This is a genomic window from Pseudomonas sp. NFPP12 (genome assembly GCF_900103205.1).
GTDB classification, from domain to species: domain Bacteria; phylum Pseudomonadota; class Gammaproteobacteria; order Pseudomonadales; family Pseudomonadaceae; genus Aquipseudomonas; species Aquipseudomonas protegens.
On record NZ_FMWW01000005.1, the window covers coordinates 227375 to 282246 of the forward strand.

General features: G+C 65.1%; 58 protein-coding genes (2 of these 58 running past the window's edge). 30 read left to right on the plus strand and 28 right to left on the minus strand.

Going from position 1 to position 54872, the window contains the following annotated elements:
- On the minus strand, positions 1–489 hold the 5' portion of the coding sequence (locus BLS75_RS22150) for a PAQR family membrane homeostasis protein TrhA (RefSeq protein ID WP_011063984.1). 129 nt of this gene lie to the left of the window's left edge; 489 of the gene's 618 nt are visible here — the first part of the coding sequence; it begins with the start codon at positions 487–489; the stop codon falls past the left edge of the window.
- 155 nt (positions 490–644) lie between these two features.
- On the opposite strand from BLS75_RS22150, the gene BLS75_RS22155 reads away from it, so the two are divergent.
- Entirely contained in the window at positions 645–1562 is a 918-nt protein-coding gene (locus tag BLS75_RS22155; RefSeq protein ID WP_015637350.1) for a LysR family transcriptional regulator, read from the plus strand.
- Between the two features lie 109 nt (positions 1563–1671).
- On the opposite strand, the gene madM is transcribed toward BLS75_RS22155, so the two are convergent.
- The 9 genes from madM to mdcA all read right to left on the minus strand — a co-directional run bounded on the left by madM (position 1672) and on the right by mdcA (position 8971).
- Positions 1672–2436: a malonate transporter subunit MadM gene (gene madM / locus BLS75_RS22160; protein WP_011063986.1), complete on the minus strand. Its 765-nt coding sequence runs from the start codon at positions 2434–2436 to the stop codon at positions 1672–1674.
- 1 nt (position 2437) lies between these two features.
- Positions 2438–2854: a malonate transporter subunit MadL gene (madL, locus tag BLS75_RS22165; RefSeq protein ID WP_015637351.1), complete on the minus strand. Its 417-nt coding sequence runs from the start codon at positions 2852–2854 to the stop codon at positions 2438–2440.
- 67 nt (positions 2855–2921) lie between these two features.
- A complete protein-coding gene (gene mdcH, locus BLS75_RS22170) occupies positions 2922–3857 on the minus strand; it encodes a malonate decarboxylase subunit epsilon (protein ID WP_072451791.1) in 936 nt (311 codons plus the stop codon).
- A complete protein-coding gene (locus BLS75_RS22175) occupies positions 3854–4480 on the minus strand; it encodes a malonate decarboxylase holo-ACP synthase (protein WP_065365094.1) in 627 nt (208 codons plus the stop codon). The genes mdcH and BLS75_RS22175 overlap by 4 nt, the downstream gene beginning before the upstream one ends.
- Positions 4477–5280, minus strand: a complete 804-nt coding sequence (mdcE, locus tag BLS75_RS22180; protein ID WP_015637354.1) for a biotin-independent malonate decarboxylase subunit gamma — start codon at positions 5278–5280, stop codon at positions 4477–4479. Before mdcE ends, BLS75_RS22175 begins: the two co-directional genes overlap by 4 nt.
- Positions 5277–6128 carry a biotin-independent malonate decarboxylase subunit beta gene (locus BLS75_RS22185; RefSeq protein ID WP_072451792.1) on the minus strand — a complete coding sequence of 284 codons (852 nt, stop codon included), beginning with the start codon at positions 6126–6128 and terminating at the stop codon, positions 5277–5279. Before BLS75_RS22185 ends, mdcE begins: the two co-directional genes overlap by 4 nt.
- Positions 6121–6420, minus strand: coding sequence for a malonate decarboxylase subunit delta (locus BLS75_RS22190; protein ID WP_015637356.1), 300 nt, complete (start codon positions 6418–6420; stop codon positions 6121–6123). Before BLS75_RS22190 ends, BLS75_RS22185 begins: the two co-directional genes overlap by 8 nt.
- Positions 6420–7295, minus strand: coding sequence for a triphosphoribosyl-dephospho-CoA synthase (locus BLS75_RS22195; RefSeq protein ID WP_072451793.1), 876 nt, complete (start codon positions 7293–7295; stop codon positions 6420–6422). The genes BLS75_RS22190 and BLS75_RS22195 overlap by 1 nt, the downstream gene beginning before the upstream one ends.
- The gene (mdcA, locus tag BLS75_RS22200) at positions 7295–8971 is read right to left on the minus strand and encodes a malonate decarboxylase subunit alpha (RefSeq protein ID WP_072451794.1); all 1677 of its coding nucleotides are present in this window, start codon (positions 8969–8971) and stop codon (positions 7295–7297) included. The genes BLS75_RS22195 and mdcA overlap by 1 nt, the downstream gene beginning before the upstream one ends.
- 192 nt (positions 8972–9163) lie before the next feature.
- Here mdcA and BLS75_RS22205 point away from each other — a divergent pair, with 192 nt between their 5' ends.
- Positions 9164–9724, plus strand: coding sequence for an NADAR family protein (locus BLS75_RS22205; protein ID WP_072451795.1), 561 nt, complete (start codon positions 9164–9166; stop codon positions 9722–9724).
- A 72-nt stretch (positions 9725–9796) separates the two neighbouring features.
- Here the strand turns inward: BLS75_RS22205 and BLS75_RS22210 are convergent, their stop codons facing one another.
- The 6 genes from BLS75_RS22210 to pilG all read right to left on the minus strand — a co-directional run bounded on the left by BLS75_RS22210 (position 9797) and on the right by pilG (position 19754).
- A complete protein-coding gene (locus tag BLS75_RS22210) occupies positions 9797–10246 on the minus strand; it encodes a chemotaxis protein CheW (RefSeq protein ID WP_019095284.1) in 450 nt (149 codons plus the stop codon).
- A complete protein-coding gene (locus tag BLS75_RS22215) occupies positions 10239–16148 on the minus strand; it encodes an Hpt domain-containing protein (protein WP_072451796.1) in 5910 nt (1969 codons plus the stop codon). Before BLS75_RS22215 ends, BLS75_RS22210 begins: the two co-directional genes overlap by 8 nt.
- A gap of 24 nt (positions 16149–16172) precedes the next feature.
- Positions 16173–18236, minus strand: a complete 2064-nt coding sequence (locus tag BLS75_RS22220; protein ID WP_092214975.1) for a methyl-accepting chemotaxis protein — start codon at positions 18234–18236, stop codon at positions 16173–16175.
- Between the two features lie 140 nt (positions 18237–18376).
- Entirely contained in the window at positions 18377–18916 is a 540-nt protein-coding gene (locus BLS75_RS22225; protein ID WP_011063999.1) for a chemotaxis protein CheW, read from the minus strand.
- Positions 18917–18926: 10 nt separating this feature from the next.
- The gene (pilH, locus tag BLS75_RS22230) at positions 18927–19292 is read right to left on the minus strand and encodes a twitching motility response regulator PilH (protein WP_011064000.1); all 366 of its coding nucleotides are present in this window, start codon (positions 19290–19292) and stop codon (positions 18927–18929) included.
- Positions 19293–19349: 57 nt separating this feature from the next.
- Positions 19350–19754, minus strand: a complete 405-nt coding sequence (pilG, locus tag BLS75_RS22235; RefSeq protein ID WP_011064001.1) for a twitching motility response regulator PilG — start codon at positions 19752–19754, stop codon at positions 19350–19352.
- A 236-nt stretch (positions 19755–19990) separates the two neighbouring features.
- Between pilG and gshB the strand changes: the two genes are divergently transcribed.
- The 7 genes from gshB to BLS75_RS22270 all read left to right on the plus strand — a co-directional run bounded on the left by gshB (position 19991) and on the right by BLS75_RS22270 (position 25955).
- Positions 19991–20944, plus strand: a complete 954-nt coding sequence (gene gshB / locus BLS75_RS22240; RefSeq protein WP_015637364.1) for a glutathione synthase — start codon at positions 19991–19993, stop codon at positions 20942–20944.
- A 99-nt stretch (positions 20945–21043) separates the two neighbouring features.
- Positions 21044–21943, plus strand: coding sequence for an energy transducer TonB (locus BLS75_RS22245; protein ID WP_011064003.1), 900 nt, complete (start codon positions 21044–21046; stop codon positions 21941–21943).
- Between the two features lie 85 nt (positions 21944–22028).
- On the plus strand, positions 22029–22598 hold the full coding sequence (locus BLS75_RS22250) for a YqgE/AlgH family protein (protein WP_041120245.1): 570 nt from the start codon (positions 22029–22031) through the stop codon (positions 22596–22598).
- Positions 22598–23035, plus strand: a complete 438-nt coding sequence (ruvX, locus tag BLS75_RS22255) for a Holliday junction resolvase RuvX (protein ID WP_072451798.1) — start codon at positions 22598–22600, stop codon at positions 23033–23035. The genes BLS75_RS22250 and ruvX overlap by 1 nt, the downstream gene beginning before the upstream one ends.
- A 115-nt stretch (positions 23036–23150) precedes the next feature.
- On the plus strand, positions 23151–23657 hold the full coding sequence (gene pyrR, locus BLS75_RS22260) for a bifunctional pyr operon transcriptional regulator/uracil phosphoribosyltransferase PyrR (RefSeq protein WP_011064006.1): 507 nt from the start codon (positions 23151–23153) through the stop codon (positions 23655–23657).
- A 25-nt stretch (positions 23658–23682) separates the two neighbouring features.
- The gene (locus BLS75_RS22265) at positions 23683–24687 is read left to right on the plus strand and encodes an aspartate carbamoyltransferase catalytic subunit (RefSeq protein WP_011064007.1); all 1005 of its coding nucleotides are present in this window, start codon (positions 23683–23685) and stop codon (positions 24685–24687) included.
- Complete coding sequence (locus BLS75_RS22270) at positions 24684–25955, plus strand: dihydroorotase (RefSeq protein WP_072451799.1); 1272 nt, start codon at positions 24684–24686, stop codon at positions 25953–25955. Before BLS75_RS22265 ends, BLS75_RS22270 begins: the two co-directional genes overlap by 4 nt.
- A 127-nt stretch (positions 25956–26082) precedes the next feature.
- On the opposite strand, the gene BLS75_RS22275 is transcribed toward BLS75_RS22270, so the two are convergent.
- On the minus strand, positions 26083–26502 hold the full coding sequence (locus BLS75_RS22275; RefSeq protein ID WP_011064009.1) for an NINE protein: 420 nt from the start codon (positions 26500–26502) through the stop codon (positions 26083–26085).
- A 250-nt stretch (positions 26503–26752) separates the two neighbouring features.
- Here BLS75_RS22275 and BLS75_RS22280 point away from each other — a divergent pair, with 250 nt between their 5' ends.
- Complete coding sequence (locus BLS75_RS22280) at positions 26753–27376, plus strand: C40 family peptidase (RefSeq protein WP_011064010.1); 624 nt, start codon at positions 26753–26755, stop codon at positions 27374–27376.
- Positions 27377–27454: 78 nt separating this feature from the next.
- On the opposite strand, the gene BLS75_RS22285 is transcribed toward BLS75_RS22280, so the two are convergent.
- Entirely contained in the window at positions 27455–28489 is a 1035-nt protein-coding gene (locus tag BLS75_RS22285) for a type IV pilus twitching motility protein PilT (protein WP_072451800.1), read from the minus strand.
- A 190-nt stretch (positions 28490–28679) separates the two neighbouring features.
- Here BLS75_RS22285 and BLS75_RS22290 point away from each other — a divergent pair, with 190 nt between their 5' ends.
- The 11 genes from BLS75_RS22290 (at position 28680) to BLS75_RS22340 (ending at position 36293) form a co-directional block, all read left to right on the plus strand.
- Entirely contained in the window at positions 28680–29378 is a 699-nt protein-coding gene (locus BLS75_RS22290) for a YggS family pyridoxal phosphate-dependent enzyme (RefSeq protein ID WP_072451801.1), read from the plus strand.
- Positions 29379–29412: 34 nt separating this feature from the next.
- Positions 29413–30231, plus strand: a complete 819-nt coding sequence (gene proC, locus BLS75_RS22295; protein WP_072451802.1) for a pyrroline-5-carboxylate reductase — start codon at positions 29413–29415, stop codon at positions 30229–30231.
- A 10-nt stretch (positions 30232–30241) separates the two neighbouring features.
- On the plus strand, positions 30242–30832 hold the full coding sequence (locus BLS75_RS22300) for a YggT family protein (RefSeq protein WP_011064014.1): 591 nt from the start codon (positions 30242–30244) through the stop codon (positions 30830–30832).
- 14 nt (positions 30833–30846) lie between these two features.
- Positions 30847–31140, plus strand: a complete 294-nt coding sequence (locus tag BLS75_RS22305) for a DUF167 domain-containing protein (protein ID WP_011064015.1) — start codon at positions 30847–30849, stop codon at positions 31138–31140.
- A gap of 163 nt (positions 31141–31303) precedes the next feature.
- The gene (locus tag BLS75_RS22310) at positions 31304–32443 is read left to right on the plus strand and encodes a homoserine O-succinyltransferase MetX (RefSeq protein WP_011064016.1); all 1140 of its coding nucleotides are present in this window, start codon (positions 31304–31306) and stop codon (positions 32441–32443) included.
- Positions 32444–32450: 7 nt separating this feature from the next.
- Positions 32451–33071, plus strand: a complete 621-nt coding sequence (metW, locus tag BLS75_RS22315) for a methionine biosynthesis protein MetW (RefSeq protein WP_011064017.1) — start codon at positions 32451–32453, stop codon at positions 33069–33071.
- 26 nt (positions 33072–33097) lie between these two features.
- Positions 33098–33532, plus strand: coding sequence for a DUF4426 domain-containing protein (locus BLS75_RS22320; protein WP_011064018.1), 435 nt, complete (start codon positions 33098–33100; stop codon positions 33530–33532).
- Positions 33529–34125 (plus strand): RdgB/HAM1 family non-canonical purine NTP pyrophosphatase, encoded by a 597-nt coding sequence (gene rdgB, locus BLS75_RS22325; RefSeq protein WP_026020234.1) that lies wholly within the window; start codon positions 33529–33531, stop codon positions 34123–34125. The genes BLS75_RS22320 and rdgB overlap by 4 nt, the downstream gene beginning before the upstream one ends.
- On the plus strand, positions 34122–35324 hold the full coding sequence (hemW, locus tag BLS75_RS22330; RefSeq protein ID WP_072451803.1) for a radical SAM family heme chaperone HemW: 1203 nt from the start codon (positions 34122–34124) through the stop codon (positions 35322–35324). Before rdgB ends, hemW begins: the two co-directional genes overlap by 4 nt.
- A 9-nt stretch (positions 35325–35333) precedes the next feature.
- A complete protein-coding gene (locus BLS75_RS22335) occupies positions 35334–35657 on the plus strand; it encodes a DUF3392 domain-containing protein (RefSeq protein WP_011064021.1) in 324 nt (107 codons plus the stop codon).
- Positions 35658–35744: 87 nt separating this feature from the next.
- Positions 35745–36293 carry an RNA 2'-phosphotransferase gene (locus tag BLS75_RS22340; protein WP_011064022.1) on the plus strand — a complete coding sequence of 183 codons (549 nt, stop codon included), beginning with the start codon at positions 35745–35747 and terminating at the stop codon, positions 36291–36293.
- Positions 36294–36386: 93 nt separating this feature from the next.
- On the opposite strand, the gene trmB is transcribed toward BLS75_RS22340, so the two are convergent.
- The 4 genes from trmB to BLS75_RS22360 form a co-directional block, all read right to left on the minus strand.
- Entirely contained in the window at positions 36387–37112 is a 726-nt protein-coding gene (gene trmB, locus BLS75_RS22345; RefSeq protein WP_011064023.1) for a tRNA (guanosine(46)-N7)-methyltransferase TrmB, read from the minus strand.
- Positions 37113–37121: 9 nt separating this feature from the next.
- Complete coding sequence (locus tag BLS75_RS22350) at positions 37122–37916, minus strand: thiazole synthase (RefSeq protein ID WP_011064024.1); 795 nt, start codon at positions 37914–37916, stop codon at positions 37122–37124.
- A 163-nt stretch (positions 37917–38079) separates the two neighbouring features.
- Positions 38080–38280, minus strand: coding sequence for a sulfur carrier protein ThiS (thiS, locus tag BLS75_RS22355; RefSeq protein ID WP_011064025.1), 201 nt, complete (start codon positions 38278–38280; stop codon positions 38080–38082).
- A gap of 70 nt (positions 38281–38350) precedes the next feature.
- Complete coding sequence (locus BLS75_RS22360; RefSeq protein ID WP_072451804.1) at positions 38351–38731, minus strand: DUF423 domain-containing protein; 381 nt, start codon at positions 38729–38731, stop codon at positions 38351–38353.
- Positions 38732–38805: 74 nt separating this feature from the next.
- On the opposite strand from BLS75_RS22360, the gene mtgA reads away from it, so the two are divergent.
- Positions 38806–39528, plus strand: coding sequence for a monofunctional biosynthetic peptidoglycan transglycosylase (gene mtgA, locus BLS75_RS22365; RefSeq protein ID WP_072451805.1), 723 nt, complete (start codon positions 38806–38808; stop codon positions 39526–39528).
- A gap of 146 nt (positions 39529–39674) precedes the next feature.
- On the opposite strand, the gene rpoH is transcribed toward mtgA, so the two are convergent.
- The 4 genes from rpoH to ftsY form a co-directional block, all read right to left on the minus strand.
- Positions 39675–40529: an RNA polymerase sigma factor RpoH gene (gene rpoH, locus BLS75_RS22370; RefSeq protein WP_011064028.1), complete on the minus strand. Its 855-nt coding sequence runs from the start codon at positions 40527–40529 to the stop codon at positions 39675–39677.
- 113 nt (positions 40530–40642) lie between these two features.
- Positions 40643–41665, minus strand: a complete 1023-nt coding sequence (ftsX, locus tag BLS75_RS22375) for a permease-like cell division protein FtsX (protein WP_015637373.1) — start codon at positions 41663–41665, stop codon at positions 40643–40645.
- On the minus strand, positions 41662–42333 hold the full coding sequence (ftsE, locus tag BLS75_RS22380; RefSeq protein ID WP_011064030.1) for a cell division ATP-binding protein FtsE: 672 nt from the start codon (positions 42331–42333) through the stop codon (positions 41662–41664). Before ftsE ends, ftsX begins: the two co-directional genes overlap by 4 nt.
- Positions 42330–43859, minus strand: coding sequence for a signal recognition particle-docking protein FtsY (gene ftsY / locus BLS75_RS22385; protein ID WP_072451806.1), 1530 nt, complete (start codon positions 43857–43859; stop codon positions 42330–42332). Before ftsY ends, ftsE begins: the two co-directional genes overlap by 4 nt.
- 355 nt (positions 43860–44214) lie before the next feature.
- Here ftsY and BLS75_RS22390 point away from each other — a divergent pair, with 355 nt between their 5' ends.
- The 5 genes from BLS75_RS22390 to BLS75_RS22410 all read left to right on the plus strand — a co-directional run bounded on the left by BLS75_RS22390 (position 44215) and on the right by BLS75_RS22410 (position 49626).
- Positions 44215–45570, plus strand: a complete 1356-nt coding sequence (locus BLS75_RS22390) for a M16 family metallopeptidase (RefSeq protein WP_072443566.1) — start codon at positions 44215–44217, stop codon at positions 45568–45570.
- Entirely contained in the window at positions 45563–47053 is a 1491-nt protein-coding gene (locus BLS75_RS22395; RefSeq protein ID WP_072451807.1) for a M16 family metallopeptidase, read from the plus strand. Before BLS75_RS22390 ends, BLS75_RS22395 begins: the two co-directional genes overlap by 8 nt.
- Positions 47053–47673 carry a 16S rRNA (guanine(966)-N(2))-methyltransferase RsmD gene (gene rsmD / locus BLS75_RS22400; protein WP_011064034.1) on the plus strand — a complete coding sequence of 207 codons (621 nt, stop codon included), beginning with the start codon at positions 47053–47055 and terminating at the stop codon, positions 47671–47673. Before BLS75_RS22395 ends, rsmD begins: the two co-directional genes overlap by 1 nt.
- Positions 47674–47804: 131 nt before the next feature.
- On the plus strand, positions 47805–48806 hold the full coding sequence (locus BLS75_RS22405; RefSeq protein WP_019095297.1) for a hydrolase: 1002 nt from the start codon (positions 47805–47807) through the stop codon (positions 48804–48806).
- Complete coding sequence (locus BLS75_RS22410) at positions 48799–49626, plus strand: AraC family transcriptional regulator (RefSeq protein WP_041120263.1); 828 nt, start codon at positions 48799–48801, stop codon at positions 49624–49626. The genes BLS75_RS22405 and BLS75_RS22410 overlap by 8 nt, the downstream gene beginning before the upstream one ends.
- Before the next feature lie 138 nt (positions 49627–49764).
- Here BLS75_RS22410 and BLS75_RS22415 read toward each other — a convergent pair whose 3' ends face one another.
- Together BLS75_RS22415 and BLS75_RS22420 are read right to left on the minus strand one after the other, a co-directional pair.
- Positions 49765–50619, minus strand: coding sequence for a sulfurtransferase (locus BLS75_RS22415; protein ID WP_072451808.1), 855 nt, complete (start codon positions 50617–50619; stop codon positions 49765–49767).
- 33 nt (positions 50620–50652) lie between these two features.
- Positions 50653–51324: a TetR/AcrR family transcriptional regulator gene (locus BLS75_RS22420; RefSeq protein WP_011064038.1), complete on the minus strand. Its 672-nt coding sequence runs from the start codon at positions 51322–51324 to the stop codon at positions 50653–50655.
- Positions 51325–51423: 99 nt separating this feature from the next.
- Between BLS75_RS22420 and BLS75_RS22425 the strand changes: the two genes are divergently transcribed.
- From BLS75_RS22425 to BLS75_RS22435, 3 genes are all read left to right on the plus strand, one after another.
- Positions 51424–52899 carry a coniferyl aldehyde dehydrogenase gene (locus BLS75_RS22425; RefSeq protein ID WP_225369017.1) on the plus strand — a complete coding sequence of 492 codons (1476 nt, stop codon included), beginning with the start codon at positions 51424–51426 and terminating at the stop codon, positions 52897–52899.
- Positions 52900–52926: 27 nt separating this feature from the next.
- A complete protein-coding gene (locus tag BLS75_RS22430; protein ID WP_072451809.1) occupies positions 52927–53472 on the plus strand; it encodes a twin-arginine translocation pathway signal protein in 546 nt (181 codons plus the stop codon).
- A gap of 174 nt (positions 53473–53646) precedes the next feature.
- Positions 53647–54872 carry the 5' portion of a GMC family oxidoreductase gene (locus BLS75_RS22435; protein WP_072451810.1) on the plus strand. Its footprint extends 370 nt past the window's final position, so the window shows 1226 of its 1596 coding nt (coding positions 1–1226); the start codon lies at positions 53647–53649; the stop codon falls past the right edge of the window.

A 54872-nucleotide genomic window follows, 5' to 3' on the forward strand; every position in this document is an offset into this window, starting at 1 on the left:
CACCCCGCCCGTGGCCAGCCAGGCGAAGCCGGCTGGCCCCAGGGCCGCCAGCAGCGGCTTGACCGCCACCAGGACGATCCAGCCCATCACCGCGTAGATCACGATGGAGAGAATCCGCGCCTCGGAGCGCGGCTTGATCTCCTGGAGGATGCCGATCAGCGCCAGCCCCCAGACGATGCCGAACAGGGTCCAGCCCCAGGGCCCGCGCAGGGTCACCAGGCAGAACGGCGTGTAACTGCCGGCAATCAGCAGGTAGATCGAAAAATGATCAACCTTCTGCATGATGTTCTTCGCCCGTCCGCGCACGCTGTGGTAGACCGTGGACACGCTGTAGAGCACCAGCAAGGTGAAGGAATAGATCGCCACGCTGACGATCTTCCACGGGCTGCCATCCAGGCTGGCCAACACCACCAGCCAGATGCCGCCGATAAACGCCGCGATTGCCCCCAGCAGGTGGGTCCAGGCGTTGAATCTTTCTCCGTGATACATCAGTCGCTCACCCTTGAAACATTGAAAAAACACGCAAGGCTCAGGCCTGCAGCTTGAAAGCGCAATATGTCTATTGGGGCGCGGCCGAGAAAAAACCAGCGGCCACGTCCTGACCGATCGGGCATCATCAGCCCCTCCTCAGCAGAGTCCGGACCATGCTCATCGACGAAGAGTTGACCCTGAAAAAGCTCGAAGTGTTTCTGGCCTTCATGCGCACCGGCAACCTGGCCCGCGCCGCCGCCGAGTTGCAGACCAGCAATGTCAGCGTGCACCGGGCCATTCACTCCCTGGAAAATGCCCTGCGCTGCCCGCTGTTCAAGCATGAAGGGCGCAACCTGACGCCCCTGGAAAGCGCCTTCGTCCTGGAGGAACGGGCACAGAAGCTGGTGCAGGACGTGGTCGAGAGCGTGCGCCTGACCCGCGAAGCGGCGGGCTTTTCAGCAGAACGCTTCAAGCTCGGCGCACTTTACTCGCTGACGGTGAAAACCGTGCCGCAGCTGATCATGGGCCTCAAGCTGCGCCGCAGCGAGCTGAACATCGACCTGATCCTGGGCTCCAACATCGACCTTTTGTACAAGCTCAAGAACATGGAGGTGGACGCCATCCTGATTTCCCTGGACGACAGCGCCCATGACCCGGACTGCGAGCAACTGCCGTTGTTTTCCGATGACATTTTTCTCGCCACCCCCGCCGATTCGCCCTTTGCCCAGCAGAGCGAAGTGGACCTGGCCGACGTGCGCGACGCCACCTTCATCACCCTGACCCAGGGCTTTGCCACCCATCAGGACGGGGTGCGAGTGTTCAAGCAGGCGGGGTTCGAACCCAAGGTGGCGATGCAGGTCAACGACATCTTCACCCTGCTGAGCATGGTCAGCTCCGGGGTCGGTTATGCGTTGCTGCCGGGGAGGATCGCGGCGGTGTATGAGAACCGCGTGAAACTGATACCGCTGCAGGCGCGCTACCGCCTGCAGCAGCATATCGGCGTGGTGTTTCTCAAGGCCAAGGAACGCGACCCGAACCTGTTGGCGCTGCTGGCCGAATGCCGGATGTACGCCAACCGCCAAACCCCCTAGAAGCCGGCCGGCCCGGCCTTTTGTAAGAGCTGGCTTGCCAGCGAAAGCGTGCGCAAGAACAGCGCATGCCTCACGGGCCTCTTCGCCGGCAAGCCGGCTCCTGCAGGGGTTAGCCCACCAGGCCGCGGACGATGAAGAACAGCAGCGATGGCCCCAGCAGGCAGCCCAGCCCGGTGTGGAAGGTGGCGGTCAGGGCGCCGTAGGGCACCAGCCGCCGGTCCGTGGCTGCCAGCCCCGCGGTCACGCCGCTGACGGTGCCGGCCAGGCCACCGAAGACCATCGCCGAACGCGGATTGTCCAGGCCCATCCAGCGCGCGGCCATGGGCGTACCCACCATCACCAGGATCGCCTTGATCAGGCCCGTGGCAATCGACAGGGCCACCACGTCGGAGCTGGCACCAATGGCTGCGCCGGTCACCGGGCCGACGATATAAGTCACCGCGCCGGCACCAATGGTGGTCATGCTCACCGCATCGCGATAGCCGAAGGCCCAGGCGATGCTCGCGCCGACAATGAACGGCAGTACCGTACCCAGCAGCAGCGCCACGGCACCGATCATCCCGGCCTTGCGCGCCTCGGTGGCTTGTACTTCAAAGGCCGTGGCGACGATGGCGAAGTCCCGCAGCATGGCGCCCCCCATCAGGCCGATGCCGGAAAACAGCGCCAGGTCCGCCAGGCCCTTCTGACCACCGGTCAGGGTGCCGCCAACCCAGGCCAGGACCAGGCCGATGACAATGGCAATGGCCGATCCGTGTACCCGGCCGAACGTCAGGCGCTTGGACAGCAGCACCGAGACCCACATGATCACTCCGACGAAGGCGAAGGCGGTGACCAGACCGTTGTGCTCCAGGCCTTTCTCGATCAGATCCCACATCTCAGCGCCCTCCTGCCGGTGCGGCTTTCACACCCGGCTCCAGCGGCTCGGCCGGCAGTGGCTCGCCCTTGTGGGTGCGGCTGATGAGGGCGATGGTGCATCCGCAGAGCACCACCGAACCGATGGCCGCCAGCACCGCCACCGGCCCGCCGTGCAGCGCCGTCACCACGTTCTGCTGGGCGGCCATGGCCACCACCACCGGAATGTACATGGCGCCCCAGAAACCCACGCCCATCTCGCAATCCTTGGTCATGCCGCCGTGCCTGTGCATCCACAAACGGGCGCAGATCAGCAGGATCATGGCGATGCCGACTCCGCCGACATTGGATTTCACCCCCAGCAACACGCCGAGCATGTCGCCGATAATCACACCCGCCAGCGTACAGATCGCCAGCAATGCCACACCGTAGATAATCATTGTCGTAGTCCTCAAAGTGCATCGTCGAAGTTGTTGTTCTTGTGCTTCGTCAGCCTGAGTCGGTGCTCTATCGGTCGCGGCTTCCCTCCTCACTCAACAGGGCTTGCAGGGTATCCAGGCGCGCGCCGTCGAAGGCGATCACCGTCCCTTGGGCAAACACCCGGCGGGCCAGCCCGGTCAGTACCGCGCCGGGAGGCAATTCGATCTGCAGGCGCACCCCGCGCTCGTAGGCGCTTTGCACCGTGCCGCGCCAGTCGACGACGCGGCACATGTTGAAGGCCAGGTCATCGCGCAACGCTTCCACGGAGCGCATGGGCCGCGCTCGGCTGCCACTCAGGTAGCCCAGCTTCGGCAGTTGCAGGGGTACCTCGGCAAAGGCGGCAGCCAGGGCCTGGGCCGGTTGTTCCAGCAGTGGGCAATGGGACGGCACGCTGACCGCCAGGCGCTTGGCCACACCGACCCCGCAACCCCGGGCCAACTCGGCCACGGCATGCATCGCGGCATCGCTGCCGGCGATCACCACCTGGTTGTCGGCGTTGATATTGGCCAGGTACACCGGCCTCTGCGGGCTGTGGACCTGGGCCAGCAGCCCTTCCACCGCCGCCAGTTCCAGGCCGATCAATGCGGTCATGCCATAGCCCTGTGGATAAGCCTGCTGCATCAACTCACCCCGCAGGCTCACCAGGCGCAAGGCGTCGGCAAACTCCAGGGCCCCGGCCACCACCGCCGCCGGATAGGCGCCGATGGACAGGCCCGCCACGTAGTTCACCCGAGTATCGGGCTGCAACAGAGTGCGCGCCGCCGCCACGCCGGCGATCAGCAGGCACAGCTGCACCGCCCGGGTGCTGGCCAGGGCTTGGGGTGAATCCAGCGTCAGTACGTCCTGCCCCAACATATCGCTGGCCTCTTGCAGGCAGGCCCGCGCTTGCGGGCTTTGCGGCAGACGCTGGAGCATCCCCGGCTGCTGCGCGCCCTGGCCCGGAAACACCAGCAGGCTGCTCATGCCGCCTGCTCCTGAGGGTTCCAGGGGTCGCTGACCAGGCGCGCGCCACTGGCGCTCTTGAGCAGAACCCGGGCAGCCGGCCCGGCCCATTCGCGCAGGGCCAGGGCGCCACCGGGCACCTGCAATTGCATATCCACCGGGCAACCGGCGCCGTCCAGCAGCGCCAGCAATTCACGGGCCCGGGCCCGTGGCAGAGGCTCCGGCGTACGCAGGATCAGGTCCAGGTCGCTGTGCTGATGCAAGGCCGCCACGCCGCTCGCCAGCTCGAAACCGGCACTGCCACTCACGCCCCAGATCCACTCCAGGGCATCCAGCTCATCGCGCAAGTGCTGCAACGCCTGCAACGCCGGCCATGGGCCCTGGGGCGGTACATGACACAGCTGCTCGGGGCGCACCCCGCGCTGCACGGCTTGCAGATCCAGCAGCGCCGGATAGCGCTGTTCCCGGGAAATACCGCGCAAACCCACCGCAACCTGCCCCGGTGCAGTCAGGGCCCGGCGCACCACCACCGGCTGACCGGCCTCCAGCACCGCATGGGCCCAGGCCGGCGCATCGCCCGGCAACTGCGCCGGGGTCATGCCCCACAGCAGGTCGTGGGGCAGCCAGGGGCCGCACCCGCTCACCACTGCTCCCGCAGCAACTGCCGGACTCGGCTCGACGCCGCCCGGTTCACCGCGCCCAGACGGCTGCCGAGGTCGACGCCCTTGGCCCGCACATCGGCAATCGCCGCCAACAGGCATTGATTGACCCGGGCCAGATCCTCCGCCGTCGGCTGCTCAATCTGCCGCACCGACAGGGTTTCCCACAGCAGGCCCAGGCCCGCGTAGCTGTCGATGTCATAGGCCATGGGCGGCACGCTGGCGGCCAGGGCTTCCAGCTCCTCGACGCTGCGCAGGGTCACCCGCGCCGCCGAGGCCTTGCCCATGGCGTGCACCATCACCCCCGGGTCACGCAGGGCGATCAAGCGGTTGGCCTGATACCCATGGGCCAGAAAGGCCCCGGACATGGCCTTGCCCACCAGCAGGGCGATCACCGGGTGCCCGGCCAGGCGGGCCCGGGCATAGCTGTCGGCGGCGCCCGCCAGGGCCTGATGAATGCCCAGCGCCTCTTCGCGCCGGCCATAGGCCTGGCTCGGCACATCGACAATGGCGATCAACGCCCGCTTGTGCTCCTGGTCCTGATCGGCGCGGATCACCTCATCCACTGCCTTGGCCAGCCCCCAGCCTTCCAGCAGGCCGACCTCGCCCTGGCGGGCGCGGGGAAAACGGTTGTCGGGGTCAGGCACTACCGCAATGAAGCGCGCCGGCTGCCCGTCCAACTGGCCGTCGGCAACCTTCAAGGAAGGTGGCAGGCCGCTCACGGGGGTCGCATCGCCACTCAAGGCGTCGAACCAGTTCAGGCCCCGCAGGGAACTAGCAGTCATGGGCGGTCTCCTTGATACAGGTCGCGAACCGTCGCCGCATCGATTTGCGGCGTCGTGTCCAGGCGGGACAGACGTTGCAGGTACAGCTCGGCCTCGCGGCTGCGTTGCCGCGACGGCAAGCCCAGGGCCAGCAGCTCACGGACCTGGGCCTGGATCAGTGCCACGTCGTCAGCTACGTAGCGGTCCACCAGGCCACTGGCGAAACGCTGCTCGCCGCCGGTCAGGCTCCAGATGAAAGGCCGGTCCCGGGAGTCGTATTCCTCAAGGCCCGCTTCCTGCTCGATCACCTGCGGGCCGTTGAGCCCCAGGCGCGCTTCCTGGGTGACCAACAGATAACTGCACAAACCGGCGGCAATCGACATGCCGCCAAAGCAGCCGACGCTGCCGGCCACCACGCCGACCACCGGCTGGTACTGGCGCAGGTCGACAATCGCCGCATGAATGTCGGCAATCGCCGCCAGCCCCAGGTTGGCTTCCTGCAGGCGCACGCCGCCGGTTTCCAGCAGCAACACGGCGCGGGTCGGGATGCCGTTGCGGTTGTCCTCGGCAGCCAGCTCCAGGGCGCCGGCAATCTTCGCCCCGCCCACTTCACCGAGGCTGCCGCCCTGGAAAGCGCCTTCGATGGCAGCAATCACCACCGGCGAACCCGCGATGCTGCCCTTGGCGATCACCACCCCGTCATCAGCCTGGGACACTACGCCCTGGCGCTCCAGCCAGGGCGACATGACCCGCTGGAACGGGTCCAGCAACTCACGAAAGCTGCCGGCATCCAGGAGTGCCCGGGCCCGCTGCCGAGCACCCAGCTCGACGAAGCTGTGCTTGTTCAACAAGCGTGCGCTGTCAGTCATGGCCGATCTCCTCGAAGCCCTGTTCCAGGCGCAGGCGCACCACCCCGGGGGTGGCGCCGAAATCATGGATGTCGATCAACAGCGCCGGCGGCGTCTGGCCGTCGAACATGCGCTCGAACAGGTGCTGCCAGCGCGATGCGCTGCCGTTTACCGAGGTCTGTACCTGGATGCTCAATTTGCCGGGTTGGCCCGGCTCCAGCAGCACTTCCAGGTCGCCGGAGCCGACACAGCCCACCAGGGCGCGGCCACGGCCGGGCTGGCCGGCGGGGAATTCAAAGGACAAGGTTTCCATCAGTTCGCTCCCTGGTTAACAGCATCGCCGGATTCGATCCGGTCCAGCAGCAGGCTGGCCGCCAGCAAGTCGGCAGCGCCGCCGGGCGAGGCATTCAAGGTCAGTAGTTGCAGATCCAGTTCATGCAGGCGACGACGCCCGGCCAGGGTGGCGCTGCCACCAGCATCGAGCACCGCCCGGGCCCCCTGCTGCATGGCCTGCAGGCCAAGCTCACCGGCGCGATAGAGCACGCAGGTGTCCGCCAGCCGGCTCATGATCGCCAGCAAGGCATCGAGCCGGGCATTCTGTTCGCCATGGCCCTGGGCGCGGCTGCGCTTGAGCTGCGGCAGCCCCAGTTGCAGCACGGCGGGAAAGCCTTGCTGGGCTTCTTCGCGGGCACCGCGCACGCCGTAGCGCAGCGCCACCTGGGCGCCATGGCTCAAGGGGCGTGGTGCATAACGGTCTTCGAGCAAGGCCAGGTGCGCGGCCCGCAGCGCGACACTGCCGGCACTCGTGGCTTGAGGTTCCAGCGCGGCGGCGGCCACCAGCAGCCCCAGGGCCCAGATCGCCCCGCGATGGGTGTTCACCCCGCCGGTGGTGGCGAGCATGGCCTGCTCGCCTTCTCGGCCAATGCGCCCCAGGGCTTCACGCAGGGGCAGGCCCACTTCCCCGAGCAGCAGGGCAGCGTCGGCCATTTCCTTGAAGGCCGGCCACAGCGACAGCGCCGAGGCATGCATCAGGCCCAGGTGCAGGTCGGTGTGGGCGCCATTGCCACGGCGGTCCACCAGGGCCGGCTTGGGCGACAGGTCGGCCTCGTCGATCAGCGCGTCCACCGCCAGGTCCGCCAGGCGCTCGGCCAGGCTCGGGGTGGGTGATTGCAGGTTGAATGCGTGCATTACCAGCTCCTGAACTTGGCGGGCGGGTTGTACAGGCCACCGGACCACTCCACCAGGTCGGCCACGCTTTTCGCCGCCAGCAGCTCGCGGCTGGCGTCGGTGCGGCGAATGCCCAGGTCTTCCGGCAGGGCAATCAGGCCTTCACGGCGCATGCGCGCGGTGTCCTTGGGGTTGTGGCGCAAGCCGATGGCGGTAACCCCGGCCACGGCGGCGATCATCGCCTGGCGCTCTTCCAGGGAACGGGCCTTGTACAGGTAGGCGATGCCTTCCTCGGTCAGCAGGTGGGTGACGTCGTCGCCGTAGATCATGATCGGCGCCAGGGGCATGCCGCTCTTGCGCGCCACGTCCACCGCGTCGAGGGTTTCGACGAAGGTCGGTTTGCCGCCTTCCTGGAAGGTTTCCACCATCTGCACCACCAGCTTCTTGCCGCGTTCGAGCATGGCCTGGGGTGCATCGCTCTGATCCTGGCGCATATCCAGCCAGGCTGGAGTGCCGTGGCGGCGCCCGCGGGGGTCGTGGCCCATGTTCGGTGCCCCGCCGAAACCGGCCAGGCGGCCACGGGTCACGGTGGAGGAATGGCCGTCGCCATCCACCTGCAAGGTGGCGCCGATAAACAGGTCCACCGCGTACTGCCCCGCCAGCTGGCAGAACATCCGGTTGGAACGCAGGGAACCGTCGCGACCGGTGAAGAACACGTCCGGACGCGCGGCGATGTAGTTTTCCATGCCCAGTTCGGTGCCGAAGCAATGCACGCTGTCCACCCAGCCACTTTCAATGGCCGGAATCAGGGTCGGGTGAGGATTGAGGGTCCAGTTGCGGCAGATCTTGCCTTTCAGGCCCAGGGATTCGCCGTAGGTGGGCAGGATCAGTTCGATGGCCGCGGTGTTGAAACCGATGCCATGGTTCAGCGACTGCACGTTGTGTTTTTCGTAGATGCCGCGAATCGCCATCATCGCCATCAGCACGTGCACCGGCTTGATATGGCGCGGGTCACGGGTGAACAGCGGCTCGATATAGAACGGCTTGTCGGCCACCACCACGAAATCCACCCAGGACGCGGGAATGTCGACCCGGGGCAGCTCGCTGACATCGTCCACCAGCTGGTTGACCTGGACGATGACAATGCCGTCGCTGAAGGCCGCCGGCTCGATCAGCGCGGGCGTGTCCTCGGTACTGGGGCCGGTGTAGATGTTGCCGGCGCGGTCGGCCATGAACCCGGCAGAGAGCACCACATTGGGGATCAGGTCCACCACCAGCCGCGCATAGAGTTCGATGTAGGTATGGATGGCGCCGATTTCCAGCAGCCCGTCTTCCAGCAACTGGCTGATGCGCAGGCTCTGGGTGCCGGCAAAGGAAAAGTCCAGCTTGCGGGCGATGCCGCGCTCGAACAGGTCCAGGTGCTCGGAACGGCCGACGCTGGGCATGATCATGTGCAGGTCATGCAGCCTGGTCGGGTCGGCCTTGGCCAGGGAGCGGGAGAGAAAGTCCGCCTGTTTCTGGTTGTTGCCTTCCAGCACCACCCGGTCGCCGGGCAGGATCAGCGCTTCCAGGGCCGCGACGATCTTGTCGGTCGGCAACACCACGCCATCGGCGATGGCCCGCACCTGCTCGAGGCGCCGCTGCTTTTCGCTGCGCCGCCGCGACCAGCGCGCGTCGGGGGAAATTATTGTTGTCATGCTCACTCCACGGGTTCGCTGTCGTGGCAGTCACCTTAGGAGTGAAAACGGGGGACATCAATCAAGCGCGGCGTTAGATCGTTACGCTCAGCGTAATGATTTGGGAGCCATGGCACTCTCATGCTCTCTCGGTACACAATGCCCGCCGTACCAGCCCATGAGCGGCCTGGGCAGACCAAGATGAGAGTCAGCATGGACACACCGATTCGCTCGAACCAGGCGCTGCTGGAGCAGCTCAAGCATGGCCTGAAGCCCGACTACCTGATGTTCTGGGGGCACCAGCCCACCCGGGACGGACGCATCTCCCAGAGCTGTTTCAGCCAGTGGTTCGACGCAGGTCTGGAACTCGATGGCATTCAGTACCCCAGCGCCGAGCATTTCATGATGGCCGGCAAGGCCCTGCTGTTCGGCGACCAGGAAACCCACGGGCGGATCCTCAAGGCCGTGACGCCCGCCGACGTGAAGCAACTGGGTCGCGAGGTGCGCGGCTTCGATGACGCCCGCTGGACCGAAGCACGCCTGGATATCGTGGTGCAGGGCAACCTGGCCAAGTTCAGCCAACATCAGGCGCTGGGTGAATACCTGCTGTCCACAGGCGACCAGGTACTGGTGGAAGCCAGCCCGGTGGACCGGATCTGGGGCATCGGCCTGGCCGCCGAGGATGCCAGGGCCAGCCAGCCGGAACAGTGGCGCGGCCTGAATCTGCTGGGCTATGCGCTGATGGAGGTGCGGGACAGGTTGCGCATTGGCTGAGGGGCTGCCTTTGCTGGCAAGCCAGCTCCTACCGGCGGTGTTGTGTAGCGGCCGGCTTGCCGGCCAAGAGACCTAGAGCCCCGCCACCAGCAGCTCTTCCAGGGCCAGCAGGTCCGGCACCTTGGCCACCTGCTCGGCCACCTGCACCGCGGCCTTTTCCAGCGCAGCCAGGGGCACGTCGACATAGCTCAACTGGCTGTCGAGCTTGCAGGAGCGGGGAATGCCCTGCACCAGCAGGGCCATGAACTTCAGCTCCGGGCGACCGCCCAGGGCATTGAGCACGACGATCCGCGCCCGCTCGCCAATCACGGTCCTGCCACCGCAGGCCGACTCGAAGCTGATCAGCGGAATCCGCCGCTCGCGCCACAGCACCCGGCCCAGGTACCAGGGCGGTGAATCCAGGTCGAAGGTGCCCTGCTGATAGTCGATCAGCTCGGCCACGGCCACGTTGGGCAGGATCAGGGTACGGTCGGCCAGGGGCAGCAGCAGCCCGGTGAGAGTGCTGGCGCGGTGATCAAGCATGGGTCTTGCTCCACAGGGCGATGCTTTCCAGCAGCACCGACTCTTGATAGGGCTTGCCGAGGTAGTCGTTGACGCCGATGGCCATGGCCCGGTCGCGGTGTTTCTGGCCGGTGCGGGAGGTGATCATGATGATCGGCAGGTGTTGCAGGCGCGGGTCGTTGCGTACCTGGATCGCTACCTCGAAGCCATCCATGCGCGGCATTTCGATGTCCAGCAGCATCAGGTCCGGGGTGTGCTCGGCCAGCAGCGCCATGGCGTCGACCCCATCCTTGGCGGTGAGCACATTCATGCCGTGGCGCTCCAGCAGGCGGCTGGTGACCTTGCGCACCGTGACCGAGTCGTCCACCACCAGCACCAGCATCGGCCGCGGCGGTTGCACCTCGCTGGCCGGCTCGTCGCCCGCCAGGCGCGGCAGCGGTGCCTGGGCCTGCAAGGCGCGGATATGCGCCAGCAAATCGAGAATCAGCACCACCCGACCATCGCCGAGAATCGTCGCCCCGGACAGCCCCTGGACCGCGGCGAACTGCGGCCCCAGGCTCTTGACCACGATTTCCCGGGTACCGGCGGTGGCATCCACCTGCACCGCGATGCGCTGCTCGTTGCAGTGCACCAGCAGCACCGGCAGCGGCTGCACCTGGCCCAGCAGCTTCGGCCGAGGCACGGTGTGCAGCAGCTCCCCCAGGTAGCACAGCTGATAAGACTGGCCGGCGTACTCATAGCGCGGTGGGTCGAGCTGGTAGTAGCCGTCCAGCTCTGCGGGCAGCACCCGGACAATGCCCTCCACGGTATTCAGCGGAATCGCGTACTGCTCGTCGGCGCACTGCACCATCAGCGCGCGGTTGACCGACACGGTGAACGGCAGGCGAATGCGAAAATGCACGCCCTGGCCGGCAACCGAGTCGATGCTCATGCTGCCGCCCAACTGGCGCACCTCTTCATGGACCACGTCCATGCCCACCCCGCGCCCGGAAATCTGAGTGATCTTCTCGGCGGTGGAAAACCCCGGCTGCATGATGAATTGCAGCACTTCGCGGTCGCTGAGCTGCGCCTCGGGGTCCAGCAGGCCGCGCTTGATGGCTTTTTTGCGCACGGCTTCCAGGGGCACCCCGGCGCCGTCGTCGCGCATGTCGAAAATCATGTCGCCGCCCTCGCGGGACAGGTCCAGGCTGATCCGCCCCTCTGCCGGCTTGCCTGCCGCAAGGCGCGCCTCGGCCGATTCCAGGCCGTGGTCCACGGCGTTGCGCAGCATGTGTTCCAGGGGCGCGACCATGCGTTCGAGGACGTTGCGGTCCATTTCCCCTTCGGCGTTGCCGACCACGAACTCCACGTCCTTGCCCAGCTCTTCGGCCACCTGGCGGACGATGCGCTTGAGCCTGGGCACCATGCGCTCGAACGGCACCATGCGCGTGCGCATCAGGCCTTCCTGCAATTCGGTGTTGATCCGGCCCTGCTGCTGCAACAGGTTCTCGGCGTCGTGGTTGCGCCGGTCCAGGGTTTCCTTGAGGTCCAGCAGGTCCGAAGCCGATTCGAACAGGGCCCGGGACAGCTGCTGCAACTGCGAGTGGCGGTCCATTTCCAGGGGGTCGAACTCTTCGTAGCCCAGGCGCTCGGCCTCCACCTGCTGGCGGCTGAGAATCCGCCCCTGGGTTTCGGTGTCCAGGCGGCGCAACTGGTCGCGCATGCGCTCGATGGTGGTTTCCATCTCGCCCAATGCCGTGCGCGCATCGTTGACCTGTTGTTCGATACGGCCACGGAAGATCGAGGTTTCCCCGGCCAGGTTCACCAGGTCGTCCAGTAGCTCTGCCGAGACCTTGACCATGTCCCCCGCCACTGCCGCTTCCGCCGCGGGCGCAGCGGGCTCGGGCTTGGTGCTGGGCAGTGCAGCTTCTGCGGCAACGCCGGTCGCTACCCGCGGATGGCTCAGGTCGTGGATCGCATCGATGAGCTTCTGGGCCGGCTCGATGGGCTGGCCGGCACGGGCCGCATCGAGCATCTGGGCCAGGCGGTCGTGGCTCTTCTGCAACAGGGTGAACAGCACCGGGCTGGGTTGCAGCAGGCCGGCGGACAGGCCTTCGAAGAGAAATTCCAGTTCATGGGCCAGATCGCCGATGGGGGCGATTTCCACCATGCGCGCACCGCCCTTGAGGGTGTGCAGGTCGCGCAGCAGGGTTTCCACTTCCTGGCGACCCTGGGGCTCGGCCTGCCAGCGGGCCAGGGCCGCGGCAGAGCTGTCGATGATGTCGAAACCTTCTTCGAGGAAGATTTCCAGCAGCTCCGGGTCCTGGGCCGCGCGGTCTTCCTCGACCGTGCCCTGGGCCGCTTCGCCGGTGCTGGCGGCCTGCTGCCGGTACGACCGCACAGCCTCGATCTGCGCCCGGGATTCGTCCAGGGGATGCTGCCCCTGCAACTGTTCCAGCAGCAGTGCCAGTTGCTCGTGGCTGCTGCGCAACAGCAGGCCCAGGTGCTGGCTGTGGCTGTAGCGCCGGTCCACCAGCCCCTCGTACAGCGACTCCAGCTCCTGGGCCAGTTCCGCCACCGGGGCCACTTCGGCCATCCGTGCGCCGCCCTTGAGGGTGTGCAGGTCTCGCTGCAGGGAAGACAGTGGCGCGCTATTGTCCGGGTCGGCCAGCCAGCGCTGCAGGGCCTGGTCGGCGCTTTCGAGGATATCCACCGCCTCTTCGAGGAAGATCTCGACAATTTCGTCGTCCGCCTGCATCGGGGCCTCGGCCTGCTCCAGGCGGGCCGTGGCCGCGCCCAGTTCGCTGATGCTCAGGGCGCGGCTGCCATCGCTCTTGATCAGGCCCGTGGCAGAAGGGTCCAGACCTTCATCCAGCAGCTCGCGCAAGGCCTGCACCCGTTCCGGGCGCGGGCTGACTTCCTGGCCTGCGGCCAGCTCGTCGAGCATGTTGATCAAGGCATCATGGGCGCTTTCGGCTTCGTGGAAGAAACGCTCGCTGACGGCCAGGCTGCTCTCTTCCACCGCGCCATAGAGATCGAGCAAGGCTTCGCACAGCTCGTCCACCGGGTACAGGTCGGCCAGGTGCGCGCCCTCGCCCAGGGTGGTCAACTCATCCAGCAGGGCGCTGAGTTCCTGACGCTCGCCCGGGTGCTGCTGCCAACGGCGCAGCAGGCTTTCGGCATCCAGCAGGATGTCCATGCCCTGGGCCAGGAAGTTGTTGATCAACTGCGGGTCGCGCTTGGCCCGGGGCGCGCTGTCCGGGGCGCTGAGCAGGGTTTCCAGGCGCTCCCCCAGCAGGGCCAGGGCGCGGCCCACCAGGGAGCGGGCGCCATCGATGGGCGCCAGCGGGTCGCTGTCCAGTTGCCGCAGGCCCCGGCGCAGCAGGCCTTCGGCCTCCAGCAGCAGCTCCACCTCGTCCAGGTCCAGGGGGATCAAGTGCGCCCGGTATTCCCGGGCCAATTGGTCCAGAGGGCCGGCCAGCTCGGCAATCGGCAGCACTCCGGCCATGGAGGCGCTGCCCTTGAGGGTGTGCAGGGCCCGTTGCAGTTCGTCGCTGGCCTGCAGCGGTACGTGTTCGGCGGCCTGCTCGAGAAAGCGGTTGATGCTGTCCAGGTGGGTCTGGGCCTCGGTGCGGAAGATCTCCAGCAACTGCGGGTCCAAGGCCTCGGCCGGCACTGGCGCCGAGCCTTGCGCGCCATTGGCCAGGGCATGGGCCCGGGCGGCCAGGCGGTCGACATCGTCGCGCTGGCGCTGGGCCTGCTGGGCGAACTCGGCAATCAGTTCCGGCAACAGTTGCAGGGTGTCGGCCACCAGTTGCCGGGCTTCGACACCGGGCTCCACGCTGTGCTCCAGCACCCGGTTGAGAAGGTTTTCCACCGCCCAGGCCAGCTCCCCCAGCACCAGCGCGCGCACCATGCGCCCGCTGCCCTTGAGGGTGTGGAAGGCCCGGCGCAGTTCGCTCAGGGCAGATGTGCCATGGGGGGCCGCGGCCCAGCGCGGCAGATACTCGCGCAGCATCTCCAGCACTTCCTCGGTTTCTTCGAGGAAGACTTCCCGCAGTTCATCGTCCACCGGCTCCTCGTCCCCTGGCGGCGGCAACAGGCTGCCCGGGGTGATCAGGGCCGGCGGGTTGAGGGCCGAGACCGGCACCGCCAGGACATCCGCCAGGGACTGCGCCACCCGGGGATCGTCCAGCTCTTGCAGGTCCTGCATCACCAGGGCTTCGCTGGGGCTCAAGGGCTGATCGAGCAACGGCACCTGCTCCACCGGCACATAGCCCAGGGCGAGCAGGCCCTGCTGGGCCACATCGAGGATCTTCTCCCCCGGCGCCTCGTGGTCCTCGCTCAGGCGCTCCAGGTAGTACTCCAGGCTGGTGAGCACATCCGCCAGGTGGTCCAGTTGCTGCCAGTCGGGCCGGGAACGGGCCGCTAGCAGGTGTTCGACGACAAACTGCTGGCAAGCCTGCATCAGCCCCGCCGCGCGGGGCAGCGGGATCATCGCCAGGGCGCCGCGCACCTGGGTCAGCAGCTCGGGCAGCGCCTGCAGGTGTTCGGCGTCCCAGTCGGCCTCGATGCACTCGGCGATCAGGTCCTTGGCCTGGTGCAGGCAAACCCGCGCCTCCTGGATCACCAACTGGTGGATCTGGGTCAGGTCGGTGGTGGGCAGGCGGCTTTCCTCACGGCTCTCCGGCTCCACGGTGCCGGCCATGCCGGCCAGGGTCGCTTCCACGTACAGCAGGGCCCCCGCCACATCCATCAGCACCGCGTCGTCCGGCGTGCGCTGGCCCTGGGCCAGACTCTGGACCACCGCCAACTGATCGATGATGACCTTGCGCGGCTGGCCGAAGCCCAGCACTGCCAGGGTGTCGGCGATCTGCCGCAGGGGCGACAGCAGCCCTTCGAGGTCATCGGTGTGCTGGCGGTCGCTGCGCACGAACAGGTCGAGGCGTTCCTTGACCCGCACCAGGCCATCGCACACCGCAGTCAGCACCGAGCGCATGGCATCCCGGTCGGGGCCGGCCAGGCGGGCCCGCTCCTCGTCCACCACTGCGCTGTCGGGCAAGGCGTCATCCAGTCCGTAACGTTCTTTCATGGTCAGCATCAATGGGGTGGGATGGCGCGCCTTGGCGATATAGAACAGCAGGCTCTTGAGCAATTCATCGGGGGCCGGCCGGTTGATCCCGGCCATGCCCTGTTCCAGCAGGCGCTTGAGCTCCTTGTCGGCATCCTTGAGCAGGCTGCGCACCGCCGGGCTGTTGGCGATCTCGTCGTGGCGCATGCCTTCCACCAGGGCCGAGGCGATATGCCACAAGGGCGCCAGCGGGGCGTCCTGGCACAAGGCTTCCAGGCGTTCGAAGACCTTGGCCATGTAGCCCAGGCTCTGCTCGTCATCCTGCTCGCGCAGCAGGTCCACCAGGGCGGTCTGCAACATGTGTCGCAGCTTGCGCAACTGGTTGGGCAATTCCAGGGGTTCCAAAGCCGCCAGGGCCTTGTCGCTCAGGGGGGGCAGGCTGGGCAGTTGCGGACTGAACAGGCTGGTTTCCGAGAGCAGGCTCTCGCCCCGGGCACTGCGCAGGTCGTTGAGCAGCGGCAGCACAACCAGCGGCAGGTCGCGCCGCGCGCTCTGCACCCGGTCCAGGTACTGGGGCAACTGGCCGATGGCCTGGCGCAGCAGGCGCAGGGCTTCGTCGCGCTGGGCCACGCGCCCCTGCTGCAGGGCCAGGGCGAGCTTTTCCATTTCTTCAGCCAGCAGCGCGGCGCCGTAGAACTCCACCATCTGCAGGCTGCCTTGGACCAGGTGAATGCCTTCCAGGCACTGGTCGATGGCCTCCAGGGCCTGGGGATCGTCCGCCAGATGCTCCAGCGCCTGATGCGCCTGCTTCAGGGTCTCGGCAATTTCGCCCTTGACCCACTCCAGGGCTACATAGTCGTGCCGATCAACCATAACCACTCCAGTCAAAACCTTGTGTCAGCGGTTGTCATTCGGGGCCGGGCCCCGGGTGGCCGGCAGGGTGAAGCCGGACACCGAGCGGCGCAGCTGGCTGGCCATCTTCGCCAGGTTGCCGATGCTCTCGGCGGTGGCGGTGGAACCGGACGAAGTCTGCGAGGTGATCTGCTGGATCACGTTCATGGTCAGGGAAATCTGCCCGGCCGAAGAGGTCTGCTGCTGGGCCGCGTTGGAGATGCTCTGGATCAGCGCCGCCAGGGTCTTGGACACGCCTTCGATCTCTTCCAGGGCCACCCCGGCGTCCTGGGCCAGGCGCGCGCCGCGCACCACTTCGGTGGTGGTCTGCTCCATGGAGATCACCGCCTCGTTGGTGTCGGTCTGGATCGCCCGCACCAGCGTCTCGATCTGCCGCGTGGCCGCCGAGGAACGTTCCGCCAGCCGCTGCACCTCGTCGGCCACCACGGCAAAGCCGCGCCCGGCGTCACCGGCCATGGAGGCCTGGATCGCCGCGTTGAGGGCGAGGATGTTGGTCTGGTCGGCAATGTCGTCGATCAGGCTAACGATATCGCCGATCTCCTGGGAAGACTCGCCCAGGCGCTTGATCCGCTTGGCGGTGTCCTGGATCTGTTCGCGGATGTTGTCCATGCCATGGATGGTGTTGTGCACCACCTCGTTGCCCTTGTTGGCGATTTCCACCGAGCGCTCGGCCACCGCCGAGGATTCGGCGGCGTTGGCCGACACCTGATCGATGGACTGGGCCATGTCGTTGATCGCCGTGGAGGCTTCGCAAATCTGCTGGGCCTGGTGTTCCGAGGCTTCGGCCAACTGCATGGCGGTGGCCTGGGTTTCCTGCACCGCGGCGGCCACCTGGCCGGCGGTCAGGTTGATGGTGGCCACCAGGTCGCGCAGCTGGTCGACGGAATAATTGATGGAGTCGGCAATGGTGCCGGTGAAGTCCTCGGTCACCGAGGCGGTGACCGTGAGGTCGCCGTCGGCCAGGTCCTCGATCTCGTCCAGCAAACGCATGATCGCGTTCTGGTTGCGCTCGTTCTTCTCTGCAGTCTCGCGCAACTGGCGGTTGGTCTCGCGCACCATCACCAGGCCGATGAGGATGATCGAAGCCAGGGCCAGCAGGCCCAGGACGTAGCCGCCGATGGTGTCCAGCTTGCGGCTGCCGGCCAGGTTCTCGAAGCCGGTGGCCAGCAGCGAAGCTTCGTCCAGCAGGGTCTGGGACAGGCTGAAGATGTTGCTCGCCGACTCGCGGACCTGGAACAGCTCGGGGGAGGTTTCGAGGATCTCGTCCACGGAGCCGGAGACGAACTCGAACAACTCGGAAATCTCCGCCAGCCGCCCCCGGGCATCCGGGTCTTCCACCTGGCTGATCTTCAGCCCCGGGTTGCCCTGCAACATGCCGTTGAGCACCTGGCCGAAGCGCGCGGCATCGCGACCGAAGGCATCGGCGGCCTGGACCGCGTTTTCGTCGCCGGCCAGCACCGTGTTGACCGCACCGAGAATCCGCTCGGCCAGCAGCGACTGGCGCTGGGCCATGGCCACCTGGGCCGCCGGGGCGCCACGCTGGAGCAGGATCTCGACGACCTTTTCATACTCCACCTGCAATTGCGGCACGGTTTCCGCCAGGGTTGCCGCCACCTGGTGCAGGGACAGCACGGTCTGCTCGCTGGCGAGGATCGCGTCGGTGTTTTTCAGCAGTTTTTCCCAGTCCAGCTGCACCGCGCGCATTTCCTGGCGCAAGGCCACCGGGGCCCCGGGCAGCCCGGTGTCCGGGTCACCCTTTTTCAGGTAGCCCCAGCGCCGGGCGAAATCGTTGCGCGCATCCCCCAGCAGCTTGAACGCCGCAGCCTTGCCCGCCGCCGCTTCGGTGGCGTTCTTGGCAATGCGCTGGGACAGCACCCGCAGCTCGCCGGCATGGCCGATGTACTGTTTGTCGTAGGTGGCCTGGGTATTGAGGTAAGCGAAGTTGGCGAACAACAGCATGATGAACACGATCAGTGCGATGAACAGCACGATGATCTGCGAGCGACTGCGGGAGCCTTCCAGGGGCTTGCCGGTTTTGGCTTTGGTCATCGATCAGGCCTGTGGCGAGCGGGCGGTCCCGCATTCGAGTGCCCGGGGCGCGCGCAACGCCGGGGCAGCATGGGTTGATCCAGGGAAACACGCGCTTCCCGTGGCACGGCCAACGGGTTGCCCAGGCGCCGGGGCGCCCTTCACGCTGCCACCTCCAGGAACCCCGGCGAACGGGCCAGGGCGAAGGGGCTGAAGACCTGCCAGACCTGATCGCGGCGGAACTGGCCCTGCAGGTAGGGGTTGACCGCGGCGTCGGCAAAGTCGGTGATGCCGGGCTCCAGGCTGTCCTGGGCAAAGTGCTGCAGCCCGGCCACCTCGTCCACCAGCAGGCCGGCGAACAGCTCCTTGTACTCCACCACCAGGACCCGCCGCTGCTTGCGCAGGGGCGACAGCTCATGGCCGAAGAAACCGCACAGGTCCATGATCGGCAGCAGCCGCCCGCGCAGGTTGGCTACGCCCTTGACCCAGGGCTTGACCCCGGGCAGCAGGGTGTAGCGCGGCTCGTGCAGGACTTCGCTGATCTCGCCCATGGCGGCCACGTACCAATGCTCGCCCAGGCGAAAGCCGATGCCGCTCCAGCTGTGCTGGCGGGTTTCCTGGGACGGCAGGTCGGCGGCCAGCAAGCGGCAGCGCTGGTCGATCTCCAGCAGCAGCTCGAAGGCGGTCTGGGATTGGCTCATGGCGCGGCTGTCAGCCGGCCAGGACGTTGTTCAGGGTCTTGATCAGGGTCTCTTCGTCCACCGGTTTGGTCAGGTAATCCTTGGCGCCCTGGCGGGTGCCCCAGACCTTGTCGGTTTCCTGATCCTTGGTGGTGATGATGATCACCGGGATATGGCTGGTCTCGGCATCCTTGGTCAACTGGCGGGTCGCCTGGAAACCGTTGAGGCCGGGCATGACGATGTCCATCAGCACCGCGTCGGGCTTTTCTTCCCGGGCCAGGGCCACGCCGTCGGCACCGTTCTCGGCCTTGAGCACTTCATGGCCGTGCTTTTCCAGCATGCCGGTGAGTTTGTACATTTCAGTCGGCGAGTCATCGACGATCAGAATACGAGCCATGGTCTTCCCCATACGGTATAGGCGCGCGGCCTGCTGGCCGGGCGTCGCTGTGCGTGTCTACTGTGGCGCAAGCGCGACAAAGTCCGGGACATGGGCCTTGATCGCGCTCAGCAGTTCTTCCTTGCTGAAGGGTTTGGTCAAAAACTGGTCGGAGCCGACGATGCGCCCCTTGGCCTTGTCGAACAGGCCATCCTTGGAAGACAGCATGATCACCGGGATGGACTTGAACGCGCTGTTGTTCTTCACCAGCGCACAGGTCTGATAGCCGTCGAGCCGCGGCATCATGATGTCGACGAAGATGATGCCGGGGTGATGGTCGACGATCTTCGACAGGGCTTCGAAGCCGTCCACTGCGGTGATGACCTCGCAACCGACGTTCTTCAGCAGCATTTCGGCCGTGCGGCGAATCGTCTTCGAATCGTCGATCACCATCACCTTCAAGGCGTTGGAATGCTGTTCCATATCTGCTCTGCCATCGCCCCAGCGAATGATTTGGTCCGGTACCGCCGGGCAATGGGTGAAACCCTTGAACTTCAAGGCTTGGGCCCGGCCTGCGAGCCTTTTTAGCACACTCTCCCCCCTGCAATCTATGGACCACGCCAGGCAGTGGTTTTTCCTTGACCCAGGCCCTTGTCAGCGCCACTCTGACGCCACTTTTTTTGCCTCGCTCCCACTCATTTTCTTAAAGGAATCCACCCATGAGCGTTCGCGTCGGGATTGTCATGGACCCTATCGCCAGCATCTCCTACAAGAAGGACAGCTCGCTGGCCATGCTGCTGGCCGCCCAGGAGCGCGGCTGGACCCTCTTCTATATGGAGCAGCGCGACCTGTACCAGGGCGACGGCGTGGCCCGGGCCCGCATGCGCCCGCTGCAGGTGTTCGCCAACCCGCAGAAGTGGTTCGAGCTGGATGCCGAGATCGACTGCCCGCTGAGCGATCTGGATGTGATCCTGATGCGCAAGGACCCGCCCTTCGACATGGAGTTCGTCTACTCCACCTACCTGCTGGAACAGGCCGAAAGCGCTGGCGTGCTGGTGGTCAACAAGCCCCAGAGCCTGCGTGACTGCAACGAAAAGCTGTTTGCCACGCTGTTCCCCCAGTGCACCCCGCCCACCGTGGTCAGCCGCCGCGCCGACGTGCTGCGCGAGTTCGCGGCCCAGCATGGCGATGTGATCCTCAAGCCCCTGGATGGCATGGGCGGCACCTCGATCTTCCGCCACCGCGCGGGTGATCCGAACCTGTCGGTGATCCTGGAAACCCTGACCGTGCTCGGCAGCCAGCAGATCATGGCCCAGGCCTACCTGCCGGCGATCAAGGACGGTGACAAGCGCATCCTGATGATCGACGGCGAACCGGTGGATTACTGCCTGGCGCGCATCCCCGCCGCCGGTGAAACCCGCGGCAACCTGGCGGCCGGCGGTCGTGGCGAAGCCCGCCCGCTGAGCGACAAGGACCGCTGGATCGCCGCCCAGGTCGGCCCGACCCTGCGGGCCAAGGGCCTGCTGTTCGTCGGCCTCGACGTGATCGGCGAACACCTGACGGAAATCAACGTCACCAGCCCCACCTGCATCCGTGAAATCGACAACGCCTTCGGCACCAACATCGGCGCGATGCTGATGGATGCCATCGATCAGAAGCTCAAGGCCAAGTGATGTAGAACAACCAAGCACAAACCAACATTGCGTTATCATGCGCCGCCTGTGAAACCGTGATGTTGGTTGTGTGATGCCTCCTGTGATGTCGAACTGCCGATGAGCCTCCCGTCCGATCTGCCCCCCGAGCTTGCCCATAGCGGCGTGCGTGCGGCCGATCGCCTGGGTTTTACCCTGTTCCTGGCGGCGCTCCTGCACCTGGCACTGATCCTCGGCTTGGGCTTTTCCTTCGCCGAGCCCAAGGCCATCAGCAAGACCCTGGAAATCACCCTGGCCACCTTCAAGAGCGAGACCAAACCGAAGAAGGCCGACTTCCTCGCCCAGGACAACCAGCAGGGCAGCGGCACCCTGGACAAGAAGGCCATTCCGAAAACCACCGAAGTCGCACCGTTCCAGGACAACTCGGTGAAGAAGGTCACGCCACCGCCCTCGGTCAAGCCCGAGGTCAAGGACACCGCCCCCAAGGCCGCCGTGGCCACCACCGCGCCCAAGCCGAAAAAGACCGTCACCCAGCGTGAAGAGGTCAAGAAAGACCCGACGCCCAAAGCCCCCACTCCGACGTTCGACAGCTCGCAACTGTCCAGCGAGATTTCCAGCCTGGAAGCCGAGCTGGCCAACGAACAGCAGTTGTATGCCAAACGCCCGCGCATCCACCGCCTCAGCGCCGCCTCTACCATGCGCGACAAGGGCGCCTGGTATAAGGACGAATGGCGCAAGAAGGTCGAGCGCATCGGCAACCTCAACTACCCCGAGGAAGCCCGGCGCAAGCAGATCTACGGCAACTTGCGGCTGATGGTCTCGATCAACCGTGACGGCTCGCTGTATGAAGTGCTGGTGCTGGAGTCCTCCGGGCAACCGCTGCTGGACCAGGCGGCCCAGCGCATCGTGCGCCTGGCGGCGCCGTTCGCACCCTTTACCGGCGACCTGTCGGACATCGACCGCCTGGAAATCATCCGCACCTGGCGCTTCGCCCGGGGCGACAAGCTTTCCAGCAACTGATCGGCCGGCAATCGTCCGCGCGACAGCGCCATGGCCGCACATCGCCAGCTTGTCAGCCGAGCCCGCCACCGCCACACTAGCGCTCATGAAAAATGTCAGCCCAAGCTATCTCAAGCATCATTTCCTGATCGCCATGCCCCATATGGCCGACCCGAACTTTGCGCAGACCTTGACCTACATCGTCGAGCACAACGCCAGTGGTGCCATGGGCCTGGTGATCAACCGCCCCCAGGACCTGAACCTGGCCGATATCCTCGAACAATTGCGCCCTGACCAAGAGCCGTCCCTGCTGTGCCAGCACGTGCCCATTTTCAGCGGTGGCCCGGTGCAGACCGATCGTGGCTTCGTCCTGCACCCCAACGGCCCGGTCTACCAGGCCACGGTGGAACTCGAGGGGCTGTCCCTGTCCACGTCCCAGGACGTGCTGTTCGCCATCGCCGATGGCGTGGGCCCGGCCAAGAGCCTGATCGCCCTGGGCTATGCCGGCTGGGAAGCCGGGCAGCTGGAAGCCGAACTGGCGGACAACGCCTGGCTGACCTGCCCCTTCGACGCCGACATCCTGTTCAACACCAGCAGCGAACTGCGCCTGGAAGCCGCCGCCCGGCACCTGGGGGTCAACCTCAGCCTGCTCACCAGCCAGGCGGGCCACGCCTGATGGCCCTGCGACTGATCCTCGGCTTCGACTACGGCACCAAGCAGATCGGCGTTGCCGTGGGCCAGGCCATCACCGGCCAGGCCCGGGAGCTGTGCACCCTCAAGGCGCAAAACGGGGTGCCCGACTGGAACCAGGTGGAAGCCCTGATCAAGGAATGGAAGCCCGACGCCGTGGTGGTGGGCCTGCCCCTGAACATGGACGGCAGCCCCAGCGATATGTGCGCGCGCGCCGAAAAGTTCGCCCGGCGCCTGAACGGCCGCTTCAATGTGCCTTTCTATACCCACGACGAACGCCTGACCACCTTCGAGGCCAAGGGTGAACGCCTGGCCCGGGGCGGCCAGAAAGGCAGTTACCGCGACAACCCGGTGGACGCCATCGCCGCCGCCCTGCTGCTGCAAGGCTGGCTCGATGAAAACGCCGGTCTGCTGAACACCTGAGACCACATCCTGAAGATGCGCGGCCCCGGGGCTGCGCGCCTCCTGGCCCAACACCAGCCGTAAGTTCCCGCGCCCAGCTGCCCGGCAGCAGGCGCGAGCCCACGAAGGAGCCACCATGAGCCTGCCCAATCCCGCCGCCCTGATCAGCCAGATGGCCGCTGATCTCAACGCCCACCTGGCCCAGCGCGCCATCAGCGAGCCACGCTTCATCGGTATCCGTACCGGCGGCGTCTGGGTGGCCCAGGCCCTGCTGGAAGCCCTGGGCAGCGATTCGCCCCTGGGTACCCTGGACGTGTCCTTCTACCGCGACGACTTCAGCCAGAACGGCCTGCACCCGCAGGTGCGCCCTTCGGAGCTGCCGTTCGAGATCGAAGGCCAGCACCTGGTGCTGATCGACGACGTGCTGATGAGCGGCCGGACCATCCGCGCCGCCCTCAACGAACTGTTCGACTACGGCCGGCCGGCCAGCGTGACCCTGGTCTGCCTGCTGGACCTGAACGCCGCTGAACTGCCGATCCGTCCGAATGTGGTGGGCGCGACCCTGTCGCTGGCCGCCCACGAGCGGGTAAAATTGTCCGGTCCTGCGCCGCTTCAACTCGAGCTCCAAGACCTCGCCCTCTAACTCGCCCTTTTAAGAGTCCATTGCGATGACGCCTCTAGACGCCAAGCGCCCGCTGCAGCTCAACGATCAGGGCCAGCTGCGCCACTTCCTGTCCCTCGACGGCCTGAACCGCGAGCTGCTGACGGAAATCCTCGACACCGCCGACTCGTTCCTCGAAGTCGGCGCCCGGGCGGTGAAAAAAGTCCCGCTGCTGCGCGGCAAGACCGTGTGCAATGTGTTCTTCGAGAACTCCACCCGAACCCGCACCACCTTCGAACTGGCCGCCCAGCGGCTGTCGGCGGACGTGATCACCCTGAATGTCTCGACCTCTTCGGCGAGCAAGGGTGAAACCCTGCTGGACACCCTGCGCAACCTGGAAGCCATGGCCGCCGACATGTTCGTGGTGCGCCACGGCGACTCCGGCGCCGCGCACTTCATCGCCGAACACGTGTGCCCGCAAGTGGCGATCATCAACGGCGGCGACGGCCGTCACGCCCACCCGACCCAGGGCATGCTCGACATGCTGACCATTCGCCGGCACAAGGGCGGCTTCGAGAACCTCTCGGTAGCCATCGTTGGCGACATCCTGCACTCGCGAGTGGCGCGTTCGAACATGCTGGCGCTGAAAACCCTCGGCTGCCCGGACATCCGCGTGATCGCGCCGAAAACCCTGCTGCCCATCGGCATCGAGCAGTACGGGGTCAAGGTCTACACCGACATGACCGAAGGCCTGAAGGACGTGGACGTGGTGATCATGCTGCGCCTGCAGCGTGAACGCATGCAGGGCGGCCTGCTGCCCAGCGAAGGCGAGTTCTACCGCCTGTTCGGCCTGACCACCGCGCGCCTGGCCGGGGCCAAGCCCGACGCCATCGTCATGCACCCGGGCCCGATCAACCGCGGCGTGGAGATCGAATCGGCGGTAGCCGACGGCCCGCACTCGGTGATCCTCAACCAGGTGACCTACGGCATTGCAGTGCGCATGGCGGTACTGTCCATGGCCATGAGCGGGCAGACCGCCCAGCGACAATTCGAGCAGGAGAACGCCCAGTGAAGCTCAGCATTCTCGGCGCCCGCGTCATCGATCCAAGCAGCGGCCTGGATCAAACCACCGATCTGCACCTGGAAGCCGGCAAGATCGTCGCCATCGGCGCCGCGCCTGGCGGCTTCAATGCCGTTACCACCATCGACGCCAAGGGCCTGGTGGCCGCACCCGGCCTGGTGGACCTGAGCGTCGCCCTGCGCGAGCCGGGCTACAGCCGCAAGGGCAGCATTGCCAGCGAAACCCGCGCTGCCGCTGCCGGGGGCGTCACCAGCCTGTGCTGCCCGCCGCATACCAAACCGGTACTGGATACCTCGGCTGTGGCCGAACTGATCCTCGACCGCGCCCGCGAGGCCGGCAACAGCAAAGTGTTCCCCATTGGCGCCTTGAGCAAGGGCCTGGAAGGCGAGCAGCTTGCGGAGCTGATCGCATTGCGTGACGCCGGTTGCGTGGCCTTCGGCAACGGCCTGGAAGGTTTCCGCAGCACCCGCACCCTGTGCCGCGCCCTGGAATACGCCGCCACCTTCGACCTGACGGTGATCTTCCACTCCCAGGACCGCGACCTGGCCGAAGGCGGCCTGGCCCACGAAGGCGCCACCGCCAGCTTCCTCGGCCTGCCGGGTATCCCGGAAAGCGCGGAGACCGTGGCCCTGGCCCGGGACCTGCTGCTGGTGGAACAGAGCGGCGTGCGCGCCCACTTCAGCCAGCTGACCAGCGCCCGCGGCGTGGAGCTGATCGCCCAGGCCCAGGCCCGCGGCCTGCCGGTCACCGCCGATGTGGCGCTGTACCAGCTGATCCTGACCGACGAGGCGCTGATCGACTTCTCCAGCCTGTACCACGTGCAGCCGCCGCTGCGCTCGCGGGCCGACCGCGATGCCCTGCGCGAAGCGGTGAAGTCCGGGGTGGTGCAAGCCATTTCCAGCCATCACCAGCCCCATGAGCGGGACGCCAAGCTGGCGCCGTTCGGCGCCACCGAGCCGGGCATCAGCAGCGTCGAGCTGTTGCTGCCCCTGGCCCTGACCCTGGTGCAGGACGGCCTGCTGGACCTGCCGACCCTGCTGGCACGCCTGAGTGCCGGCCCCGCCGCGGCCTTGCGCCTGCCGGCAGGCAAGCTGGCAGCCGGTGGTGCGGCGGACCTGGTGCTGTTCGACCCGGCCAGTTCCACCGTGGCCGGCGAGCGCTGGCTCTCCAAGGGCGAAAACTGCCCGTTCCTCGGCCATAGCCTGCCGGGCGCGGTGCGCTACACCCTGGTGGACGGGCATATCAGCTATCAGGGCTGATCGCCTGGCAAACACCCTGTAGCCGCTGCCGCAGGCTGCGAACGGCGCCGAAGGAGCCGCCGCTCCTGATGGCGCCCTGCGGCAGTGGCTACAGGCTGCGCCATCACCGCCTGCGCCGATGACGGGATCAACGGCGCTTGGCGTTCTCCAGCGATACCTGATCGTTCAGGGTCCAGAAGTCGTACAGCACCCCCAGGAAGAACAGGCCGCCGGTGAACAGGTAGATCACCCCGCTCAGCCATTTGCCCTGGTACATGCGGTGCACGCCGAAAACCCCGAGGAAGGTCAGCAGAATCCAGGCCACGCTGTATTCCACCGGACCTGCGGTAAAGCGAAGGTCCGCTTCCCGGTCCATGGACGGGATCAGGAACAAGTCGATCAGCCAGCCAATGCCCAGCAGACCGAAGGTGAAGAACCAGATAGTCCCGGTCACCGGCTTGCCGTAATAGAAGCGGTGGGCCCCGGTAAAACCGAAAATCCACAACAGGTAACCGATCACCTTGCTGTGGGTGTCATGGGTGGATGCATCCTGACGATAGGTGTTCATTAAGTGCCTCTTTGCAGGTGATAGATAAATATTCTTAAAAACTTTGTGACTTTTTTACAGGCATTCGACGTGCGGGCAATGTTACCTTCTGTTCCGCCAAAGCCTTGTACTGCCTGACTTCTGACGGTTTTCTGCGTCAAGTTGCCACCTCTTTGCCGAAGTTGACCCCAAGGTTGAATCGACAAACGGCCACGGAAGTGACCTGAAAGCTGTTATAAAGTTGCGCGCTAACCAATAAGAGCCTTGCCTAATGCGTCCATTTTTCAAGACATGGCTAACCATTTGCCTATTAATGCCACTGGCCGCCCACGCCACCAACCGTGAGCAACGACTTCCCAACGTTAATGGCTACACCCCGAAACCTCACGTTTCGACGGTCACCGCCAAGAACAAGAGCACCATCAAGCACCCCACCCGCCTGAGCAAGGCCGACAGCAAGCTGGTGGCCAACAACGCCGGCCGGCCGAGCACCACGGTTCTCAGCCGCGCGGTCAATGTCCTCGGTACACCCTATCGTTGGGGCGGCAGCAGCCCAAGCAAAGGCTTCGACTGCAGCGGCCTGGTGCGCTACGCCTTCAACGATGTCGCCGCCGTGGACCTGCCACGCACCTCCAACGCCATGGCCAGCGGCCACGGGCAGAAGGTCGAGCGCAAGGACCTGAAGCCGGGCGACCTATTGTTCTTCAACATCAAGAGCCGCAAGGTCAACCACGTCGCCATCTACCTGGGCGAAGACCGCTTCATCCACGCCCCGCGGCGCGGCAAGGCAGTGACCATCGATACCCTGAAGAAGCCCTACTGGCAGAGCCACTATGTGGTTGCCAAGCGGGTCTTGCCCAAGGAGCACGCGCCCCTGCGGGTCGTGCAACGCTGATACCCCGCTTCGCCGGCAAGCCGGCTCCTGCACCCACCTGTAGGAGCCGGCTTGCCGGCGAATGCATTTCCAGCCCCGTCAAAAGCTCTCCGGCATCCGCGCCTGCTCCCGCGCCTGATCGCGGCTGATCAGCCCCTGCCCGAGCAATGCCTTGAGGCTCATGTCCAGGGTGCGCATGCCCTGGGCGCCGCCCGTCTGGATCGCCGAATACATCTGCGCCACCTTGTCCTCGCGGATCAGGTTACGGATCGCCGGGCTGCCCAGCATGATCTCGTGCGCCGCTACCCGGCCACCGCCCACCTTCTTCACCAGCACTTGCGCGACCACTGCCTGCAGCGACTCGGCCAGCATCGAGCGCACCAGGGCCTTTTCCTCCCCCGGAAACACGTCCACCAGCCGGTCGATGGTCTTGGCCGCCGACGAGGTGTGCAGGGTGGCCAGTACCAGGTGCCCGGTTTCCGCGGCGGTCAGGGCCAGGCGGATGGTTTCCAGGTCCCGCAGTTCGCCCAGCAGGATCACGTCGGGATCTTCCCGCAGCGCCGCACGCAAGGCCGTGGCGAAGCTCTGGGTATCGCGCTGCACTTCGCGCTGGTGCACCAGGCAGTTCTTCTGCGGATGCACGAATTCGATAGGGTCTTCGATGGTCAGGATGTGCTGCTGGCGGTGCTGGTTCAGGTGGTCGATCATCGCCGCCAGTGTGGTGGACTTGCCGCTGCCGGTGGGCCCGGTCACCAGCACCAGCCCGCGGGGCGCCTCGGTAATCTGCCGAAACACTTCCCCCAGCCCCAGCTCCTCCAGGCTCTGTACCCGCGCGGGAATCAGGCGCAGCACCGCACCGACGCCCCGGGCGTGCCGGAAGGCATTGACCCGAAACCGCGCCACACCCGGCAGTTCATGGGCGAAATCCAGGTCATTGCGGGCGGCGAACGCCTGGCGCTGTGCTTCGCTCATCAGTTCATGGATCAGCGCCTGCACCTGTGGCCCTTCCAGGGCCGGGCCCGGCAGCGGGCGAATATCGCCATCGATGCGCAACATCGGCGCCAGCCCGGCGGACAGATGCAGGTCCGAAGCGCCCCGGGAAGCGCTCAAGCGCAAGAGTTCGGTGATGTCCATAGTGCCCCCCAATTCCAGTAGAATGCCGCGAGCTTCAGACCCGCCCGCGCCTGGCAGATTCAATGGCCAGGCCGCGGACGATGCCCGACGCGACCCTTGAGCGTGGCTCGGGCCGGCGGAGAATCGAGGTCTGGTGGATTCACGCGGCAGCCGGTGGCCAGGGCCGCCGGTACTTTTGAGACGAAATCGAATGTCCACGATAGCAGACAACATTTCCCAGGTAGCCGAGCGCATCCGCAACGCCTGCCAGGCCGTACAGCGCGACCCGCACAGCGTCCAGCTGCTGGCCGTGAGCAAGACCAAGCCCGCCGCCGCCCTGCGCGAGGCCCATGCCGCCGGCCTGCGGGATTTCGGCGAGAACTACCTGCAGGAAGCCCTGGGCAAACAGCAGGAACTGGCCGACCTGCCCTTGAGTTGGCACTTCATCGGCCCCATTCAGTCGAACAAGACTCGTGCCATTGCCGAGCATTTTGACTGGGTGCACTCCGTGGATCGCTTGAAAATCGCCCAACGCCTGTCCGAACAACGCCCGGCCGAGTTGCCGCCACTGAACATCTGCATCCAGGTGAACGTCAGTGGCGAAGCCAGCAAGTCCGGCTGCGCCCCGGCCGACCTGCCGGCCCTGGCCAGCGCCATCGGTGCCTTGCCACGCCTGCAACTGCGGGGGTTGATGGCGATTCCCGAGCCTACCGAGGACCGCACTGCCCAGGACGCCGCCTTCGCCGCGGTACAACGCCTGAACAACGACCTGCGGGACAGCCTCAAGCTGCCCCTGGATACCCTTTCCATGGGCATGAGCCACGACCTCGAAGCGGCCATTGCCCAAGGCGCCACCTGGGTGCGGATCGGTACCGCGCTGTTCGGTGCCCGCGACTACAGTCAGTCCTGATGCGACTGACCCCGACCTCTTGTAAGGACCTGTCATGAACACGACTCGTATCGCTTTTATCGGTGCCGGCAACATGGCGGCCAGTCTCATCGGCGGCCTGCGGGCCAAAGGCCTGGAGGCCTCGCAGATCCGCGCCAGCGACCCGGGCGAGCAGACCCGCGAGAAAGTCGCGGCCGAACATGGCATCCAGGTGTTTGCCGATAACGCCGAGGCCATAGAAGGCGTCGACGTGATCGTCCTGGCGGTCAAGCCCCAGGCCATGAAAGCCGTGTGCCAAGCCCTGCGCCCGAGCCTGAAGCCGCAACAGCTGGTGGTGTCCATCGCCGCCGGCATCACCTGTTCGAGCATGAACAGCTGGCTCGGCGCCCAGCCCATCGTGCGCTGCATGCCCAATACCCCGGCACTGCTGCGCCAGGGTGTCAGCGGCCTGTACGCCACCGCCGAAGTCAGCGCCCAGCAACGCCAGCAGGCCGAGGAGCTGCTGTCCGCAGTGGGTATCGCCCTGTGGCTGGACCAGGAGCAGCAACTGGACGCAGTGACTGCCGTCTCCGGCAGTGGCCCGGCGTATTTCTTCCTGCTGATCGAAGCCATGACCGCCGCTGGCGAGAAGCTCGGCCTGCCCCGGGAAACCGCCGCCCAGCTGACTCTGCAGACCGCCCTGGGCGCCGCCCACATGGCGGTCTCCAGTGACGTTGACGCCGCCGAGCTGCGCCGCCGCGTGACTTCACCGGCAGGCACCACGGAAGCGGCCATCAAGTCGTTCCAGGCCGGTGGCTTTGAAGCCCTGGTGGAAAAAGCATTGGGTGCCGCTGCGCACCGCTCGGCCGAAATGGCCGAACAACTGGGCCAATAAGGAGCCAATGATGATTGGATTGAACACCGCTGCGGTGTATGTGCTGCAAACCCTGGGCAGCCTGTACCTGCTGATCGTGCTGATGCGTTTCGTCCTGCAACTGGTGCGCGCCAACTTCTACAACCCGCTGTGCCAGTTCATCGTGCGGGCCACCCAGCCGCTGCTCAAGCCGATGCGCCGGGTCATCCCGAGCATCGGCGGCCTGGACATGTCCTCGCTGCTGCTGGCGATCCTGGTGCAACTGGCCCTGATGGCCCTGACCCTGCTGCTGACCTACGGCACCACCGGCAACCCGCTGCAACTGCTGATCTGGTCGATCATCGGCGTCACCGCGCTGTTCCTGAAGATCTTCTTCTTCGCCCTGATCATCAGCGTGATCCTGTCCTGGGTCGCCCCTGGCAGCCACAACCCCGGCGCCGAACTGGTGAACCAGATCTGCGAACCCGCCCTGGCCCCGTTCCGTCGCATCCTGCCGAGCATGGGCGGCCTGGATATCTCGCCGATCCTGGCATTCATGGTGCTCAAGCTGCTGGACATGCTGGTGATCAACAACCTGGCGGCCATGACCATGATGCCGGACATCCTGCGCCTGCTGATCTGACCCGGGCGGCCTGCATGAGTTATTACCGCTGGGACGGTGACGATCTGATCCTCGATTGCCACCTGCAACCCAAGGCCAGCAGCGACGAGTTCGCTGGCCTGCACGGCGAGCGGTTGAAGATCCGCCTCACCGCGCCACCAGTGGAAGGCAAGGCCAATGCGCACCTGATGGCGTTCCTGGCCAAGGCCTTTGGCATTCCCAAGAGCAACGTCAGCCTGGTCAGCGGTGAACTGAACCGGCAGAAGCGGGTGCGCCTGCAAGCGCCGAAGAAGCTGCCGGACCTGCCGGGGCTGGCTCGTCCCGCCTGATTCGCCGGCAAGCCGGCTCCTGCGCTCCATGTTCACTGCAGGAGCTGGCTTGCCAGCGAACCTCCCACGTCATTTCCCGCAACGAAACACAGCCCCGGGCTTTGCTTGCCGCTGGGGGCAGCGGTCTTTAGACTTACGCCTCATTTAAATGAGAGCAGGGTCGATGCCAACTGCCTTTCCCCCCGATTCTGTTGGTCTGGTCACGCCACAAATAGCGCACTTCAGCGAACCCCTGGCCCTGGCCTGCGGGCGCGCGCTGCCGGCCTACGACCTGATCTACGAAACCTACGGTCAGCTCAACGCCAGCGCCAGCAACGCGGTGCTGATCTGCCACGCCCTGTCCGGCCATCATCACGCCGCCGGCTACCACAGCGTCGACGACCGCAAGCCCGGTTGGTGGGACAGCTGCATCGGCCCGGGCAAGCCGATCGACACCAATAGGTTCTTCGTGGTCAGCCTCAACAACCTCGGCGGTTGCAACGGCTCCACCGGTCCCAGCAGCCTCAACCCGGACACCGGCAAGCCGTTCGGCGCCGACTTCCCGGTGCTTACCGTGGAAGACTGGGTACACAGCCAGGCGCGCCTGGCGGATCGCCTGGGCATCAGCCAGTGGGCTGCAGTGATCGGCGGCAGCCTCGGCGGCATGCAGGCCCTGCAATGGACCATCACCTACCCGGACCGTGTACGGCACTGCCTGGCCATCGCCTCGGCGCCCAAGCTCTCGGCGCAGAACATCGCCTTCAACGAAGTGGCGCGCCAGGCGATCCTCACCGACCCGGAATTCCACGGCGGCTCGTTCCAGGAACAGGGGGTGATCCCCAAGCGCGGGCTGATGCTGGCGCGAATGGTGGGCCATATCACTTACCTGTCCGACGACTCCATGGGCGAGAAATTCGGCCGTGGGCTCAAGAGCGAGAAGCTCAACTACGACTTCCACAGCGTCGAGTTCCAGGTGGAAAGCTACCTGCGCTACCAGGGCGAGGAGTTCTCCGGGCGTTTCGATGCCAACACCTACCTGCTGATGACCAAGGCCCTGGACTACTTCGACCCGGCGGCCAACTGCGACGACGACCTGGCCAAGACCTTCGCCCATGCCACCGCCAAGTTCTGCGTGATGTCCTTCACCACCGACTGGCGCTTCTCCCCGGCCCGCTCCCGGGAACTGGTGGATGCATTGATGGCCGCGCGCAAGGACGTCTGCTACCTGGAGATCGACGCACCGCAGGGGCATGACGCCTTCCTGATCCCGATCCCGCGCTACCTGCAGGCGTTCAGCCACTACATGAACCGCATTACCTTGTGAGGACACGATGAGAGCCGATCTGGAAATCATCCAGGAATGGATCCCCGCCGGCAGCCGCGTCCTCGACCTGGGCTGCGGTAACGGCGAGCTGCTGAGCTGGCTGCAGGAGCACAAGCAGGTCACCGGCTATGGCCTGGAAAACGACCCGGACAACATCGCCGAGTGCGTGGCCAAGGGCATCAACGTGATCGAGCAGGACCTGGACAAGGGCCTGGGCAACTTTGCCAGCAACAGCTTCGACATCGTGGTCATGACCCAGGCCCTGCAAGCCGTGCACTACCCGGACAAGATCCTCGACGAAATGCTCCGGGTCGGCCGCCAGTGCATCATCACCTTCCCCAATTTCGGTCACTGGCGCTGCCGCTGGTACCTGGCCAGCAAGGGGCGGATGCCGGTCTCGGAGTTCCTCCCGTACACCTGGTACAACACGCCGAACATCCACTTCTGCACCTTCGAGGACTTCGAAGAACTGTGCCGCGAGCGGCAAGCCCGGGTGATCAACCGCCTTGCCGTCGATCAACAACACCGCCATGGGTGGGCCAGTAAGCTATGGCCTAATCTCTTAGGAGAGATCGGCATCTACCGCGTCAGCAGTCCCGGCCTGCAAGATCACAAGGTCGCGGTATAAACCACGTTGCATCGAGGAGAACCATCATGGGACGTCTGGTTACATTTCTACTGGCTGCCTGCCTGAGCGTCAGCGCCCTGGCGGCGGACCCGATCAAGGGCGAACGCCAGGAAGTGTTCGGTGACATCACCGTGCACTACAACACCTTCAACTCCACCTACCTGCAGCCTGATATCGCCAGGGCGGCGGAGCTGGTCCGCAGCAAGAACCAGGGCGTGATCAACGTTTCCCTGATCAAGGACGGCAAGCCGCTGGTCGGCCAGGTCAGTGGCACGGTCAAGGACCTGACCAGCAAGAGCATCCCGCTGAAATTCCGCCAGATCACCGAGCAGGGCGCGATCTACTACATCGCCCAGTTCCCGGTGGAGCAGCAGGAAAACCGTACGTTCACCATCAATGTGCAGACTGGTGGTGACACCAACAGCTTCAGCTTCAACCAAGAGCTATTCCCGGGCGAATAATGAACCTCACGCAACTCGTACTGGCCAGCCATAACGCCGGCAAACTCAAAGAACTCCAGGCCATGCTCGGCGCTTCGGTGCAATTGCGCTCGATCGGCGAGTTCAGCAGCGTCGAGCCGGAAGAAACCGGCCTGTCGTTCGTCGAAAACGCCATCCTCAAGGCGCGCAATGCCGCACGCATTTCCGGCTTGCCGGCACTGGCCGACGACTCCGGCCTGGCAGTGGACTTCCTCGGTGGCGCCCCGGGCATCTACTCGGCCCGCTACGCCGACGGCCAGGGCGACGCGGCGAACAACGCCAAGCTGCTCGAAGCCCTCAAGGATGTCCCGCAAGCCGAGCGCGGTGCGCAGTTCGTCTGCGTCCTGGCACTGGTACGGCACGCCGACGATCCGCTGCCGATCCTCTGCGAAGGCCTGTGGCACGGGCGCATCCTTACCGCCGCCAGCGGCGAGCACGGCTTCGGCTACGACCCGCTGTTCTGGGTGCCGGAACGCAACTGCTCCAGCGCCGAACTGGGCCCCGAGGAGAAAAACCAGCTCAGCCACCGCGCCCGCGCCATGGCCATTCTGCGGCAACGCCTGGGCCTGAAATGAGCCACGAGCCCTCCGCGTCGCCGCTGATTCTCGGCGGCGCGCATACGCCCCGGGCGGCGCTGCCCCAGTTGCCGCCCCTGGCGCTGTACATCCACATCCCGTGGTGTGTACGCAAATGCCCCTACTGCGACTTCAACTCCCACGCGGCCAGCCCGACGCTACCGGAAGAGGAGTACGTCGACGCCCTGCTGGCCGACCTCGACCAGGACCTGCACGCCGTGCACGGTCGCGAGCTGAGCTCGATCTTCTTCGGCGGCGGCACCCCGAGCCTGTTCAGCGCCCAGGCCCTGGGTCGGCTGCTCAAGGGCGTGGAACAGCGCATCCGGTTTGCCCCCGACATCGAAATCACCCTGGAAGCCAACCCCGGGACCTTCGAGCAGGAAAAATTCACCGCCTACCGCGCCTTGGGCATCAACCGCCTGTCCATCGGCATCCAGAGTTTCCAAGAACAGAAGCTCAAGGCCCTGGGCCGCATCCACAACGGCGATGAAGCGATTCGCGCCGCTGGCATGGCGCGCCAAGCCGGGTTCGACAACTTCAACCTGGACCTGATGCACGGCCTGCCGGACCAGTCCCTGGACGATGCCCTGGGCGACCTGCGCCAGGCCATTGCGATGAAGCCGACCCACCTGTCCTGGTACCAGCTGACCCTGGAGCCCAACACGGTGTTCTGGAACCAGCCACCGGTACTGCCGGAAGACGACACCCTGTGGGACATCCAGGAAGCCGGACAGGCCCTGCTGGCCGAACACGGCTATGCCCAGTACGAAGTCTCGGCCTACGCCCAGCCCGGGCGCGCGGCGCGGCACAACCTGAACTACTGGAGCTTTGGCGACTTCATCGGGATCGGCGCCGGTGCCCACGGCAAACTCAGCCACCCGGACGGGCGCATCCTGCGCACCTGGAAGACCCGCCTGCCCAAGGACTACCTGAACCCGGCCAAGCAGTTCAAGGCGGGCGAGAAGGCCCTGGGCAACGAAGAGCTGCCGTTCGAGTTCCTGATGAACGCCCTGCGCCTCACCGATGGCGTGGACGCTGAGCTGTTCGCCCAACGCACCGGCCTGGACCTGGTCAGCCTCGCCGAAGGTCGGCGCCAGGCCGAACAAAGCGGCTTGTTGCAGGTCGAACCGTCACGCCTGGCGGCCACGGCCCGCGGGCAACTTTTTCTCAATGACCTGCTGCAATACTTTCTGATCTAAGGAAATCACATGGATCTGGTACTCGACCTGCTCGCCACCGTGTCCCGCTGGAGTCGCAGCAACCTCTCGGAAATCGCCCTGGCACTGGTGGGCTGCCTGCTGGTGCTGTTCGGCGCGGACATCAAGGGCTGGGTCGAACAGCGCCTGGGCGGCATCGCCGGCGCCCTGCGGGTGCCGCTGATGGCCCTGCTGTGCATGGTGGGCAGCGGCCTGGCGCTGATCTACGCCACACCGTGGATCGTCCGCGGCCTGAGCCAGTTCAACAACTACAGCCTGGCGCCAGTGCTGTTGGTGGTGCTGGTGCTGATTGGCGTGGTCGCTGATCGTCGTTAATTCGCAGGGCCCCTTCGCCGGCAAGCCGGCTCCTACACCAAGCCGGCGAACGCAATCCAACGGCTGCCCCCGTTATCAAGGAAGAACATGAGCAAGAAAGTCATCGAGGACACCAGCAAGTTCCTCAGCTATGTGCTGCGCCACGAGCCCCAGGCCATCGGCCTGGAACTGGACAGCGAAGGCTGGGGCGATATCGACGCGCTGATCAGCGGTGCAGCCAAGAACGGCCGGCAACTGAGCCGGGAACTGATCGAGCTGGTGGTCGAAGGCAACGACAAGAAGCGCTTCGCCCTCTCGGCTGACAGCCGGCGGATTCGTGCCGTTCAGGGGCATTCCAACAAGGCCGTGCAATTGCAGCTTGAGGCAAAGCAACCGCCCGCCGTGCTCTTCCACGGCACCGCCACGCGCTTCATGGATTCGATCAACGAAAAGGGGCTGATCCCGGGTTCACGGCACCACGTGCACCTGTCCCAGGAAATCGACACCGCCCGGGCCGTGGGCCAGCGCTATGGCAAGGTGGTGATCCTGCAGATCGACGCCCAGGCCATGCAGGCCCAGGGCTTCACCTTCTATCAGGCAGAGAATGGGGTGTGGCTGACCGACCAGGTGCCGGTCGGCTTCATCAAAGCCCTGTAGGAGCCAGCTGGCTGGCGAAGGCGACCTTGAAGGCCTCTTCGCTGGCAAGCGGAACGCCGCCCGGCAGCTCCTACAGCAGCGTGTCCGCGGGGCTCAGGCGAGCTTTTCGAACTTCAAATCCCACACGCCGTGGCCCAGGCGCTCGCCGCGACGCTCGAACTTGGTGATCGGGCGTTCGGCCGGGCGCGGTACACACTTGCCGTCTTCGGCCAGGTTGCGATAACCCGGGGCGACGTTCATCACCTCCAGCATGTATTCGGCATAGGGCTCCCAGTCGGTAGCCATGTGCAGAATGCCGCCAACCTTGAGCTTGCTGCGCACCAGCTCGGCGAAGGAGGCCTGGACGATGCGGCGCTTGTGGTGCCGGCTCTTGTGCCACGGATCGGGGAAGAACAGCATCAGCCGGTCCAGGCTGTTGTCGGCGATGCAGCGGTTGAGCACCTCGATGGCGTCGCAATCGTAGACCCGCAGGTTGGTCAGGCCCTGGGTCAGCACGCCATTGAGCAGCGCGCCGACACCCGGGCGGTGAACCTCAACGCCGATGAAATCCTGCTCCGGGGCCGCCGCCGCCATTTCCAGCAGCGAGTGACCCATGCCGAAGCCGATTTCCAGGGAGCGTGGTGCCGAACGGCCGAACACCTGGTCGTAATCCACCGGGGCGTCGGCCAAGGGCAGCACGTACAGCGGCGCGCCCTGGTCCAGGCCGCGTTGCTGGCCTTCGGTCATGCGCCCGGCGCGCATCACGAAACTCTTGATGCGGCGGTGTTGGCGCTCGTCGCCGGCTTCCGGCTGGATTGGCGTGTCGTTTGATTCAGTCATCAATGGCTCTTACTTGATCAGACCATCCAGCGGCGAAGAGGCGCTGGCATAGAGTTTCTTCGGCATGCGACCGGCGAGGTACGCCAGGCGGCCCGCGACAATTGCGTGTTTCATGGCTTCGGCCATCATCACCGGCTGCTGCGCGTGGGCGATGGCCGAGTTCATCAGCACCGCCTCACACCCCAGCTCCATGGCGATGGTGGCGTCGGAAGCGGTACCGACACCGGCATCCACCAGTACCGGAACCTTGGCTTCTTCAAGGATGATCTGCAGGTTGTACGGGTTGCAGATCCCCAGCCCGGTGCCAATCAGCCCGGCCAGCGGCATGACCGCGATGCAGCCCATTTCCGCCAGCTGGCGGGCGATGATCGGGTCGTCGCTGGTGTAGACCATCACGTCGAAACCTTCCTTGACCAGCACTTCGGCGGCCTTGAGGGTTTCCAGCACGTTGGGGAACAGGGTCTTCTGGTCGGCCAGGACTTCCAGCTTCACCAGGTTGTGGCCATCGAGCAGCTCACGGGCCAGACGGCAGGTGCGCACGGCCTCGACCGCGTCATAGCAGCCGGCGGTGTTGGGCAGGATGGTGTAGCGATCCGGCGGCAGGATATCCAGCAGGTTCGGTTCGCCCGGGTTCTGGCCGATATTGGTCCGGCGCACGGCAACGGTCACGATCTCGGCACCCGAGGCCTCGATGGCCAGGCGGGTTTCTTCCATGTCGCGGTACTTGCCGGTGCCTACCAGCAAACGCGACTGGTACGTCCGACCGGCCAGGACGAAAGGCTTGTCACTACGAACGTTGCTCATCGGAAATCCTCTGTTGGGGTGAGGTTCTTGCAGAATTCTTTATCAGGCCCGGGGCGCTGGTGACCCTCAATCCGGGGCCGGTGAAAGCATGTCGTCCATGAGAGGGCCCGGAGCCGGGCCTGGGCGCTGCGCAGATGGACAGCAGCGCTGTTGAAGCCAGTGACTAGCCGCCGCCGATGGCGTGGACCACTTCTACCTGGTCACCTTCGTTGAGAGCGGTTTCGGCGTGCTGGCTGCGCGGAACGATATCCAGGTTGAGTTCCACCGCGATCCGCCGTCCGGTGAGTTCCAGATGGCTCAGCAGGGCCGCAACGGTCGAGCCGTCGGGCAGTTCAAAGGATTCACCGTTCAACTGAATGCGCATGCCAAGGCCGCCATCATTTTTAGGGGCCAGCATTCTAGCCCGATCATGACCTAAAGGTCAGCTACAAGCGTCAGCCGGCAACTTGCAGGCGCCAGGCGGCAAGCCCCAGCAGGAGCCAGCCGACCAGGAAGGCCACACCGCCGAAGGGGGTGATGATCCCCAGCTTGCTGGTGCCAGTCAGGGTCAGCAGGTACAGGCTACCGGAGAACAGCAGGATGCCCAGGGTGAAGGCAGCGCCGGCCCAGGTCACCAGCCGCCCGGGAATATGAGCCGCCAGCAAGGCGACGCCGAACAACGCCAGGGCATGCACCAGTTGATAGGTAACACCTGTATGAAAAATAGCCAGGTAGTCCGTGCTCAGGCGGTTTTTAAGACCGTGGGCGGCGAAAGCGCCAAGGGCAACCCCGGTGAAACCGAAAAAGGCGGCCAGCATCAGGAAGCCACGCAACATGAGGAACTCCAGTCAGATTCAGCACAAAGGGTCTGTATAATGGCGCGCTCAACGGGTTCGGCCAAGCCATCTCTATGCTGCGTTATCTGTTTCGTCGTCTTGTAAAAGCCTTGATGTGGTTCGTGGTCGGCAGCGTCCTGCTGGTGCTGCTGTTGCGTTTCGTACCGCCACCGGGCACCGCCCTGATGGTGGAACGCAAGGTCGAGTCGTGGATCGACAATGATCCCATCGACCTGCAGCGCACCTGGAAGCCTTGGGATGAAATCTCCGACAACCTCAAGGTGGCGGTGATCGCCGGCGAGGATCAGAAATTCCCCGAGCACTGGGGCTTCGATATCGATGCAATCCAGGCAGCGTTGATCCACAACGAAAGGGGCGGCTCGATCCGTGGCGCCAGTACCCTGAGCCAGCAAGTGTCGAAAAACCTGTTCCTGTGGTCCGGCCGCAGCTACCTGCGCAAGGGACTGGAAGCCTGGTTCACCGCGCTGATCGAGGTGTTCTGGCCCAAGCAGCGGATTCTTGAGGTCTACCTCAACAGTGTCGAATGGGATGAAGGGGTGTTCGGGGCAGAAGCCGCGGCGCGCCATCACTTCGGCGTCAGCGCGGCCAATCTGTCACGCCAGCAAGCCAGCCTGCTAGCCGCTGTCCTGCCCAATCCAAGGGTGTGGAGCGCAGCACGTCCCAGCACTTATGTGATGCAGCGGGCGGGCTGGGTTCGGCGGCAGATGAGCCAGTTGGGTGGAGCCGATTACTTGAATCGGCTGAACGAGTCGCGCAGGGCGCCCTGGGCGGAGTAACCCGGATTTGGCTTTGCGCCGGTTCTTCTTGAGCATGTTCGAGATGGGTGCTGGGCCGGGGATTCGCCGGCAAGCCGGCTCCTACGCCAACCGCACAAACAAAAACGCCCCGAGGTAATCGGGGCGTTTTGCATGACGCTTCAGGCTTAAGCGGCGATGGACAGTTTCAGCTTGTTCATCGCGCTTTTTTCCAACTGGCGAATCCGCTCGGCCGAAACGTTGTACTTCTGCGCCAGGTCGTGCAGCGTGGCTTTCTCTTCGGCCAGCCAGCGCTGGTAGAGGATGTCACGGCTGCGTTCGTCCAGCACTTCCAGGGCTTCGTGCAGGTTGCTGGTGGAGTTGTCGCTCCAGTCGGCATCCTCAAGTTGCAGCGCCGGGTCGTAGCGGTGGTCTTCCAGGTAGTTGGCTGGCGACTGGAAGGCGCTGTCGTCGTCCGCTTCCGCAGCCGGATCGAACGCCATGTCCTGGCCGGTCAGCCGGCTTTCCATTTCCCGCACTTCACGAGGCTCCACGCCCAGGCTTTCCGCCACGCGGTGAACTTCTTCGTTGTTCAGCCAGGCCAGACGCTTCTTCTGGCTGCGCAGGTTGAAGAACAGCTTGCGCTGCGCCTTGGTGGTAGCAACCTTCACAATCCGCCAGTTACGCAGGATGAACTCGTGAATTTCCGCCTTGATCCAGTGCACGGCAAAGGACACCAGGCGCACACCCATTTCAGGGTTGAAGCGCTTCACGGCTTTCATCAGGCCAACGTTGCCTTCCTGGATCAGGTCAGCCTGGGCCAACCCGTAGCCGGAATAGCTACGGGCGATATGTACGACAAAACGCAGGTGGGCGAGCACCATCTGCCGAGCCGCCTCAAGATCCTGCTCATAGTAGAGACTCTCGGCCAGTTCACGCTCCTGCTCGGGTGTCAGCAATGGAATGCTGTTCACCGTGTGCACATAAGCCTCCAGGTTTGCGCCTGGAACCAATGCGTAAGCAGGTTGCAAAGAAGTGGTCATACGAAAAAACCTCCGACTCACATAACTCGTGCCGTTCAGCACTGCGAAAATTGACCGGAAACCGCGAAACAAGTTCCCAAAAATGCTGAAAGGTCAATACAAGCAAAAAGACATTACTTCGGTGCCAGTTCCCTCAGATGACGGGCCACCGCAATCCACGCACCGATATAACCCAACAGCACCGCCCCTAGCAAGAGCGACAGACCATCGGCAACCGGCACCCCCGCGAGGGCAAAATCGCTGCCATACAAGCCAGCCAGACCGATTACCGCGTCGTTCAGCCAGTTCAGGCCAAACGCCAATACACCCCAGGACAGGATCCCCGCGCCGAAACCATACAGCGCCCCCATATAGAGGAAGGGTCGACGAACATAACTGTCCGTGCCGCCGACGAGTTTAATCACTTCTATCTCGGTGCGGCGGTTTTCAATATGAAGACGAATGGTATTGCCTATCACCAAAAGTAATGCAGAAACCAGCAGCACCGTCAGGCCGAAGACAAAGCGGTCCCCCAGCTTGAGGATCGCCGCCAGCCGCTCGACCCATACCAGGTCCAGTTGCGCCAGTTGCACCTTGGGCATTTCCGACAACCGCTGGCGCAGGGCTTCCAGGGTCGCCTTGTCCACTTCGTTCGGTGTGACCAGCACTACACCCGGCAGCGGGTTATGGGGCAGTTCGCGCAAGGCCTCGCCCAGCCCGGACTGCTGCTGGAACTCCTCCAGGGCCTTTTCCTTGCTGATGAACTCGGCATCCGCCACACCGGGCAGGCCCTTGATCTCTTCACTGAGCTTCTCGCCCTCGGTGGCAGAAGCCCCCAGATCCAGGTACAGCGAGATCTGCGCCGCGCGCTGCCAGGAACCGCCCAGGCGCTCGACATTATTGAGCAACAGCGACAAGCCCATGGGCAGGCTCAAGGCCACGGCCATCACCAGGCAGGTAAAGAAGCTGCCGATGGGCTGTTTGCCCAGGCGCCGCAGGCTGTCCAGCAGGCTGGCGCGATGGCTTTCGATCCAGGCGTGCAGCAGGGTGCCGAAATCCGGGCCGTCGTCCTCGTCACGCTTTTTCTTCGGCGGTGGTGCTTCGGACGCCTTGGGCGCTACGCGCTCCGCCACTTTAGGGGTACGTGTAGCACTCATACGCCGGCCTCCCCGTCGCCGATCAAGCGTCCGCGTTGCAAGGTCAGCATGCGGTGGCGCATGCGGGCGATCAGTGCCAGGTCGTGGCTGGCGATCAGCACGCTGGTGCCCAGGCGGTTGATGTCTTCGAACACGCCCATGATTTCCGCCGCAAGACGCGGGTCGAGGTTACCGGTGGGTTCGTCCGCCAGCAGCAGAGCCGGGCGATGGACGATGGCCCGCGCGATGCCCACGCGCTGTTGCTGACCGGTGGACAGATCCCCCGGGTAGAGATCGGTTTTGTCCGACAAGGCCACCCGCTCCAGGGCCGAATCCACGCGCTTGGCGATTTCCGCCTTGGACAGGCCGAGGATCTGCAGCGGCAGGGCGACGTTGTTGAATACGGTGCGGTCGAACAGCAACTGGTGGTTCTGGAACACCACGCCGATCTGCCGCCGCAGGAACGGGATCTGCGCGTTGCTGATCTGCCCCAGGTCCTGCCCGGCCAACAGCAATTTGCCGGTAGTCGGACGCTCCATGGCCAGCAGCAGGCGCAGCAAGGTGCTCTTACCGGCGCCGGAATGGCCGGTGACAAACAGGAATTCGCCGCGACGCACGCGAAAGCTCAGCTCATGCAGGCCAACGTGACCGTTGGGGTAGCGCTTACCGACCTGTTCGAAACGAATCATGAACGCTCCCGCTCGGCAAACAGTGCCTGGACAAAGGGTTCGGCTTCAAAGGTACGCAAGTCGTCGATACCTTCACCAACGCCGATATAACGGATCGGCAGGCCGAACTGCTTGGCCAGGGCGAAGATCACTCCACCCTTGGCGGTACCGTCGAGCTTGGTCAGGGCCAGGCCGGACAACTGCACCGTCTGGTTGAACTGCTTGGCCTGGTTGATGGCGTTCTGGCCGGTACCGGCGTCCAGCACCAGCAGCACCTCGTGGGGCGCGTCGGCATCGAGCTTGCCGATGACCCGACGGACTTTCTTCAGCTCTTCCATCAGGTTGTCTTTGGTGTGCAGGCGCCCCGCCGTGTCGGCGATCAGCACATCAATGCCACGGGCCTTGGCCGCTTGCACCGCATCGAAGATCACCGAGGCCGAATCGGCACCGGTGTGCTGGGCGATGACCGGGATCTTGTTGCGCTCGCCCCAGACTTGCAGCTGCTCCACTGCCGCGGCGCGGAAAGTGTCGCCGGCGGCCAGCATGACTTTCTTGCCTTCCAACTGCAGCTTCTTCGCCAGCTTGCCGATGGTGGTGGTCTTGCCAGCGCCGTTGACGCCCACCACCAGGATCACGAACGGCTTGTTCTGGGCGACGATCTGCAGTGGTTGTTCCACTGGCTTGAGCATGCTGGTGAGTTCGGCCTGCAGCGAGGCATACAGCGCATCGGAGTCGGTGAGCTGCTTGCGTGCCACCTTCTGGGTCAGGTTCTGGATGATCACCGAAGTCGCCTCGACCCCGACGTCTGCGGTCAGCAGGCGGGTTTCCAGGTCTTCCAGCAATTCGTCATCGATGGCCTTCTTGCCGAGGAACAGGCTGGCCATGCCTTCGCCAATGCTGGCGCTGGTCTTGGACAGGCCCTGCTTGAGGCGAGCGAAGAAGCCGATCTTGCTCTCTTCGGCGGGACGGAGGGGCTCAGTCACAGGCTCGGGCTCTGCCGCCGCCACAACCGGCTCGGCTACAGGAGCAGGAGCAGGAGCAGGAGCAGGAGCAGGAGCAGGAGCAGGAGCAACAGGTTCAGGGGCGACGAATACCGGAGCAACCGGGGCTTGCACCTCGACCACAGGGGCCGGGGTAACCACCGGGGCTTCGACCACCGGCTCAGGGTGCACGGCAACAGCCGGAATCGGCGGAGCCACATGCTCGGCCTGGGCGTCTTCCACCAGGGCCACGGGTTCTTCCGCCACCGGCAGGGTCAACCAGGGCTTGTGCTCGGCGCTTGGCGCCAGCGGCAGGTCGGGCGCCGCGGGGGCCGCCGGTTCAGGCGCGATGTGCGGTTGCAGCACCGGCTCGGCCATTGGCAGCACCACCGGCTCGGCCGGGGCTACGCTGGCGGCAGGTTCGATGACCGGAGTCGGTGCCGGCTCGGCAGGCACTTGCGGCTGTTCGACGACGGGTTCCTGCGGCTTTTTGCGCAGCCATCCGAACAGGCCTTTCTTCTCGCCAGCCGCGGCTGGGGTCTTTTTGTCGTCGTTGGAACCAAACATGGAGACGGCTATCTCAAGGTAGCGATGCGCCACTGGGCGCCTCGGTAAATAAATATTCGATGCAGAACAGACTGTGTTTCATCCAGCTTGTTCACGCGCAACATGTTGTCGAAATGCCCAAAAGCACTTCAAGGAGCGATTTTACTAAAGGACTGGAACGGCAAAATCGGCGAAAAGTCGAAGTCTAGCTGGTAAATCAGGGCTTCTTGCCGGTAACTCATACAACCTGCTCAAGTACATGCTGATCCGCGAAGACCTGATAGGCGTGGCCGCCAGTAAAACGGATCAGTATCCTAGCACCTCCTCGCCCGCTGACGCTAAGAACACGCGGGCAGCCCAACAGGTTTAAAAACGAATGAATGCTCTAGCCCGCCGCGCCGCAGGCCTGCTGCTCAGCACAGTTTGTCTGCCCCTTGCAGCCCTGGCTGCCGACCCTCAACCCACCCATGAATTCACCCTCGACAACGGCCTCAAGGTCGTGGTCCGCGAAGATCATCGCGCGCCGGTGGTGGTGTCCCAGGTCTGGTACAAGGTCGGCTCCAGCTACGAAACCCCGGGCCAGACCGGTTTGTCCCACGCCCTGGAACACATGATGTTCAAGGGCAGCGAGAAAGTCGGCCCCGGCGAGGCCTCCCTGATCCTGCGGGACCTGGGCGCCGAAGAGAACGCCTTCACCAGCGACGACTTCACGGCCTATTACCAGGTCCTGGCCCGCGACCGCCTGGGCGTGGCCCTGGAGCTGGAAGCCGACCGCATGGCCAGCCTGCGCCTGCCGGCCGACGAGTTCAGCCGCGAAATCGAGGTCATCAAGGAAGAGCGCCGCCTGCGCACCGACGACAAGCCGATGTCCAAGGCCTACGAGCGCTTCAAGGCCATGGCCTACCCGGCCAGCGGCTACCACACGCCGACCATCGGCTGGATGGCCGACCTGAACCGGATGAAGGTCGAGGAACTGCGCCACTGGTACCAAGCCTGGTACGTGCCGAACAATGCCACCCTGGTGGTAGTCGGCGACGTCACCCCGGACGAGGTGAAAACCCTGGCCCAACGCTACTTCGGCGCGATCCCCAAGCGTGACGTGCCACCGGCGAAGATCCCCATGGAGCTGGCCGAGCCCGGCGAGCGCCTGATCACCTTGCACGTCAAGACCCAACTGCCGAGCCTGATGCTGGCCTTCAACGTGCCGAGCATCGCCACCGCCGAAGACAAACGCGCGGTGAACGCCCTGCGCCTGGCCGCGGCCCTGCTGGACGGCGGCTACAGCGCCCGCATCCCGACCCAGCTGGAGCGCGGCGAAGAGTTGCTGTCCGGCGGCTCCACCAGCTACGACGCCTACACCCGGGGCGACAGCCTGTTCATGCTCTCGGCCACCCCCAACAGCCAGAAGAAGAAAACCATCGCCCAGGCCGAAGCCGGGCTGTGGCGCCTGCTGGACCAGTTGAAGACCACCCCGCCATCCGCCGAGGAACTGGAGCGGGTGCGAGCCCAGGTGATCGCCGGGCTGGTCTACGAACGTGATTCCATCACTAGCCAGGCCACCGCCATCGGCCAGCTGGAAACCGTCGGCCTGTCGTGGAAGCTGATGGACACCGAGCTTGCGGAACTGCAAAGCGTGACCCCGGAAGACATCCAGAAGGCCGCCCGCACCTATTTCACCCGGGAACGTATGAGCGTGGCCCATGTACTGCCTGAGGAGTCCGCTCATGATTAAGCGCCAGAAAGCTTCACCGGTCCTGCTGGGGCTGGCCCTGGTCGCCCTGCTCACCGCCGGCGGCCTGTACCTGTCGAACTCCGGCCAGACCAACGCCAGCCAGGCCCTGGACAACGCCAAGAGCAGCCAGAAGCTGCAGTCTTTGGCCGAGCTGGACGGCAAGGCGCCCAGCCATCGCAACCTGGACGTGCAGACCTGGAACACCGCCGAAGGCGCCAAGGTACTGTTCGTCGAAGCCCGCGAGCTGCCGATGTTCGACCTGCGCCTGATCTTCGCCGCCGGCAGCAGCCAGGACGGCAACGCGCCGGGCGTGGCCCTGCTGACCAACGCCATGCTCAACGAAGGCGTGGCCGGCAAGGATGTAGGCGCCATCGCCCAGGGCTTCGAAGGCCTGGGTGCGGATTTCGGCAACGGCGCCTACAAGGACATGGCCGTGGCCTCGCTGCGCAGCCTGAGCGCTGTGGATAAGCGCGAACCGGCGCTGAAGCTGTTCGCCGAAGTGGTGGGCAAGCCGACCTTCCCCGCCGACTCCCTGGCGCGGATCAAGAACCAGATGCTCGCCGGCTTCGAATACCAGAAGCAGAACCCCGGCAAGCTGGCCAGCCTGGAGCTGATGAAGCGCCTGTATGGCACCCACCCTTACGCCCATGCCAGCGACGGCGATGCCAAGAGCATCCCGCCGATCACCCTGGCCCAGCTCAAGGCTTTCCACGCCAAGGCCTATGCCGCAGGCAACGTGGTGATCGCCCTGGTCGGCGACCTGTCCCGCAGCGACGCCGAGGCGATTGCCGCGCAAGTCTCCGCCGCCCTGCCAAAAGGCCCGGCGCTGGCGAAGATCGAGCAACCTGCCGAACCCAAGGCCAGCATCGGCCATATCGAGTTCCCGTCGAGCCAGACCAGCCTGATGCTGGCGCAACTGGGCATCGACCGTGACGACCCGGACTACGCCGCTGTCTCCCTGGGCAACCAGATTCTCGGCGGTGGCGGCTTCGGCACCCGGCTGATGAGCGAAGTGCGCGAGAAGCGCGGCCTGACCTACGGCGTCTACTCGGGCTTCACCCCGATGCAGGCCCGCGGCCCGTTCATGATCAACCTGCAGACCCGCGCGGAAATGAGCGAGGGCACCCTGAAGCTGGTGCAGGACGTGTTCGCCGAGTACCTGAAGAACGGCCCGACCCAGAAAGAGCTGGACGACGCCAAGCGTGAACTGGCTGGCAGCTTCCCGCTGTCCACCGCCAGCAACGCCGATATCGTCGGCCAGTTGGGCGCCATGGGTTTCTACAACCTGCCGTTGAGCTACCTGGAAGACTTCATGCGTCAATCCCAGGAGCTGACGGTGGAGCAGGTCAAGGCCGCCATGAACAAGCACCTGAATGTCGACAAGATGGTCATCGTCAGCGCCGGCCCCACCGTCGCACAAAAGCCGTTGCCGCCCCCCACTGACAAACCCGCCGAGCAGCCGCTCGGGGTTCCGGAGCATTAATGGCCCGTCCAGCCCGTCCCAGCAAGAAACCCGTCCACAACCAGCACAATGGCGTGGGCCAGTTGCGCATCATTGGCGGCGAATGGCGCAGCCGCAAGCTGAGCTTCCCCGACCTGCCGGGGCTGCGGCCGACCCCGGACCGGGTGCGTGAAACCCTGTTCAACTGGCTGGCGCCCTATGTGGCCGGGGCCAAGGTCATCGACCTGTTCGCCGGCAGCGGCGCGGTGTTTCTCGAAGCCCTGTCCCGTGGCGCCGCCACGGGCCTGGCCCTGGACAGCAGCAGCGTGGCCATTTCCAGCCTGCGCGAGCACCTGGGGACCCTGCGCTGCACCGTCGGCCAGGCCCAGACCGCCGACGCCCTGCGCTACCTGGAAACCCAGCCGGCCACGCCGTTCGACCTGGCCTTCCTCGACCCGCCGTTCAATCAGAACCTGCTGCCCGCCGCCTGCGCCCTGCTGGAAGAGCGCGGCTGGCTGGCGGACGACGCCTGGATCTACACCGAAAGCGAAACCGCGCCATCGACCCTGGGGCTACCCGGAAGCTGGCGCCTGCACCGTGAACAAAAATCCGGGCAGGTGTATTACTCGTTGTGGCAACGTATGGCAGACAACGTCGCCTAGAACCTGATCACGACCTCGCAAGCAACGCTCAGGCCCGAGCCGCGCAGCAGATCGTAGTCAGGCTCTCAAGCCGACCGGAACAAGGTACGCAGCCCGCCCGGGCTGCGCGCCGCTGCATCGAGACCCTCCCCGTGCCCGACTCGCCTGATCGCTTCACCCCCGCCTTCGGCCTTGGCAACCCGCACCTGCAGACCCTGTGGGGCCCGCTGTGGCGCCCGACCACTCATCTTGAGCGCCAGCGCGAACGCTTGTGGCTGGACGACGGCGACTTTCTCGACCTGGACTGGCACGGGCCCCATAGCGCCGACGCGCCCCTGGTGCTGGTGCTGCATGGTTTGACCGGTTCCTCCAACTCGCCTTACGTGGCCGGCCTGCAGCAGGCCCTGGCAACCCGGGGCTGGGCCAGCGCGGCGCTGAACTGGCGCGGCTGTTCCGGCGAGCCCAACCTGCTGCCCCGCAGCTACCACTCCGGGGCCAGCGAAGACCTGGCTGCAGCCATCGCTCACCTGCGGGCCAAGCGCCCCCAGGCGCCGCTCTATGCGGTGGGCTATTCCCTGGGGGGCAATGTGCTGCTCAAATACCTAGGGGAAAGCGGCAGCGACAGCCCGTTGCAAGGCGCCACGGCGGTATCGGTGCCGTTTCGCCTGGACCAGTGCGCCGATCGCATAGGCCAGGGGTTTTCCAAGGTCTACCAGGCGCACTTCATGCGCGAGATGCTGGCCTACATCAAGGACAAGCAGCGCCAGTTCCAGCACGACGGCCGCCACGAAGGCCTGGCCACCCTGGCGCAACTGGGGCCGCTGACCAAGATGCGCACCTTCTGGGACTTCGACGGCCGGGTCACCGCACCGCTGCACGGCTTTGCCGATGCCCAGGACTATTACCGCCGCGCCTCCAGCCGCTATTTCCTGGGGCAAATCCGTACCCCGACCCTGATCATCCAGGCCGCAGACGACCCCTTCGTATTCCGTCACAGCCTGCCCGAAGCCAGCGAGCTATCCGCCAGCACCCAGTTCGAGCTGCAGGCCAAGGGTGGCCATGTGGGTTTTGTCGACGGCAGCCTGAAACACCCCGGCTATTACCTGGAGCGGCGGATCCCGCAGTGGTTGGCTGGCCTGGATCGCCATGGATAAGCCAGCCCGGGAATCGATCCGCTTCTGGCAGAGTGCGCCCCTGGCCGGGGTCGAGTTGCTGGCCGCGCGTTACATCGAGCAGCGTTTCGTGCCCCATGTGCATGAGGGCTATGTGATCGGCATGATCATGGCCGGTGCCCAGCGCTACCGCTATCGCGGAGCCGAGCATTTGGCGGGCAGCGGCACCCTGGTGCTGATCAACCCGGACGAGCTGCACACCGGGGCCAAGGGCGTGGAAGACGGCTGGCTGTACCGCGCCTTCTACCCGGAGAACCAGCAAATATTCGGCCTGCTGGATGAACTGGAACTGCCCAGCGGCAGCCTGCCGGCCTTCGGCGCCACCTTGTACCGCGATCCGGACCTGGTACAGGGTTTTGCCCGCCTGCACCACTTGCTGGAAAGCCCGGCCACGGCCCTGCAACAACAGACCCAATGGCGAGAAATGCTGCTGTTGCTGTTGCAACGGCACGCCGGAGTGCGGGCACCAGGTGAACCCGGGCAGGAACACCGGGCCATCGTCCAGGCCAAGGAGTTGCTGCGCTCGCAGCTGGCGGCGCCGCCTTCATTGGAGGAACTGGCAGCAGCGGTGAACCTGTCACCGTTCCATTTCGCCCGGGTGTTTCGCCGGGCCACGGGGATTCCGCCCCACACCTGGTTGATGCAACAGCGCATCGCCAAGGCCCGGGCCTTGCTGCGTGATGGCTGCCTGCCCCTGGAAGTGGCGACACAACTGGGGTTTGCCGACCAGAGTCACCTCAGTCGGCAGTTCAAGCAGGTGTATGGGGTAGCGCCGGCGGCTTATCGCAGTGCCGTGGTGTAGGCGGCGCGGCTATCGCTCCTACAGACTCAACTGCGTCCCTGCCAGCGCTAGCGCGAGCAAGCTCGCTCCTACAGGTCCGCGCGGCCCTGCCGCCCGTAGAAGCTGGCTTGCCAGCGAAGGGGCTACGGGTAAAGGCCGTCAGTCACCGGTGGCGACAGGCCGCTGCGCATCGGTGATCCACTCGCTCCACGAACCGGCATACAGCCTCCCCAGGGGGTAGCCGGCCAGGCTCAGGGCGAACAGGTTGTGGCAGGCGGTGACACCAGAGCCGCAATAGGCCACCAGTTGCTGCGGGTCACGCCCGGCCAGTTTCTGCGCGAAACGCTGCTTGAGCTGATCGGCCGGTAGAAAGCGCCCATCCTCCCCCAGGTTGTCGGTGAACGCCGCGCATTGCGCCCCGGGAATATGCCCGGCCACCGGGTCGATGGGTTCCACGTCGCCACGAAAGCGCGGCAGGCCACGGGCATCCAGCAGGGTCAGGTCCGCCTGGCCCAGGCGCTTACCCAGGTGCTCGGCATCCAGCAGCAGGCTGTGATCAGGGTGCCCGACGAACTGCCCCGGCGCGTTTTCCGGGGCATCCAGGCTCAGCGGCAAGCCAGCGGCGTGCCAGGCTTTCAGGCCACCATCGAGAATGAAAACGCCGTCACGCTTGCCCAGCCAGGCCAGCAACCACCAGGCACGAGCGGCGTAGGCACCGGGACCGTCGTCATAGAGCACGATCTCGCTGTCGTTATCGATGCCCCAGGCCTGCAGGCGCGCCACCAACTGCGCGGGCTCCGGCAACGGATGCCGACCGGTCACGCCCTTGATCACCGGCGCGCTCAGATCCCGGTTCAGGTCCGCGAAATGCGCCCCGGCGATATGCCCGTCGGCGTAACTGCGCTGGCCGTAATCCGGGTCTTCCAGAGCAAAGCGACAATCCAGAATCACCAGGCCGGGCTGCTGTTTCTTCTGGTCCAGGGCAAGCGGGCTGATCAACTGCGCGAGGGGCATGGCGGGCTCCTGTGAATAAGTTGGAGGTTGATCCTACTGCACTTCTTCCAGGGCTTGGGCCAAGGGCACATAAAACTCTTCGAACAGGCCGTTGACCGCTTCCCTGGCCTGGTCGGTGACGAAACCGGCCTCCAGCACCAGCACCTGGTACACCCCGCGCTTGATGGCTTCTTCGCTCAGGTGCGTGGAGTTTTCCCGGGTCGTGCACAGAAAACGCACCCAGGAGGTGAGGATGATCCAGGCATTGAGGGTCAGGGATTCGATCTGCACCTTGTCCATGGCGACGATCCCGGCATCGACGAAACGCCCGTAGATGGCCATGCCCTGGATCAGGCAGCGCTGGGAAAAGCGTCGGTAGCGCGCAGCCAGCTCGGGGTCGCTGTCCAGCAGGTGTTCCAGGTCGCGGTGCAGGAAGCGATAGCGCCACATGGCCGCCAGCAGAGCCTGCAGGTAGTAGCGCTTGTCTTGCACGGTGACCGCCCGCCCGGGGGGCGGTCGAAGGAAGCTGTCCACCAGGCTTTCGTACTCGGCAAACAGCACGGCGATGATCGCCTGCTTGTTGGGGAAGTGGTAGTACAGGTTGCCCGGGGAAATCTCCATGTGCGCCGCAATATGGTTGGTGCTGACGTTACGCTCGCCCTGCTGGTTGAAGAGTTCGAGGCTGAACTGGACGATGCGTTCGCGGGTTTTTATGCGTGGGGCCATGGGCGTGGGCTTTAATCAGAAGGCTGGCGTGCATCTTACGTTCTATCCCCCCGGGGATAAATCGCCACCGGCGCAGGAGGGCAATTGACATTTTAGAGCATAAGCTCTAAAAAACTAGCCACCTTACAAAGACGGAGCCCGTCCATGTCTGCCGAAATCGCTTACCTGCAGGATTCCCTTCAGCAACAGGACGAGCTGCTTGAGCTGTTCGAAGCCCAGCGCCGGGCCTTTGCCGCCAACCCGATGCCCCCCGCAGCGCAGCGCCAGCAATGGCTGAAGGCACTGCAGGAGCTGCTTAACAACGAGCGCCAGGCCCTGATCGATGCCATCAGCCAGGACTTCAGCAACCGCAGCGCCGACGAAACCCTGCTGGCCGAGCTGATGCCCAGCCTGCACGGCATCCACTACGCCAGCAAACACCTGAAGAAATGGATGAAGCCGTCCCGCCGCGCCGTGGGCCTGGCCTTCCAGCCGGCCTCGGCCAAGGTGGTCTACCAGCCCCTGGGGGTGGTCGGGATCATAGTGCCGTGGAACTACCCGCTGTACCTGTGCATGGGCCCGCTGGTGGGGGCGCTGGCCGCCGGCAACCGAGTGATGCTCAAGCTCAGTGAGTCCACCCCCGCCACCGGGCAACTGCTCAAGCAACTGCTGGCCCGGGTCTTCCCCGAGGACCTGGTGTGCGTGGTGCTGGGCGAGGCCGAGGTGGGCATGGCGTTTTCCAAGCTGCGCTTCGACCACCTGCTGTTCACCGGCGCCACCAGCATCGGCAAGCACGTGATGCGCGCCGCCGCGGAAAACCTGACCCCGGTGACCCTGGAACTGGGCGGCAAATCCCCGGCCATCGTCTCCAGCACCGTGCCCCTCAAGGACGCTGCCGAACGCATCGCCTTCGGCAAGACCCTCAACGCCGGGCAGACCTGCGTCGCCCCGGACTACGTACTGGTACCGGAAGAGCGCGTAGGCGCCTTTGTCGAAGCCTATCGCCAGGTGGTGCGCGGTTTCTTCCCGACCCTGGCGGACAACCCCGACTACACCGCCATCATCAACCAGCGCCAACTGACGCGGCTCAACGGTTACCTGAGCGACGCCACCAGCAAGGGCGCGCTGCTGGTGCCACTGTTCGAGCAGAGCCAGGAACGCCGCCTGGGCCACAGCCTGCTGCTCAATGTCAGTGATGACATGACCGTGATGCAGGACGAGATCTTCGGCCCGATCCTGCCCATCGTGCCCTACCGGACCCTGGACCAGGCCTTCGCCTATATCACCCAGCGTCCGCGCCCGCTGGCGCTGTACTACTTCGGCTACGACAAGGCCGAGCAGCAACGGGTGCTCAACGAAACCCACTCCGGCGGCGTGTGCCTCAACGATACCCTGCTGCATGTGGCCCAGGACGACCTGCCGTTCGGCGGCATCGGCCCTTCCGGCATGGGCCACTACCACGGGCATGAAGGCTTCCTGACCTTCAGCAAGGCCAAGGGGGTGTTCATCAAGCAGCGGTTCAACGCCGCCCGCCTGATCTACCCGCCGTATGGCAAATCGATCCAGAAGCTCATCCAGAAGCTGTTCATTCGTTAACCAGTACAACGCCGGGTAATAACAACAATGACCCCTAGCCTGTCTGAAACACCCGCGCTGTCACGGCGCGGCCTGCTGAAAATCGGCCTCTGCGCCAGCGCGTTCCTGGCCACTGCCGGGCTCGGCGCCAGCCTCAGCGGTTGCTCCACCAGCACGCCCGCCAGCGGTTTCACCATGCTGCGCAGCAATGACCTGCCGTTCCTGCGGGCGCTGATACCGGTGATGCTCGAAGGCGCCGTACCGGCGGACAAGATGCCCGCCGCCATCGAGGGCACCCTGGCCAACCTGGACAACGCCCTCAATCACCTGTCGACCGAGATGTTCAAGCTCACCCAGCAGCTGTTCGATGTACTGGGCATGGCGGTCACCCGCGGCCCGCTGACGGGGATCTGGGGCAGTTGGGAAAACGCCAGCGCGGATGACATCCGCAATTTCCTCAGCCGCTGGGAAAACAGCTTCCTGGCCCTGCTGCGCATGGGCCATGCCTCGTTGCTGCAACTGGTGATGATGGCCTGGTACACCCGGCCCGAATCCTGGGCCCATTGCGGTTATCCCGGGCCACCGAAGGTCTGACCGGCCTTTGTAGCCGCTGCCACAGGCTGCGAACGAGCGGGACGCTCGCGGGGCACTGGGGGTTCGGCTGCAGATCGTCAAGCAAGGCCCTGGGGGCCTTTTCGCAGCTTCGCAGGCTCAGCAGCGGCTACAGTGGATGCGCGCCGAGCCATCAATAATAAGAGAGCACCCGATATGCCTGTACCTGATCTGTTCCGCGAAGGCCTGAATCGTGGCTGGAAAACCTACAACGGCTCGCAGTTGGAGCAGGACCTGACCCTGGAAGCCGATGTCGCCATCATCGGCAGCGGCGCCGGGGGCGGCACCACTGCCGAGATCCTCAGCGCCGCCGGCTACAAGGTGCTGCTGATCGAAGAAGGCCCGCTCAAGACCAGCGACGACTTCAAGATGCTCGAAGACCAGGCCTACACCAGCCTCTATCAGGAAGGCATCGGGCGCATGAGCAAGGATGGCGCCATCACCATCCTCCAGGGCCGCGCCGTGGGCGGCACTACCTTGATCAACTGGACGTCGAGCTTCCGCACGCCTGACCCGACCCTGGAGCACTGGGCCCGTGAGCACGGGGTGGTGGGCCACAGCTCGGCCGAAATGGCGCCCTGGTTCGAGAAAATGGAACAGCGCCTGGGCGTCGCGCCCTGGGTCATGCCGCCCAACGCCAACAACGACGTGATCCGCAAGGGCTGCGAAGCCCTGGGCTACAGCTGGCACGTGATTCCGCGCAACGTGCGCGGCTGCTGGAACCTGGGCTACTGCGGCCTGGGCTGCCCGACCAACGCCAAACAGTCGATGCTGGTGACCACCATTCCGGCGACCCTGGAGAAAGGTGGCGAGCTGCTGTACCTGGCCCGGGCGGAGCGCCTGCAGATCAAGGACGACAAGGTCACCAGCCTGCAATGCCAGGCCATGGACACCCGCTGCGTGGCCCCCACCGGGCGCACCATCACGGTCAAGGCCAAGCATTACGTGCTGGCCGGTGGGGGCATCAACAGCCCGGCCCTGCTGTTGCGTTCCGATGCGCCGGACCCGCATTCGCGGCTGGGCAAACGCACCTTCCTGCACCTGGTCAACTTCTCCGCCGGGCAGTTCGACGAGGTGATCAACCCGTTCTACGGCGCGCCGCAGTCGATCTATTCCGACCACTTCCAGTGGCAGGACGGCACCACCGGCAAGATGTCCTACAAACTTGAAGTGCCACCCCTGCAGCCGGCCCTGGCCAGCACCCTGCTGGGCGGGTTCGGGCCGCAGAGCGGGCTGTCCATGGAGCAACTGCCCCACACCCACGCCATGCTTGCCCTGCTGCGGGACGGCTTTCACCCCGACAGCACCGGCGGCAACGTCGAACTGCGGGGTGACGGCACCCCGGTCCTCGACTATCAGGTTTCACCCTACGCCTGGGACGG

Bases quoted from the DNA above. Each gene is read 5' to 3' on its own strand.
- BLS75_RS22415 (WP_072451808.1), bottom strand. From the start codon at position 50,619: ATGCCCCTCGCGCAGTTGATCAGCCCGCTTGCCCTGGACCAGAAGAAA.
- mtgA (WP_072451805.1), top strand. From the start codon at position 38,806: ATGCTGCGTTATCTGTTTCGTCGTCTTGTAAAAGCCTTGATGTGGTTC.
- BLS75_RS22420 (WP_011064038.1), bottom strand. From the start codon at position 51,324: ATGGCCCCACGCATAAAAACCCGCGAACGCATCGTCCAGTTCAGCCTC.
- BLS75_RS22265 (WP_011064007.1), top strand. From the start codon at position 23,683: ATGACGCCTCTAGACGCCAAGCGCCCGCTGCAGCTCAACGATCAGGGC.
- ruvX (WP_072451798.1), top strand. From the start codon at position 22,598: ATGGCCCTGCGACTGATCCTCGGCTTCGACTACGGCACCAAGCAGATC.
- rpoH (WP_011064028.1), bottom strand. From the start codon at position 40,529: ATGACCACTTCTTTGCAACCTGCTTACGCATTGGTTCCAGGCGCAAAC.
- pyrR (WP_011064006.1), top strand. From the start codon at position 23,151: ATGAGCCTGCCCAATCCCGCCGCCCTGATCAGCCAGATGGCCGCTGAT.
- BLS75_RS22220 (WP_092214975.1), bottom strand. From the start codon at position 18,236: ATGACCAAAGCCAAAACCGGCAAGCCCCTGGAAGGCTCCCGCAGTCGC.
- BLS75_RS22210 (WP_019095284.1), bottom strand. From the start codon at position 10,246: ATGCTTGATCACCGCGCCAGCACTCTCACCGGGCTGCTGCTGCCCCTG.
- BLS75_RS22185 (WP_072451792.1), bottom strand. From the start codon at position 6,128: ATGACTGACAGCGCACGCTTGTTGAACAAGCACAGCTTCGTCGAGCTG.
- BLS75_RS22395 (WP_072451807.1), top strand. From the start codon at position 45,563: ATGATTAAGCGCCAGAAAGCTTCACCGGTCCTGCTGGGGCTGGCCCTG.
- BLS75_RS22195 (WP_072451793.1), bottom strand. From the start codon at position 7,295: ATGCACGCATTCAACCTGCAATCACCCACCCCGAGCCTGGCCGAGCGC.
- hemW (WP_072451803.1), top strand. From the start codon at position 34,122: ATGAGCCACGAGCCCTCCGCGTCGCCGCTGATTCTCGGCGGCGCGCAT.
- BLS75_RS22430 (WP_072451809.1), top strand. From the start codon at position 52,927: ATGACCCCTAGCCTGTCTGAAACACCCGCGCTGTCACGGCGCGGCCTG.
- BLS75_RS22245 (WP_011064003.1), top strand. From the start codon at position 21,044: ATGAGCCTCCCGTCCGATCTGCCCCCCGAGCTTGCCCATAGCGGCGTG.
- metW (WP_011064017.1), top strand. From the start codon at position 32,451: ATGAGAGCCGATCTGGAAATCATCCAGGAATGGATCCCCGCCGGCAGC.
- BLS75_RS22300 (WP_011064014.1), top strand. From the start codon at position 30,242: ATGATTGGATTGAACACCGCTGCGGTGTATGTGCTGCAAACCCTGGGC.
- ftsX (WP_015637373.1), bottom strand. From the start codon at position 41,665: ATGAGTGCTACACGTACCCCTAAAGTGGCGGAGCGCGTAGCGCCCAAG.
- BLS75_RS22340 (WP_011064022.1), top strand. From the start codon at position 35,745: ATGAGCAAGAAAGTCATCGAGGACACCAGCAAGTTCCTCAGCTATGTG.
- mdcE (WP_015637354.1), bottom strand. From the start codon at position 5,280: ATGACTGCTAGTTCCCTGCGGGGCCTGAACTGGTTCGACGCCTTGAGT.
- madL (WP_015637351.1), bottom strand. From the start codon at position 2,854: ATGATTATCTACGGTGTGGCATTGCTGGCGATCTGTACGCTGGCGGGT.
- BLS75_RS22155 (WP_015637350.1), top strand. From the start codon at position 645: ATGCTCATCGACGAAGAGTTGACCCTGAAAAAGCTCGAAGTGTTTCTG.
- BLS75_RS22290 (WP_072451801.1), top strand. From the start codon at position 28,680: ATGTCCACGATAGCAGACAACATTTCCCAGGTAGCCGAGCGCATCCGC.
- BLS75_RS22390 (WP_072443566.1), top strand. From the start codon at position 44,215: ATGAATGCTCTAGCCCGCCGCGCCGCAGGCCTGCTGCTCAGCACAGTT.
- BLS75_RS22275 (WP_011064009.1), bottom strand. From the start codon at position 26,502: ATGAACACCTATCGTCAGGATGCATCCACCCATGACACCCACAGCAAG.
- BLS75_RS22335 (WP_011064021.1), top strand. From the start codon at position 35,334: ATGGATCTGGTACTCGACCTGCTCGCCACCGTGTCCCGCTGGAGTCGC.
- trmB (WP_011064023.1), bottom strand. From the start codon at position 37,112: ATGACTGAATCAAACGACACGCCAATCCAGCCGGAAGCCGGCGACGAG.
- BLS75_RS22350 (WP_011064024.1), bottom strand. From the start codon at position 37,916: ATGAGCAACGTTCGTAGTGACAAGCCTTTCGTCCTGGCCGGTCGGACG.
- BLS75_RS22225 (WP_011063999.1), bottom strand. From the start codon at position 18,916: ATGAGCCAATCCCAGACCGCCTTCGAGCTGCTGCTGGAGATCGACCAG.
- ftsE (WP_011064030.1), bottom strand. From the start codon at position 42,333: ATGATTCGTTTCGAACAGGTCGGTAAGCGCTACCCCAACGGTCACGTT.
- BLS75_RS22215 (WP_072451796.1), bottom strand. From the start codon at position 16,148: ATGGTTGATCGGCACGACTATGTAGCCCTGGAGTGGGTCAAGGGCGAA.
- BLS75_RS22280 (WP_011064010.1), top strand. From the start codon at position 26,753: ATGCGTCCATTTTTCAAGACATGGCTAACCATTTGCCTATTAATGCCA.
- mdcH (WP_072451791.1), bottom strand. From the start codon at position 3,857: ATGAGCAGCCTGCTGGTGTTTCCGGGCCAGGGCGCGCAGCAGCCGGGG.
- BLS75_RS22285 (WP_072451800.1), bottom strand. From the start codon at position 28,489: ATGGACATCACCGAACTCTTGCGCTTGAGCGCTTCCCGGGGCGCTTCG.
- proC (WP_072451802.1), top strand. From the start codon at position 29,413: ATGAACACGACTCGTATCGCTTTTATCGGTGCCGGCAACATGGCGGCC.
- BLS75_RS22310 (WP_011064016.1), top strand. From the start codon at position 31,304: ATGCCAACTGCCTTTCCCCCCGATTCTGTTGGTCTGGTCACGCCACAA.
- BLS75_RS22250 (WP_041120245.1), top strand. From the start codon at position 22,029: ATGAAAAATGTCAGCCCAAGCTATCTCAAGCATCATTTCCTGATCGCC.
- mdcA (WP_072451794.1), bottom strand. From the start codon at position 8,971: ATGACAACAATAATTTCCCCCGACGCGCGCTGGTCGCGGCGGCGCAGC.
- gshB (WP_015637364.1), top strand. From the start codon at position 19,991: ATGAGCGTTCGCGTCGGGATTGTCATGGACCCTATCGCCAGCATCTCC.
- pilH (WP_011064000.1), bottom strand. From the start codon at position 19,292: ATGGCTCGTATTCTGATCGTCGATGACTCGCCGACTGAAATGTACAAA.
- pilG (WP_011064001.1), bottom strand. From the start codon at position 19,754: ATGGAACAGCATTCCAACGCCTTGAAGGTGATGGTGATCGACGATTCG.
- BLS75_RS22205 (WP_072451795.1), top strand. From the start codon at position 9,164: ATGGACACACCGATTCGCTCGAACCAGGCGCTGCTGGAGCAGCTCAAG.
- BLS75_RS22320 (WP_011064018.1), top strand. From the start codon at position 33,098: ATGGGACGTCTGGTTACATTTCTACTGGCTGCCTGCCTGAGCGTCAGC.
- ftsY (WP_072451806.1), bottom strand. From the start codon at position 43,859: ATGTTTGGTTCCAACGACGACAAAAAGACCCCAGCCGCGGCTGGCGAG.
- BLS75_RS22190 (WP_015637356.1), bottom strand. From the start codon at position 6,420: ATGGAAACCTTGTCCTTTGAATTCCCCGCCGGCCAGCCCGGCCGTGGC.
- BLS75_RS22410 (WP_041120263.1), top strand. From the start codon at position 48,799: ATGGATAAGCCAGCCCGGGAATCGATCCGCTTCTGGCAGAGTGCGCCC.
- madM (WP_011063986.1), bottom strand. From the start codon at position 2,436: ATGTGGGATCTGATCGAGAAAGGCCTGGAGCACAACGGTCTGGTCACC.
- rsmD (WP_011064034.1), top strand. From the start codon at position 47,053: ATGGCCCGTCCAGCCCGTCCCAGCAAGAAACCCGTCCACAACCAGCAC.
- thiS (WP_011064025.1), bottom strand. From the start codon at position 38,280: ATGCGCATTCAGTTGAACGGTGAATCCTTTGAACTGCCCGACGGCTCG.
- BLS75_RS22360 (WP_072451804.1), bottom strand. From the start codon at position 38,731: ATGTTGCGTGGCTTCCTGATGCTGGCCGCCTTTTTCGGTTTCACCGGG.
- BLS75_RS22305 (WP_011064015.1), top strand. From the start codon at position 30,847: ATGAGTTATTACCGCTGGGACGGTGACGATCTGATCCTCGATTGCCAC.